We start from the raw sequence: 57671 nt of genomic DNA, 5'->3' as shown, positions 1-57671 counted from the left end.
AGCGCAAGCTTGCACAAAATGATTCCTAAAACAATTGATTATTTATATGGCAAACATGCGATCAAATATTTCCAGATGTATACGGTGGGCAGTACGCATGTTTATTATGTCGATGCTTTTACCAGAATCGATATTATCATGACCAACGAGAAACGCCGGATTTCACAGGAACAGATCGATTTTGTTGTCGATAAGCTGCTTCATGAAAAGAGCGACGCAGCTGCACTCAATGTCGACCATGTGGCCAAAAGTGAAATCGAAACGCACATCCATCGGCATCTCAAGGTCAACGATATCGTCATCATCGAGAAACCAGTCACGACGGACCAGGCTCAGTAGCAAACAGGGGGAACCCCCCTGTTTTTTTGTGCTTAAAATTGCTACAATAGGAAGGGATTCAGTTTAAACAGAATAAGGGGAAAATTATGCGGATACTTTTTGTTGGTGACGTCGTTGGTCAAATGGGACAGGAAATGATTCATGAATACCTGCCACGGCTCAAACAGCGTTACAAGCCGCAAGTCACCATTGTGAACGGCGAAAATGCCACACTGGTCGGCAAAGGCATTACGAAGAAGATTTACAAGGGCCTGCTCCAGGATGGTGCCGATGTTGTCACGATGGGCAACCACACGTGGGACAATCAGGAAATTTTAGATTTTATCGATCAGACGCACAAACTGGTGCGGCCCGCTAATTTTCCAGAAGGAACGCCTGGCCGTGGTTTCACAGTGGTCAACGTCAACCAGCAAAAGTTGGCCGTGATCAATCTGCAGGGGCGGGTGTTCCTGAATGATCTCGATGACCCATTCCGAAAGGCGGATGCGCTATTAACGGAGCTCCTCAAGCAAACGGATTATATTTTTATCGATTTCCATGCCGAAACGACCAGTGAAAAAATGGCGTTTGCCCGGTATGTGGATGGACGGGCTTCGGCAGTGGTCGGCACGCATACGCATGTGCAGACGAGTGATGCCCGTATTCTGCCGCAAGGAACCGCCTATTTGACGGATGCCGGCATGACCGGCCCTTATGATGGGGTACTGGGGACGAAATACGAAAAGGTGATCCAACGGTTTCTGACGCAGCGTCCCGTTCGTTTCGAAGTGGAAACGGACGGCGGCGGCCAGCTCGATGGGTGTGTCGTTGACTTAAGCGATAAATCAGGTCGGGCCCGCCAGATCAAATCGTTCCAGATCAATCCGGATCATCCCTTTATGAATGACTAATAAATCAAACACGAAGCTTGGCAGCGGGTCTGTCAGGCTTCGTTCTTGCTTAAAGTATGTATTTTAAAAAAGGAGGCCGCCATGGCAGCAAAGAAAAAGCAGACTCCGATGATGGTCCAATACCAGCAGATCAAGGACCAGTATCCGGACGCATTTTTATTTTATCGAATCGGTGATTTTTATGAATTATTCAACGATGATGCGATCAAGGGGTCGCAGTTGCTGGAATTAACACTGACGGCACGGAACAAGAGTGTCGACAATCCGATTCCGATGTGCGGCGTGCCGCACCATGCCGTTCAGAATTATATCGATATTCTGATCGACAAAGGCTACAAAGTGGCCATCTGCGAACAGCTTGAGGATCCCCGCAAGGCGACTGGGATGGTCAAACGGGACGTGATTCAGCTGATCACACCTGGGACAATTATTGACGAAAAAGCTGGCAGTGCCAAAGAGAACAACTACTTAACGGCGGTGGTCAAAGATGGGGACGATTATGGGTTTGCCTACACCGATTTGTCGACCGGCGAAATGAAGGTCAGCCGGCTCGATCGGCTTGATGCCGTCATCAATGAAATGATGAGTCTCCAGACCAAAGAAGTCGTCGTCAGTCATGAATTTCCGGCCGCAACGGTTAAGCGTTTCGCAGAGATGAATATTCTCGTTTCTTACGAAGACGAAGTCACTGTTCAGTCCGAAGTCAGTTTTGTGACCCAGCACATCGCTGATGCCCTCGAAAAAAGGGTGCTCGAACAACTGCTGACGTATTTGATTGCCACCCAAAAACGGAGCTTGGCACACTTACAACCAGCGGTCGAATATGAACCGTCGCAGTTTTTGAAGCTCGACCATTCGGCTCAGCGCAATTTGGAATTAACACAATCACTGAGCACAGGGCACAAAAGCGGCACCTTACTATGGCTGCTCGATGAAACCAAAACGGCGATGGGCGGCCGGTTGCTGAAGCAATGGCTCGAACGGCCGCTGCTTAACATTCGTCAAATTGAACGCCGCCAAGATAAAGTGGCCGCATTATTGAAACACTATTTCGAACGGTCCGAACTGCAGACCAATTTGACTAAAGTCTATGATCTTGAACGTCTGGCCGGACGCGTCGCATTCGGCAGTGTTAATGGCCGGGACTTGATTCAGCTGAAGACGTCGCTGGAACAGATTCCGAAGATCAAAGATACTTTGTTGAAGATCAACGAAACCAAAGCATTCGATGATGTACTTGATCATCTTGATCCTGTCGATGATATTCGGGACTTGATTGCACGTGCCATTGTGGATGAACCGCCGCTGTCCGTCAAAGAAGGCGGTGTGATTCGCGATGGCTACAATGAGCAATTGGATCAATACCGGGATGCAATGCAAAACGGCAAGCAATGGATTGCTGCTTTGGAAACAAGCGAACGTGAGAAGACTGGCATTCACAACCTTAAAATCGGTTATAACCATGTTTTCGGCTATTATATCGAAGTGACTAAGTCGAATTTGGCGCAAGTGCCCGAAGCACGTTACACCCGCAAGCAGACGCTGACCAATGCCGAACGATTCAGCACGCCGGAATTGAAAGAAAAAGAGCAGCTGATTTTGGAGGCACAGGATAAATCGACGGCCCTTGAATACGATTTATTTGCCGAGATTCGGGAACAAGTCAAACAGCAAATTCAGCGCCTGCAGAAATTGGCACAAGGGGTGGCCGCCCTCGACGTTCTGCAGAGCTTTTCTGTTGTCAGTGAAAATGACCATTATGTGCGGCCGAAATTGGTGGCCCATAAACACGATATTGAGATCGTTAACGGCCGCCATCCAGTGGTTGAACGTGTCCTTGGCCAGCAGAAGTATATTCCTAATTCGGTGACGATGCCGAAAGACACCAATATCCTGCTGATCACAGGGCCAAACATGTCAGGAAAGAGTACCTACATGCGGCAATTGGCACTGACGGTTATCATGGCGCAGATGGGGTGCTTCGTTCCGGCGGATCAGGCCACGATGCCCGTTTTCGATCAGATTTTCACCCGAATCGGAGCCGCCGATGATCTGATTTCCGGCGAAAGTACCTTTATGGTCGAAATGATGGAAGCCAATGCGGCCTTAAGCCATGCCACGGCCAACAGTCTGATTTTATTTGATGAAATTGGGCGGGGGACGGCGACTTACGACGGGATGGCACTCGCTCAGGCGATTATCGAATTCATTCATGACCATGTCCATGCCAAAACCTTGTTTTCGACGCATTACCATGAACTGACGGCTTTAGAGGACCACCTGCCGGAACTGAAAAATGTGCATGTCGGTGCAATCGAAAAAAATGGCGAATTGATTTTCCTGCATAAAATGATGCCGGGACCGGCTGATAAGTCGTACGGGATTCATGTGGCCAAATTAGCAGGTTTACCCGATTCACTCTTGAAACGAGCTGATCAGGTCTTACAAAAGCTCGAAAAACAAGGGGCTGAACTTGAACAGCAGCAAGAAACTGCACCAGCATCCGCAAGCCCGCAGCCAGCCGTGATTGCCGAATCGAATGCTGGCGACGAACAGCAGCTGTCCTTATTCGGCGAACCGGAGCAACCAGTCAAGTCGCTTGATAAAGCCTCGCAAACAGTTCTCAAACAGATCAAACAGGTCAATTTGATGAATGAAACACCGATGGATGCGATGAACTTGTTAAATGAATTACAGCAGCAGTTAATGAAGTAAGCCTAGAAAGGGGACGAACAACATGGCAAAGATCCATGAACTTTCGGAAGCACTCAGTAATCAGATTGCAGCCGGCGAAGTTATCGAACGGCCGGCTTCGGTCGTCAAAGAACTGGTCGAAAATGCGATCGATGCCCATGCGACACAAATCGATATTCGGATCGTTAAAGCCGGTCTGGATACGATTCAAGTGACCGATAATGGGGACGGAATCGAACAAGATGATGTCGATACGGCCTTTAAACGTCATGCGACCAGCAAGATCCACGACCGCAACGACTTGTTTCGGGTCCGTTCCTTAGGGTTTCGGGGTGAAGCCTTAGCCAGTATTGCTAGTGTGGCTGATGTGACTTTAGAAACATCCACTGGCGAAGTCGGCACTGCCGTCCATATCAAAGGCGGCGACATTCTCGATCAGCATTTGGAAGCCGTCCGCAAGGGGACCGCTCTCACGGTGCGGGACTTGTTTTACAACACGCCGGCCCGGTTAAAATACGTCAAATCGTATCAAACCGAATTGGCGCATATTGTCGATATCGTCAACCGGTTGGCAATGGGGCATCCCCAAATTGCCTTCACGTTGAAAAATGAACATGGCGTGCAGCTGAAAACCGCCGGCACCGGTGATTTGCAGCAAACAATCGCCGGCATTTATGGGGTCAGCGTTGCTCAGAAACTTTTGCCCGTCCATGGGGAAACGCCTGATTTCGAGCTGGATGGTTATGTGTCACTGCCGGAATTGACCAGAGCTTCACGGCAGTACATTTCACTGTTGATCAACGGTCGTTATGTCAAGAATACCCAGCTGAATAAAGCCATCATCGCCGGTTATGGTTCTAAATTGATGGTCGGCCGTTATCCAGTTGTAATCCTCAATTTGCAGATGGACCCGTTGTTGGTCGATGTCAACGTTCATCCAACAAAACGGGAGGTGCGGCTTAGCAAAGAAGCTGACTTGGCCAAGCTGATTCAAGCGACAATTCGTACGAAACTGGCCCAGCAGAATCTGATTCCCGATGCGTTGCGGAATCAGCAGCAGAAAAAAACGGCTAATCATATTGATTTGGAACAGCTGCAGATGAATCTCAATCAGATTAGCAGCCAGCAGCAGTCATATTCGAACAGCGGCATTGCCGAAGCGGCACCGCAGCCGTATCAAACCCAAGCACCTGCATCGCTGCCGGATGAAGCGGCCGATGACGGCCAGTCGATCTTCACGCAGCCGCAACGGTTGGCTGCCTGGGACGCTAAATATCAAACAGACGTCCCAGCGGTCCCATTTCCGAATGCCGACGATCAGCCTGCGGAAACGTCACCTGTCGAAACGGCCGAAACACAAGCCGCTGAATCACAACGTTTTCCGACCTTGCGCTATTTAGGGCAAGTGCATGGGACGTACCTTGTGGCGGAAGGACCTGATGGCTTCTACATGGTCGACCAGCATGCGGCTCAGGAACGAATCAACTACGAAAAATTTCGGGTCGCGATCGGCGAAGTCAGCCCTGACCAGCAAAATCTGCTGGTGCCGCTGGTGCTGGATTATCCGAATACCGATGCGATTCGGATTCGGGAACAACTGCCGCTGTTGGAAGCCGTTGGGATTCATCTCGAACCGTTTGGACAAAACAGCTTCGTGGTGCATAGTCATCCGACGTGGATGCAGCCGGGCCATGAAGAAAAACTGACCCGTGGGTTGATTGATGAATTATTGGCTGGACACAAATTGACGGTGGCCAGTTTTCGGGAGAAGACCGCCATCATGGCTAGCTGTAAACAGGCTATCAAAGCCAACCATCATCTTGATGATCAGCAGGCACGCGCATTGTTGGCTAAACTTGCGACAACCGAAGATCCGTTTAACTGTCCGCATGGGCGGCCAGTTTTGATTCATTTTTCGGCGCAGGACCTGCAAAAAATGTTCAAACGGATTCAAGATCCGCATGAGAGCTGGAACGGTGAAGAATAAGCGTTTTGAATGAAAGCCAGAGCAATCTGGCTTTTTATTTTGTGTATGTTAAAATGAAACAGCAAACATATGTACTGTAAAGTGGGTTAAAAAATGTATGAATATATGATTGGATTTATTACGATGGTCACACCGTACTATGTGGTTTTAGAAGTGGCAGGCGTGGGCTACCAGGTTCAAGTTGCCAATCCGTACCGTTATCAGGAAGATGCGGAGCACGAGGTTAAATTATTTATTTATCAGGCCGTCCGTGAAAATGAAATCACATTATTCGGCTTTTATGACCATGATGAAAAGCGATTATTCGAAAAGCTGATCGGCGTTTCCGGTATCGGGCCCAAGAGTGCTTTAGCTATCTTGGCCAATAACGACCATGCCGGTTTGATCAATGCAGTTGGGGCCGATGATGTCGCTTATCTGACGAAATTCCCAGGTGTCGGCAAAAAAACAGCCCAGCAGATTATTCTTGATCTGAAGGGCAAACTAGACGATTTGAACAGTCCTGAAATGGCTTTAGGCCAGCAGTCGCTGAACTTTATTCCGGAAAATGCATCGCAGAGCCTGAAGGAAAGTTTGGCGGCCCTGAGTGCTTTAGGATATTCGCAACGGGAGATTAAGGCGATCACACCGCAACTGAACGAGTTTCAGGCCGATACGACCGATGCCTATCTCCGTGAAGGTTTACGTTTATTGATGAAAAAGTAATGTGAGGAAGGAGGACGTGTGATGACTGATAAACGGCTTGTCGATGGCGGCAATACCGATTCGCATGAGGAAGCCGCCGAAAAGTCGCTGCGGCCGCAGACACTGGCCCAGTACATTGGGCAGGATCAGATTAAACACCAGTTGGCGGTCTACATCCAAGCGGCCAAAAAGCGGGAAGAATCCTTGGACCATGTGCTCCTGTATGGACCGCCTGGTTTAGGGAAAACCACTTTGGCAATGGTAATTGCCAATGAATTGGGTGTTCATATTCACACCACCAGCGGCCCGGCAATCGAACGCCCTGGTGATTTGGTGGCGATTCTGAATGAACTGCAAGCCGGCGATGTCCTCTTTATTGATGAAATCCACCGGCTGCCGAAGATCGTCGAAGAAACGTTGTATTCGGCCATGGAGGATTTCTACATTGACATTGTCATCGGACAAGGACCGACTGCCCATCCGGTTCACTTCCCACTGCCGCCGTTTACGCTGATCGGTGCGACGACACGAGCCGGACTTTTATCGGCGCCGCTGCGGGATCGGTTTGGGATTGTCGCCCATATGGCGTATTACACTGAAGCTGATTTGACAGACATCGTCGAACGGTCGGTCGATATTTTCGGGATGCAGATTTCCGAAGAAGGGGCGCATGAGATTGCCCGTCGTTCAAGAGGGACGCCCCGAGTGGCCAACCGTCTTTTAAAACGGGTCCGTGACTTTGCGGAAGTTTCTGATCAGGATGTCGTCGATGAGAAACTTGCAGCGAGTGCTTTGCAGCAGCTTCAGGTCGATGACCATGGTTTAGATAATGTCGACCGTAAATTATTGACGATGATGATTGATTATTACCATGGCGGGCCAGTCGGGCTGAATACGATTGCTGCCAATATCGGTGAAGAAACCGAAACGATTGCTTCGATGTATGAACCGTATTTGTTGCAAATCGGCTTTTTGAAACGAACGCCACGTGGTAGAATTGTGACCGAACAGGGCTACCGTCATCTTGGCCGCCCTTATCCTGCCAATCAACAATAAAGGAGTTATCAAAATGAGCTTAACAACGGAAGATTTTGACTATGAATTGCCGCATGAACTGATTGCCCAGACACCTTTACAAGAACGTGATGCCTCACGGATGCTGGTTTTGAATCACAAAACCGACCAGATGTGGGACAAACACTTTTATGACATTTTGGATTACTTAAATCCTGGCGATGCCGTCGTCATGAACGACACTCGTGTTATGCCGGCCCGTTTGTACGGGACCAAAGAAGGCACTGGCGCCCATATGGAAGTCTTGTTATTAAACAACACGCAGGGCGATGAATGGGAAACACTGATGAAACCAGCCCGCCGAGCACCAGTCGGGACTAAGATTGATTTTGGCGATGGCTTATTGTCGGCGACTGTGACCAAAGAATTGGAACACGGCGGCCGGATGATTGAATTTCATTATGACGGCATTTTTATGGAAATTCTCGAAAAATTAGGTGAAACACCGCTGCCGCCGTACATCAAAGAAAAGCTCGACGATCCTGAAATGTATCAGACCGTCTATGCCAAGGAAATGGGTTCTGCGGCCGCTCCGACTGCTGGCCTGCACTGGACGAAGGAATTGCTTCAAAAGGCACAGGATAAAGGTGTGAAACTCGTTTACCTGACCCTGCACGTTGGTCTAGGCACATTCCGGCCCGTTTCAGAGGCAAATATCGAAGATCACAAGATGCATAGTGAATTCTACCGCTTGACCCCTGAAGCTGCGCAGGAGCTGAATGAAGTCAAGGCGAACGGCGGCCGCATCATTGCAACCGGCACGACTTCGATTCGGACGCTCGAGACGATTGGCACCAAGTTTGACGGTGAAATCAAAGCCGACAGCGGCTGGACCGATATTTTCATCAAGCCGGGTTACCAGTGGAAAGTGGTCGATGCCTTCATCACTAATTTCCATCTACCTAAATCAACGCTGGTCATGCTGGTGGCCTCTTTCACCGGCCGTGATACAATTTTGAATGCTTATCAGCATGCTGTCGCTGAAAAGTACCGTTTCTTTAGTTTCGGCGATGCGATGTTTATTTATTAACGGATTTAAAAGGGAGAGCTACAGAAGTCGGGTTTTTGACTTCGTCGTAGCTCCCCTCGCAAGACCATCTAGGCATTTACCTAGCTTTGTAAAATCTAGTCAATGTCAGATGGTTACTGCGTTTCGCAAATTTATACTGTTAAAATAAAAATGACTCTTTAAATGCAATTTTTGCATTTAAAGAGTCATTTTTCGTGAAAGAGACACTTAGGTCACAGCCTCTTTTTAAATACTAAAAAACCACTAGGCTTCACACCAGAACCTAGCGGCTTTTAGAGTAGGAAGGTTTGAATCGGTCATGATCAACGACAACTTGTAAAGTCTTTACAGATTGATCGAAATCAGAAACTTTTTCAAAAACAATTGATCGATGGACTACTTTCACAAATAGAGGAGCTATGCTAAATTAACGTCCGCAGACGCTTCTGCAAGACTTTTCGAGAGAAAAAACTTTTAGAGTATTAACGAACTCTAGATCAATGGTTACTATCCACATGATAAAAATATCATCCAAATAGGTGTGAACTTGCGTTTTTATTCCTTCCTACGCAGTCAATATAGCATATCTAGTTAGCGCTTACAACCAATATGCCCACAAATAAAGTTTGTGTTTTGAAATGGGTTTGATAGAATGGAAAGCATAGATTTTAAGGAAAAGGAATGAAAAAATGGAATCACCAATTCAGTATCATTTAATTAAGAAAGAAAAGCACACCGGCGCCCGGCTCGGCGAGATTGTTACCCCGCATGGCACGTTCCCGACACCAATGTTTATGCCGGTTGGCACCCAAGCCACCGTTAAGGCAATGTCGCCGGAACAATTGGCCGAAATGGGGGCCGGTATTATTTTAGCCAATACCTACCATTTGTGGCTCCGTCCCGGTCCCGAAATCGTCGAAGAAGCTGGCGGCCTGCATCCCTTTATGAACTGGCCAAAGGGTATTCTGACCGATTCGGGCGGCTTCCAAGTCTTTTCACTCGCCAAGATGCGGGACATCACCGAAGAAGGGGTTCACTTCAAGAATCATTTGAATGGGGCCAAAATGTTTTTGTCACCGGAAAAAGCAATCCACATCGAAAATGCGCTGGGACCGGATATCATGATGAGCTTTGATGAATGCCCGCCGTTCTTCGAAAGCTATGATTATGTGAAAAAGTCGGTGGCCCGCACCAGTCGTTGGGCTGAGCGTGGTTTGAAGGCGCATCGCAATCCAGATAAACAAGGCTTATTCGGCATTGTGCAGGGGGCCGGTTTCAAGGATCTCCGTGAACAGAGCGCCAAAGACCTGGTCAGCATGGACTTCCCCGGTTATTCAATCGGTGGTTTATCTGTTGGTGAATCAAAGGCAGAAATGAACCATGTGCTCGACTTTACGACACCGTTGCTGCCGGAAAACAAGCCCCGTTATTTGATGGGGGTTGGTTCGCCGGATGCCCTGATTGATGGGGTACTGCGAGGCATCGATATGTTCGATTGTGTCCTGCCGACTCGAATCGCCCGTAATGGGACTGTGATGACCTCGCATGGCCGGCTGGTCGTTAAGAATGCCAAGTATGCGCATGATTTTGGGCCGATGGACGACAATTGCGATTGCTATGCCTGCCGCAATTACAGCCGGGCCTACATTCGTCATTTGATTAAGAGCGATGAAACGTTCGGCATCCATCTGACGACGTATCACAACTTGTACTTCCTGATCCATTTAATGGGCGATGTTCGTCAGGCCATCATGGACGACAATTTATTGGAATTCCGGCAGGATTTCTTTGAACGTTACGGCCTAAATCAGGAAAACGCCCGCAACTTTTAGCCGTTTGTGCTGGAAGTCAGCCGTCTTTTTTGATACAGTTACAGTAATGTAATTTTCACAAATAAGGGGAGATCAATTTGACAAGTTTATTCGCAGCTGCCGCAGCCGGTGGCAGTAACATGATGTTTATTATTTTAATGATCGGGTTATTCGTATTGATGTATTTCACAATGATCCGGCCGCAAAAGAAACAGCAGCAGAAGCATCAGGAAATGATGAGCCAGCTCAAAAAGGGCGATGCAATCGTCACGATTGGCGGCTTGCATGGGACCGTTGATTCCTTGAATCAAGATGCCAAAACAGTCGTGATCGATGCCGATGGGGTATATCTGACTTACAGTTTATCTGCTGTCCGCAGTGTTGTGAAAGCGGCACAGCCGACCGTTTCTGAAACAAAGAAGGACGATCAAGAAGCTGCTCCGCAAGATCGTGGTTATGAAGAAGACGCCGATCAGGAGTCCGCTGATAAGGATCAGGATCAAAAATAGCTTAAAAATGCTTCACAAGCCGTTGAACGAGTTGCAAAATGCCCGTTTGACGGCTTTTTAATTTGAAAAATTTTAATAAAAATTTCACAAGCACATTCAAATGCAATCGTTTTCGTAAAAATGGGACTGGTTTTTGAAAATGCTAAAATTCGGCATTTAACCCTTGTATCGTTTATTTAACAACTTTATGTGCGGCGGTATTTTTCACAAAGATTCCTTTACAAGTGATTCAATTACGCTTATTCTTAAATGTGAAAAGAATAACATAATGATTTCTTTCATAAAATTAATAACGCGCGAAAATAGTGATGGAGGGTGTCTCAATTGACAGAAGAAGTTCAGACAATGGTAGATGGACTTGTTAAAAATGCACAGGATGCATTTGCACAACTTGAAGACATGTCACAAACACAAGTGGATCAAATTGTATTTGCGATGGCGAAAGCTGGGTACGATGCACGGAACGAACTGGCCGAAATGGCGGTCAAGGAAACAAAACGTGGCAATGTGCCGGATAAGGTCACAAAAAACATTTATGCTTCTAAGGTCATTTGGAATACATTAAAAGATATGCAGACGGTCGGTGTTTTGCATGAAAACAAAACATTAGGTCTGACAGAAATCGCTGAACCAATGGGCGTTGTTGCTGGTGTCACACCCGTTACCAACCCAACTTCAACGGTCATCTTCAATTCCATGATTGCAATCAAAGCACGGAACCCAATCGTGTTTGGATTCCATCCGTTTTCACAACAATCATCCGTTAAAACTGGTGAGATTATTCGTAAAGCAGCAATCGAGGCGGGTGCCCCTGAAAACTGCATCCAATGGATCGATAAGCCGAGTTTGGAAGCATCCGATGCCTTAATGGATCATCCTGATGTTGCCATCGTTTTGGCCACGGGCGGGAATTCAATGGTCAAGACTGCTTATTCAACAGGGAAGCCTGCTTTAGGGGTTGGCCCTGGTAACGTGCCCGTTTATGTCGATGCAAGCGCAAATTTGAAGGAAACTGTCGATGACTTGGTCACTTCCAAATCATTCGATAATGGCATGATTTGTGCTGCTGAATCAACTGCGATTGTAGATGCCAAGATTTACGACGCCTTCAAAGACGAAATGAACCAGCATCATGCTTATGTGGTGCCGCTGGATCAGGTCGAAGCCGTTCAGAATGTTGCCATCAACATGGAAAAGCAGTCCGCCAATAACAAGATTGTTGGACATACTGCCCAAGAAATTGCTGATTTGGCTGGGGTCAAAGTTCCCGCTGGCACCAAAGTCTTAGTGACTGAAATCGGCGGCGTGGGGCCTGATTACCCATTGTCCCGTGAAAAATTATCCCCAGTTTTGGCCTTAGTCAAAGCTGACACACCTGAACAAGCCTTTGAATATTCAGAAGGTGTGCTTGATTTAGGTGGTTTGGGCCACACTGCTATTTTGCACAGCCAGGACCAGGACATGATTGAAGCCTTCAGCAAGGCCATGAAAGCTGTTCGGATCTTAATCAACCAGCCAGGTGCCCAAGGCGGAATCGGCGGTTTGTACAACAACTTGATTCCATCCTTAACATTAGGCTGCGGGTCATGGGGTCACAACTCCGTTTCCAACAACGTGACTGCCCTCAACTTGATCAACATCAAGCATGTTTCACAGCGGCGTGATAACTTGCATTTGCTGGACGATGACTTCGCCTAAGTACCTCTTTAAAATGACGGTTAAACAAAAAACCGGGACAAAATTGTCCCGGTTTTTTGTGTCGTTTGGTACAACGCTTTCTTTTCTGTTCCAAATAAGGCATAATAGACAATAAAGACTGTTTTTAACACAGACCGGATTAGGTCGAATTTAACAAGGAATGGGATTATTGTGACACCGAATAAAGAAGATTATTTAAAAATTATTTTTGAATTAGGCGGCGACGTCAAAAAAGTTTCGAACAAACAAATTTTATCGGGACTGAACGTGTCGGCAGCTTCTGTGAGCGAAATGGTGGCTAAACTCGTTAAAGAAAAATATGTGACCCACATGCCGTACCAAGGCATCCAGTTGACACAAAAAGGGGTGCGTGAGGCGGCTCTTTTGGTGCGCAACCACCGTCTGTGGGAAGTTTTTCTCGTTCAAAAACTACATTATTCGTTTAATGCGGTTCACAAAGAGGCGGAAGTGCTGGAGCATGTGACCAATAGCGATTTGGCGGACCATTTAGATGTCTTCCTTGGCTTCCCGAAGCGCTGTCCGCATGGTGGTGTGATTCCGGATTCGCATGGCCAATTTCAGCGCCAGAGTCATGAACCATTGGCCGATACTGAAGTCGGCGAAACGGTCGTCATTGATCGCGTTATTGATGACCACGAATTGCTGGATTACATCATCGAGTTGGGCTTGAATATCGGGGATGTGGTGACCTTGCAGAAGATTGGTTTATTCGAAAGCCCATTAGCCATTTTAGATCATACTCAGCATAGAGAAATGCAAGTCAGCGTTAAAGCGGCCAACCATATTTTCATTACCCATCCAACTGCTGAACAGTTAGCGAGTGATACAAAGTAACGATTTGTGTCAGCAAAGTAATTGATTGCTGCCGCAAAACAACTAAAATAAAAGGTGTAGTGTTTTTATAGAAAGCGATGTGAATAAAAAGTGGTTCAGGAAAGAAAAAAGTTATTCATTATTTTCGGTGGCTCGGGCGATTTAGCCCAACGGAAACTTTACCCAGCTTTATTTCAACTGTTCCAGCATGGTTATCTGAAAGATCACTTTGCTGTTATCGGGACATCACGCCGTTCATGGCCGGATGAATATTATCGCGGCATCATTCACGATTCTTTGGCAGCCGCCGATGTCAATGTTTCAGCCGATGAAGAAAAAAGCTTTGCAAGCCACTTCTATTATCAATCCAATGATGTGACCGATGCGGCTCATTATGTCGTTCTGCGGAAACTGGCCGCTAAACTCGATGCCCAGTACGGCACCGACGGCAACCGGATTTATTACATGGCGATGGCACCGCGTTTCTTCGGAACGATTGCCAATCAGATCAAGTCAGAACACTTATTGACAGATAACGGCTACAACCGTTTAATCATTGAAAAGCCGTTTGGCCGTGACTATGACAGTGCCAAAAAGCTGAACGACGATATCAGTGCCGCCTTTAATGAAAATCAGATTTATCGGATTGATCACTACTTAGGCAAGGAAATGATTCAATCCTTGTTCGCCCTGCGCTTTACCAATCCGATTCTAAGCGCCGTTTGGAACAAAGAATATATTGATAACATCCAGATTACCTTGGCCGAAGATGTTGGTGTCGGCGATCGGGCCGGCTATTATGAAACTGCTGGGTCCCTTCGCGATATGGTTCAGAACCATATCATGCAAATCATGTCCTTAGTCGGCATGGAGCCGCCGGTCGATTTCTCCGCACCGAGTGTGACGAATGCGAAGGAACGTTTCTTCGATAGTTTGCGGATGTACGATCATGACCAAGCGATGACCAACTTTGTACGGGGCCAGTATGGCGCCGGCAAAGTGGCTGGCCAGGAACTCAAGGCTTATCGGGATGAAGAAAACGTTTCGCCGACTTCAAATATTGAAACGTATGTGGCCGGCAAAATTATGATTGATAACGAGCGGTGGTGCGGAGTGCCATTCTACATCCGCACCGGGAAGCGTCTGACACATAAGTCGACGCAGATCAACATCGTGTTCAAGAAGTCGCCGATCGATATCTTCCAGCAGCCCACGACAAACAATCAGTTCTTGGAACCGAATGTGCTGACAATCAATGTTGAACCGAATGAAGGATATACTTTGCAGCTGAATGGCAAGGAAGTCGGCCAGAGTTTCCAGACGGTCGACAATACGCTTGATTTTGCCCACAGCAAGAAGACAATTCAGGACAGTCCGCAAGCCTATGAACGTTTGATTTTAGGCGCTTTGGACGGTAACATGACTAGTTTCACACATTGGGGTGAATTGGCCCAGACATGGAAATTTGTCGATGTCATTCGTCAGGGCTGGGATGCCGAACAGCCGGCCTTTCCAAACTACACACCTGGGACAATGGGTCCGGATGCCGCACAGGAACTTCTGCAACGGGATAACCGCCAGTGGTTCTATGCGCCAAATGTCGATGGCGCCGAAACAGCTGATTAAAAATAGGGCAGTACCAACTGCTTTCAAACGAGTCAATCAGGAGTTCACACATTTTAGTGCGGACTCTTTTTGATGCCTAAGCACACTTTAGGAAGGAGGGACTAAGCATGCAGGATTGGCTGGAAGTGCCGTTGAAAAATGATACCCAGCGGCGTATTTTGCATATTGATATGGATGCTTTTTATGCTTCGATCGAAATGCGGGATCATCCGCAATATCGCACCATTCCGTTGATTATTGGCCGTGATCCTCGTGAGACGGGCGGCAAAGGGGTTGTGACAACGGCCAACTATATTGCACGTCAATATGGCGTTCATTCAGCGATGCCGGTTCAAAAAGCGGCCGAATTAGTGCGCGCTAATAAACAAGCGGTCTTTAAACGGCCGAATTTCCCGCATTATCGTGAAATTTCCGACCAGATTCATGCAATCTTCCATACGGTGACGGATCAAATCGAAACGGTGGCTTTGGATGAAGCCTACCTCGATATTTCGGCCAATAAGCTGGGCGAGAAAGATGCGATTGCCTTGATGTTTTACATTCAGCATGCGATTACCCGTCAGACACATTTAGTCAGTTCGGCCGGTCTCTCCTACAATAAGTTTTTAGCAAAAATGGGCTCCGATTATCGCAAGCCGCATGGCCGCACGGTGATTCTGCCGGAACAGGCTCAGAATTTTCTAGCCCGTTTGCCGATTGAAAAATTTCATGGGGTCGGCAAAAAGACGGTGCCGAAAATGAATGCACTCGGTGTCTATACGGGGGCCGATTTATTATTGCTGAGCCAGAGCCAGCTGATTCGTGAATTCGGTAAAATGGGCTATGTTCTTTATCAGCATGCGCGTGGTATTGATAATCGCCCCGTCGAATATCAACGGACCCGTCAGTCGCTAGGCAAAGAAGAAACTTATGATGAACCCCTGACCACCGAAACAGCCGTCTTCCATCGCTTTGATCGTTTGGCCGCAGAGGTGGCGGATAGTTTGCGGACCCGGCAGCTGCATGGCAAAACAGTGGTCATCAAAGTGCGGAATCGGGATTTTAATACGTTCACCCGCCGCAAAACGTTGGGCGAACCGCTAGCGGCCGCCACAGACTTGTCTGCAATTGCTCGCCAAATCTGGACCGAAAACAAGATGACTGCCAGCGGCGGAATCCGTTTATTGGGAATCACAGTTACTGGTCTGACACCGCTGACGTTTGAAAATATCCGCCTCGATTTGTGAGTTGCTTTGTTTTTTGGCGGCAGAACCGTTATAATTTAAGGAAGTTTAGATGAAATGGGGAGTTTAAAAATGTCCGTACAAACTGAAATTGTTGAAAAAATCAAAGCATTTGACACGATCATCATTCATCGGCATAAGCATCCAGATCCGGACGCACTCGGCTCGCAAGCTGGGCTGGCTACGGCGATCAAAGCCGGTTTTCCCGACAAGAAGGTTTATGAAGTCGGCGGCTATGTCGGCGATCTGAATTGGATTACTACTGAAGAAGAAATTCCGGATGAAACGTATCAAAATGCTTTGGTAATCGTAACGGATACGGCGGACACTCCTCGTATCAGCAACGATCGGTTCAATCAAGGCAAATATCTGATCAAGATCGATCATCATCCGAATGACGATGCTTATGGCGATTTAATCTGGGTCGATACGGATGCTTCCAGCTGTTCCGAAATGATCACTGATCTGATTGACGGCAGCAAGGGTCAGCTTGTGTTGACCGCCGAAGCAGCTCGAGTGCTGTATGCCGGGATTATCGGCGATACCGGCCGCTTCCTTTATCCAGAAGTCAGCAGCCATACATTTGCAGTTGCAGCTGAATTATTAAGCACCGGTTTTGATGCCAATGCCGTCAGCATGAAATTAAGCCAGATGACGCTTCCGCAGGCTCGGTTGCAAGGTTATGCTTTTGATAATCTCCAAGTCGATGACAATGGGGCCGCCTACCTGATTTTATCGACCGAAGCGTTGAAGAAGATCAATGTGCCGACGGAGCAAGCCAGCTCGGTTGTTTCTGCACCCGGCCATCTGCAGGGAGTTGCCGCTTGGGTCATCTTCGTCGAACAAGAAGACCATCATTATCGGGTTCATCTGCGTTCGAACGGACCGATTATCAATGAACTCGCCAAAGCACATGACGGCGGCGGTCATCCACTCGCTAGTGGCGCCAAAGCTGCCGATACAGCTGAGATCAAACAGATCATTCAGCAACTACAGGAAATCGTTGCCGCCTATGATACGACGGCCTGAAGAAAGAAACGAGGAACATTATGGAAAATCAATTCGCACAGTTCGGGCTCCAGGATTTCATTCTGAAAGCCTTGGATGACCGCAACTTTACGAAACCGACCCCTGTCCAGCAGCGGGTCATCCCGATCGTGATGTCCGGCAAGAGTGTTGTCGGACAATCTCAAACGGGGAGTGGGAAAACCCATGCCTATTTATTACCTTTGATGAATCAGATTGAACCCGATAAGGATCAAGTTCAAGCGGTGATCACCGCACCGAGTCGTGAACTCGCTTATCAGATTCACAAGGATGCCGAACAAATTGCCCAATTCAGTCCGCAACAAATTCGGGTTGCGAATTATGTCGGCGGGACCGATAAGAAACGCCAAGTTGAAAAGCTGCATCACCAGCAGCCGCAAGTTGTCATTGGCACACCAGGCCGCATCTTAGATTTAACCCGGACTCCGGGCGGCTTGGATATTCATACGGCACATCTGTTTGTCGTTGATGAAGCCGATATGACACTGGATATGGGCTTTTTGGATCAGGTCGATCAGATTGCCGGACAATTTCCAAGCGACCTGCAGATGCTGGTCTTTTCAGCAACCATGCCGGAAAAACTGAAGCCGTTTTTACGCAAGTACATGTCACATCCGGTAGTCGAAGAAATCAAGCCGGCGACTGTGATTAGTCCAACCATCGAAAACTGGCTGCTGCCGACCCAGGGCAAGAATAAGAAAGAACTGATTTATCATTTACTGACAATCGGCGAACCCTTCTTAGTCCTGATTTTTGCGAATACGAAGGAACATGTCGATGAACTGTATGATTACTTACGGCATCAGGGCTTGAAGGTTGCCCGAATTCACGGCGGCATCGAACCCCGCAAACGCAAGCAGATTATGCGGGAAGTTCAAAATCTCGATTATCAGTTCGTAGTTGCGACCGATTTAGCCGCACGTGGGATTGATATTGAAGGGGTGTCGCATGTCATCAACGCCGAAATCCCGACGGATCCGGAATTCTTTATCCATCGAGTCGGCCGGACCGGTCGAAACGGGATGACTGGGATTGCGATTACGTTATATGAACCAGGCCAGGAAAATCAGATTGCCGAAATCGAATCAATGGGGATCAAGTTTATTCCTAAGGTTTACAAAAAAGGCGAACTGGTCGATGGCTACGACCGTGACCGCCGTGCCAAACGGGTTCGTAAGCATGAAACACTCGATCCGAAGATGCGTGGCCTGATCAAAAAGGAAAAGAAAAAGCGCAAACCTGGCTACAAGAAAAAAATCAAAAATGCGATTCAAAAGGATGAACATCAGCGGCGCAAGATTGCTCGTCGGGAAGATCAGCGGCAGCACCGTCAGCACTGATTTGACGTTGACAAATCACGTTTTCATGCCTATAATATGAACAGCAATCAGGATATAGCATCGTTTGATTTGTCCGTCAGAGAGACCTTTGCCAGATGAAAGAGGGTCTAATGAAAACGATGACTGCTCCCTGAGTTTAAAAACTGAATCACTTTTAAAGAGGTAAACGACAAACATCGTTGCAATCAAGGTGGTACCGCGCAGACAGCGTCCTTGAAAAGCAACGGTGTTTTTATGTTTCAGAGCGTGACCAAACACGCCTTGACAGCCATTCACAAATCTCATTTCAAAGAGGGAAAAGTATGAAAAAATTATCCAGCAGTCAAGTTCGGCAAATGTTCTTGGACTTCTTCCATGAAAAAGGTCATGACATTGAACCTAGTGCTTCGTTAGTGCCGCAGGACGATCCGACGTTATTATGGATCAACTCCGGTGTGGCAACGATGAAGAAGTATTTCGATGGCACTGTTGTTCCGACAAATCCACGCATTACGAGTGCCCAGAAGAGTATTCGGACCAACGATATTGAAAATGTTGGGAAAACGGCCCGCCACCATACGTTCTTCGAAATGCTTGGCAACTTCTCAGTCGGCGATTACTTCAAGGAACAGGCCATTCCATGGGCATGGGAATTCTTAACGAGTCCTAAATGGCTCGGTTTTGATCCCAAGAAATTATACGTGACTGTTTACCCAAAGGATACGGAAGCTCACCGCATCTGGCATGAAGTCGTCGGCGTTCCTGAAGATCACATTTATGAAGCCGAAGACAATTTCTGGGATATTGGGCAAGGTCCATGTGGACCCGATTCTGAAATTTTCTACGATCGTGGTCAGCACCACAATAATGTCAGTGAAGACGATCCTGAAAATTATCCCGGCGGCGAAAACGAACGTTACTTGGAGATTTGGAACATCGTCTTCTCCGAATTCAACCATCTGCCAGATGGCCGTTATGTCGACCAACCGCATAAGAACATTGATACGGGCATGGGGCTTGAACGGATCGTCTCGATCATTCAAGACGCACCGACCAATTTTGAAACCGACCTCTTCATGCCGATCATTCACGCCACTGAAAAGATGAGTGCCGGCAAGGTTTATGGGCAAAACGCCAAGGACGACGAATCCTTTAAGATTATTGCCGACCATGCACGTGCCATTACCTTTGCGATCGGCGATGGGGCGTTGCCAAGCAATGAAGGGCGAGGTTATGTCATTCGCCGGTTGATTCGGCGGGCCGCACTCAATGGCAAGCAGCTTGGAATCGATCATCCGTTCTTGTATCAATTGGTTCCAGTTGTCGGTGAAATTATGAAGAGTGCTTATCCAGATGTGCTTGCACAAAAGGATTACATCGCTAAGGTCATCGAATCCGAAGAAAAACGGTTCGGCGTCACTTTGGACGATGGGGTCACTTTGCTTAATCAGATTATTGCCGCAACTAAAGACAAGGGACAAACGGTTATTTCTGGAACCGATGCCTTTAAGTTGTTCGATACCTATGGGTTCCCAGTCGAATTGACGGCGGAATATGCGGCCGATGATGGTCTGACAGTCGATATGGACGGTTTTAACAAGGAAATGGACCAGCAGAAGAATCGGGCCCGTCAAGCCCGTTCGAATGCTCAGTCGATGGGGTCGCAGGACGAAACATTGATGTCGATTGATACACCTAGCAAGTTTACCGGCTACGATGAATTAGTCGACAAGCAGAGTATTCTGGATGACATCGTTGTCGATGACCAATTATTAGACAGTGTCGATCATGGCACCGCTCAATTAATTTTCACTGAAACCCCATTCTATGCCGAAATGGGCGGTCAGGTTGCCGATAAAGGCGAGATTCGCAACGAACAAGATCAAGTTGTGGCCGTTGTGACGGATGTGCAGCATGCACCAAATGGTCAGAACCTCCACACCGTCGATGTGAAGGGGGAACTGAAGAAAGGCGCCACTTACACATTGAGTGTCGACCCTGCTTTCCGGCATGGGGTCATGCGCAACCATACAGCGACTCATCTGCTCGACCAGGCGTTGCGGAATGTTTTAGGCGAACATACGCATCAAGCCGGCTCTTTGGTTGAGCCAGATTACTTGCGATTTGATTTCACCAGCTTCAGTCCAGTGACTCAGGAACAATTAAATCAGGTCGAACAAATCGTCAATGATCAGATTTGGAAGGAAATTCCAGTCACGACTGTTGTTACCGATATTGAAACGGCTAAGAAGATGGGAGCCATCGCCATGTTTAAGGAAAAGTACGGCGATGAAGTTCGTGTCGTCAGCATCGGTGATTATAACCGTGAGTTCTGCGGCGGGACGCATGTGAAGAATACGGCTCAAATCGGCCTATTCAAGATTGAATCCGAAACAGGTGTCGGTGCCGGTGTCCGCCGAATCGAGGCCGTCACGTCGAAGCAGGCGTTCGACTATTTGAACAAACAAGATCATGCGATGCATCAAATGGCAACGGACTTGAAGGCCGCCAAAGTGGAGGATGTGCCTTCGAAAGTGAGCCAGTTGAAGCAGCAGCTGCATGCGGCTGAAAAGGAAAATGAATCCTTGCAGGCCAAGATTGCCAGTCAGCAGGCTAATACTGTCTTCCAGAATGTCCAAGACATCAACGGCACAACTTTAGTTGCCGAACAGGTCAAAGTGGCTGGGATGAACGAACTGCGGCAGTTGGCTGATCAGTGGAAGAGTCAGGACATTTCTGACGTGCTGGTCTTAGGCACCGTCGTTGGCGAAAAGGTCAACTTGATTGTTTCTGTTAAACCGGAGACTGTCAAGAAGGGCATCAAGGCTGGCGATTTAATCAAAGCTATTGCCCCATTAGTTGGCGGCGGCGGCGGCGGCCGTCCTGACATGGCACAAGCCGGCGGCAAGAAACCAGCAGGGCTGCCGGATGCGTTGAAGGAAGCTGCCAGCTGGCTTGCACAACACTGACTTTAACGAACCCGATTGTTGTGCTTTTCGGTTAATGCGCGTAAAATGATAATATAGATGTAGTTTAAAAAGTTGAGGTGCTTGAAATGAGTTCAACAGACAAAACGGTACATTTTGATTTTAACGATAGCAACGCCAAAAATGTGCATGATACATTGATGACCGTTTATCAGGCTTTGGAAGAAAAAGGCTATGATCCGATCAACCAGATCGTCGGCTATCTCTTGTCCGGTGATCCGGCTTATATTCCCCGTTACCATGATGCTCGGAATACAATTCGGAAACATGAACGGGATGAGATTATCGAAGAATTAGTACGAAGTTATTTAAACAAGGAACACATTTCATAATGCGCTTAATGGGTTTAGATGTTGGTTCACGGACGGTCGGCGTCGCAGTCAGCGACTTGCTTGGCTGGACGGCACAGGGTGTTGAAATCGTCCGGATCAACGAAGACGAAAAGCAGTTCGGCTTGGATCGGATTGCGGAACTCGTCCAACAATATGCAGTCGACGGCTTCGTGCTTGGATTACCCAAGAATATGGATAATTCAATTGGGGAACGGGCAGTGAAGTCGCAGGAGTATGGGCAGATGCTGACGGATCGGTTTCACTTACCCGTCGATTTTATCGATGAGCGATTGACGACCGTCCAAGCACAACGAATGCTGATTGAAAAAGCAGATACTTCCCGTAAAAAACGGAAAAAAGTGATCGACAAATTAGCGGCGGTCATGATTCTGCAAAACTATTTAGATGCGAAGGAAAAGCTGACCAAGCTTTCCTAGACAGGGGGCAGATCGCAGGGAAAATGTGGTCTGCCTTTTTGCGAATGAAAGGAGCCGATTACAATGGCCAAGAACGAACAAGAACCGCAAAACGATGAAGAAATCACGTTAGTCGACGAAAAAGGCAACGAAGAACTTTATAAAGTCTTATTTACTTTCGATTCCGAAGATTATGGCAAGTCCTATGTCTTGCTGTATCCGGCCGGAGCAGAAGGCGGCGATGAAGTTGAAATCCAGGCCTTTTCATTCATTCCGGATGAAAATGGGGAAGCAACCAAGGGTGATTTATTGCCCATCGAAGACGATGCTGAATGGGACATGGTCGAAGAAGTGTTGAATACTTTCCTCGCCGATGACGATGACGACCAGAATTAGTTTTCATAAATGACGGTGTACCTGTGCTGGGTTTCATGATAAACTATTTTTAAGAGCTTTTTATCACATGTACGGAGGGGGCTTTATTAAATGCCAGAAGAGAAACGGCGGTATAAAGCCGAAATTGACGGAAAGAGCTACCTGATGATTGGACCAGGGAGCGATGCCCATATGGCGGCTGTAACTTCTTTAGTAAATGAACAATTAACAGAGATCAAACGCCTCTCACCTGGGATTTCCAAAGAGGATGCGGCGATCCTGATCGCTTTCAACGCAGTTTCGGATGAATTGAATCTGAAAAAGCAACTGGATGCGCAGGAGGACGAACCGACCTCGCAGGCGTAATTCTTAGGGAAAAGGGAGCCACTCTATGTTAGATTTACTGATAATCATTTTGTTGTTATATGCAATTTATGCGGGCGCACGGCGTGGAATTGCCTTGCAGCTGGTTTATACGATCGGCTACTTGCTTTCATTCGGATTGGCGCGGCTGTTCTTTCGGCAGCTCGGACCGAGTCTTGAATTATGGATTCCTTATCCGTCGGCGACATTAGCCAGTGATTTTACCTTCTTTAGTTCTAAAGTCGGGTTAACGCTGGATAAATCGTTTTATGCTGGAATCGCCTTTTTGATGATTCTCTTTGCCGGCTGGCTGGTGACACGGTTCGTCGCCATCTTTTTCCACCAGTTGACTTACGTTCCGTTTAAAAAACATATCAACCATATTGGCGGCGGTCTGTTAGGCTTCTTAGTCGTTTATTGTGGCATTACACTGGTGCTGTCGCTGCTCGCCGTCATTCCGATCACGGCCATTCAGTCATTGCTGGCCCATTCTTTTTTGGCCGGTCTGATGATTCAGCACACGCCAATCCTTTCGCACCAAATCTGGACATGGTGGCTTTTAAAATAGGGCACACTTGACCGGAATTTATTTAAAACAGGATAAGCAACACGGTACCGAGGCTGAGACGCTCTTTGTCTCAGCCTCCTTTTTGGAGATGAAAACATGAATCAAAAAGTACTCACAACCCTTGAATACGATAAAATCAAACAAGCCGTTGAAAAGTATACGGTCACGGCCTTTGGGGACGAACAAGTCCGTGATTTGAAACCAGGCAGCGATGCGGCCCAGATTCAAAATGAATTAGATGAAACAAAAGATGGGGCGGATATTTTACGGCTCAAAGGCGGAATTCCGCTGCCGAAATTAGACAACATCCGCACACAGCTGAAACGGCTCGACATTGGGGCCCAGCTGAATGGTAAAGAACTGGCGCAATTAGGCAAGATTCTGCGGACGACCGATGCCGTCGTCGATTTTATCGATGAGTTGGAAGAAAATGAAATCGAATTGCGGATGACTTACAAACTGCGGGATCAGTTAGTGACGCTGCCAGCAATTACTCGTAAGATTCATACGTCGATCGAAGACGATGGCAGTGTCACCGATGAAGCGTCGTCACAGTTGAAATACTTGCGGCGTGGCATTCAGCAGCTCGAAGGCCAGATTCGGGGCAAGATGGAGAGCTACACACGTGGCAACGAAGCCAAATATTTGAGTGATCCGATCATTACCATTCGGAACGATCGCTATGTCATTCCGGTGCGGGCTGAGTATCGGGGCCATTTCGGCGGTGTCGTGCATGACCAGAGTGCGACCGGGCAGACGCTGTTTATCGAGCCGCAGAGTGTCATGGAATTAAATAATAAGCTCCGTGAACAGGAATTGGCGGAACAACGGGAAGTTCAGCGTGTTTTGGCAGCTTTGTCGGCTGAAGTGGCTCCGTATCGTCAGGATATTTGGAAGAATGCCCAGATTTTGGGACAATTCGATTTTATGAACGCTAAGGCCAAATATGCAAAGGAAATCAAAGCCACTGAGCCACTTTTGAATCCTGAAAATAATATCAACCTTCATCAAGCCCGGCACCCGTTGATTCCAATGGACCGAGTGGTGGCCAATGATATTTATTTGGGCAAAGACTTCCAGGCCATCGTGGTTACCGGTCCGAATACCGGTGGGAAGACCATCACGCTGAAAACATTAGGACTGGTTCAATTGATGGCCCAATCCGGTTTGTTTATTCCGGCGGCTGAAGAAAGCCAAGTGGGGATTTTCTCCGATGTGTTTGCTGATATCGGCGATGAACAGTCGATCGAGCAGAATTTAAGTACCTTCTCAGCCCATATGGACAATACGATTCGCATCCTCCATGCAATGGATGCAAATAGTTTGGTCCTGCTTGATGAAGTCGGTGCTGGGACGGATCCGCAGGAAGGGGCTGCATTAGCCATTTCCATTCTGGATCAGATTGGGATGGTTGGCGCTTACGTAGTGGCGACGACCCATTATCCGGAGCTCAAAGTTTATGGTTACAACACGCCTGGCACTGTCAACGCCAGCATGGAATTCGATGTTGAAACCCTGCAACCGACGTATAAACTGCTGATCGGCGTCCCTGGTCGTAGTAATGCCTTTGATATTTCGCTTAAATTAGGATTGGACCAGTCGATCGTCGACCGGGCCAAACAATTGATTGCGACCGACACGCAGGATTTGAACGATATGATCGGCGATTTGGAGAAACAGCGCAAGCAATCCGCCGATGAATACACCGATTTACAGAAGCAGTTAGCCGAAGCAACCACCTTGCACCAGCAACTGGCCAGTGCCTATCAGGATTTCCAGAAGGAACGGGATGCCCAGCTGGAACAGGCACGTGAGAAGGCCAATCGCAAGGTCGAAAAAGCGCAGAAAAAGGCCGACAAAATTGTTGCTGATCTTCGTGATATGCAGAAAAACCAGCAAGGCAATGTCAAAGAAAATAAGCTGATTGATGCCCAGACGCAGCTGAAAAATCTGCATCAGGAACAGCCGTTACCACAGAATCGTGTCTTACGGCGTGAGAAAGCCAAACAAGCTTTGCATGCCGGCGATGATGTGCGGGTCATTCCCTATGGACAAAATGGGGTTCTGCTGGAACAAGTTGACAAAAATCATTGGCAGGTTCAGCTTGGAATTCTGAAGATGAAAGTTGCGACCAAGGATCTCGAAAAAATCGCGCTGCAGCCAGAAAAACAGGCGACACAGAATGTGGCAACTGTGATTGGCGGGGCTAATAATCATGTTTCGACGACATTGGACTTGCGGGGCGAACGGTATGAACAGGCCATGGGCGACCTTGACCAATATATCGATGCGGCCTTATTAGCCAATCTTCATGAAGTCACGATTATTCATGGCATGGGGACCGGTGCAATCCGTAAAGGGGTTCAGGAATATCTGAAGAAGAATCGGGAAGTCGCCAAATATGCCTATGCACCGGCCAATGCTGGCGGAACTGGGGCCACAATCGTGACTTTCAAATAGATGTTCTGAGGTAATTTCAAAATTATTTACTATTTGTAAGCAAAATCGTTGCATCTTTGCACCGGCAGGCGTATAATTTATTTTATTAAATTGATTGTTTGCAATCAAATTCAAAGAGGGAGTGATCAGAATGGCTGTTGAAGTTGTTACGGATCAGGATTTCGAAGAAAAGACGAGTCAGGGCGTCACATTGACCGACTTTTGGGCAACTTGGTGTGGTCCTTGTAAGATGCAGTCACCTGTCATCGAAGAATTATCGACCAAGGATAACAAGGTAAAATTCTCCAAGATGGATGTCGATGCCAATCCGAAGACACCAGAAAGCTTTGGCATCATGGCGATTCCAACCTTGCTCGTCAAGAAGGACGGTCAAGTCGTCGATCGAATCGTCGGCTACCATTCTGCAGACCAGCTTGAGGATATTTTAAACAAATATACGGCTTAAGCGGTTTTCATCAAAAAGAGTGTGTTTACAGTGCGTTATTTACACTGTGAGCACACTTTTTTTGTATGATAAAGATGTAGGGGCGATCGGGACCCGCTGAAGTGACAAAAATGTTAGTCGTATGTGACAGCTTTTCAGTGGCCTTTTTTCATAACCCAATTATAATTGAAGTAACAAATGCATTAAGAACAAGTCTTTGCGGATTGTGAGGCGGGGAAAACGATGCCAAAAAAATTAAAAGCACTTTGGCAAAATGCAACTTTTCAATTTTGGTTCAAAACAGTTGTTTATTTCCTAATTTTGCTGGCGCTTGTCTACTTGTACAGCTATAGCGGAATCAATAATAGTAAATTTATTTATAACGAATTTTAATTCGGGAAAGATGGGAGGCGTCTTTGATGATCGACAATATAATTACAGCAATTGATCACTATGGGGAAACCGATCCTGAGCGCATTTGCTACATTTACGGTCAAGATACGAATACCTATGGCGAGTTAAAAACAAAATCCGATCACTTGGCGCAGTATTTTGCACAGAGTGAGCTGCCGGATGGAGCACCCGTAATGGTATTCGGGGGTCAGACCTTCGAGATGATTGTCACCTTCTTAGGCTTAGTCAAATCGGGACATGCTTACATCCCAGTGGATACACATTCTCCAAACGAACGGTTAACACAGATCGATTCGATCGCACATCCAGCGGCAGTGGTCGCTGTGGCCGATTTGCCGATTGAAATGCCCGATCTGAAAAACTTTACCCATGCAGATTTGGCCGCTGCTGTTCAAACTGGCACCGATGGCTATGACCATGACAAAGCTGTTGCCGGCGCTGATAATTATTATATTATTTTTACTTCAGGCACAACCGGTTTGCCAAAAGGGGTGCAAATTAGTCACGCCAATTTGCTGAGTTATGTCAATTGGGCCGTGAATGATTTTGACCTCCACGAAGGGGTTCATGCTTTGTCACAAGCGCCGTATTCCTTTGACTTATCTGTTATGGATCTTTATCCAACGTTAGTGTTAGGCGGTAAATTATCCGCACTGCCACGAGCGGTCACCGAAAACTTTAAGAAATTATTCGAAGTGCTGCCGAATCTTAAAATCAACGAATGGGTTTCAACGCCATCGTTTGTCGAAATCTGTCTGCTCGAACCAACCTTTGATGCAGCTCATTATCCGGATTTGACGCACTTTCTGTTCTGCGGTGAGGAATTGACCAATAAGACGGCCGCAAACTTGCAGAAACGGTTCCCAGACGCCGAAATTTATAATACCTATGGTCCAACGGAAACGACCGTTGCCGTGACGGGTGTTAAGTTAACACCTGAAATTTTGAAGGATTACGAACGGCTGCCGATTGGCTATGCCAAGGAAGATATGAAAATCTGGGTCGTCGATGAACAGGGGGCAGCGGTTAAACCGGGCACGACCGGCGAGCTGTATATTGCCGGCCCCAGTGTTTCGAAGGGGTATCTCAATAATCCTGCCAAGACCGAAAAAGCCTTCTTTACAGAAGACGGCCAGCAGGCTTATCGTTCCGGCGATTTAGGCTTTGTGAACGACAAGGGCTTGTTCTTCTATCGGGGCCGGACCGATTTCCAAGTTAAATTACATGGCTATCGGATCGAACTCGAAGATATCGACCACAACCTCGACCAAGTCAAATATGTCAAACAAGCGACCACCGCACCGAAATATAATGCGGCCCACCAGGTCACTCAAATCGTGGCGTATGTCGTTCCGAACCAGAATGATTTTAAAGATGAATTTGCTTTGACCCAGGCAATCAAGAAAGAACTCGGCCAGGAGGTCATGTCCTACATGATCCCGAAACGGTTTGTTTTCCGTGATCAGTTACCACTCACTGCGAATGGTAAAGTCGATCGGAAGGCCTTGATCGCAGAGGTCAACAAATGATTAATTTACAACCGTATGCAAACCCGATGTACTTCGCCATTTTGGGCGTGGCACTGCTTCCATTGATCATTGGGTTACTCAATGGGAAACGCCTTTACTGGTACGGCACACTGGTTTCATTCATCTTCTTGGTGCTGATCTTCGATGGCAATAAGATTCACCAGGGAATTGCGCTGATCGGTTACGGAATTTATGAAGTCCTGCTTAGCTGGCTCTACCTTCGTTACCGCACCAATTCCAAAAACAAAAACAGCACGCCGCTCTTTGTCTTAGCCGTTGTGCTGGCGATTGCGCCACTAGTGGTCGTTAAGATGACACCGTTATTCAGCCCGAATCCATCGTTATTAGGTTTCTTGGGGATCAGTTATTTGACCTTCAAAGTGGTCGGTTACATTATGGAAACACGGGATGGGGTCATCAAAACGTTTGATGCCGTTAAATACATCCAGTTCCTATTCTTCTTCCCAACGATTTCGTCAGGGCCGATCGATCGATACCGGCGTTTCGTCAAAGATTATGACAGCGTACCTTCCCGTGAAAAGTATCTTGAATTGATGGGCAAGGGGTTCCACAACATTATGCTGGGCTTCTTCTATAAATTCTTGTTAGGCTACTTGTTCGGAACACTGCTGTTGCCGCAGGTGGCTCACTTGGCGATGATTTCACGGGGCGGCTTCCTAGATATTTCATGGGGCCTGGTTGGTTACATGTATGTCTATAGCTGCTACTTGTTCTTCGACTTTGCCGGTTACAGTTTATTTGCAATCGGGGTCAGCTACTTTATGGGCATCGAAACGCCGATTAACTTTAACAAACCGGCCATTGCCCACAACGTCAAAGACTTCTGGAATCGCTGGCATATGACGTTGTCGTTCTGGTTCCGTGATTACATCTATATGCGGTTTGTCTTCTTTGCGATGAAGCACAAGTTGTTCAAGAGCCGGATTACAACCGCCAACGTTGGCTATATCCTGTTGTTCCTGATTATGGGCTTCTGGCATGGCGAGACATGGTATTACATCGCTTACGGGATTTTCCATGCCTGTGCGATGATTCTGACCGATGCTTGGATTCGTTTCAAGAAACGGCATAAGGGGATGTTCCCATCCAACAAGTTTACGTATGCGATGGCGGTCTTCTTTACCTTTAACACTGTATGTTTCAGTTTCTTAATTTTCTCAGGTTTCTTAGATACACTTTGGTTCCATTAAAAAAATATAGAAAGAGGTTTTTAAAATGGCAGACAATGATAATGTACAATCCACAGTAATGAGTATCTTAACAGACTTAACAGGCAGTGATGAAGTCACTAAGAATCCCGACATCGATTTGTTCACAACCGGCATGCTGGATTCCATGGCTACGGTGCAGTTATTGCTTGAATTACAATCTCAATTAGGAATCAACGTTCCCGTTTCAGAATTTGACCGCACTCAATGGAATACGCCGAATAAAATCATTGCGAAAGTCGAAAGTATGCAAGGATGAAATTACGGAAGTCACTGTGGCGGATCTTTGGGCCTTTTATCATAGCAGCTGCTGCACTGCTCCTGCTTCTATATGCACCCTTTAGCTTTGGCAAGGTTTCGAATGCTACGCTGCGGCGCGCGTCGGTTTCGATGTCATCAAATATTTTAAAGGGGAATAAGGTCAAAGACCAAGCCGTCAAGCAAGGTTATGTACCCTTCATTGGTTCATCCGAGTTATCCCGAATGGATTCCTTCCACCCATCTGTTTTAGCGGCTAAATACAAACGGAATTATCGGCCGTTTTTGTTAGGGGCTGCTGGGACGCAATCCTTAACCCATTATTTTTCCGTTCAGGCAATGGGCAATCAAATGAAAAATAAAAAGGCTGTTGTCATCATTTCTCCACAGTGGTTTGTGAAGAAGGGCGTACGGCCGTCGATGTTCGACTTTTACTATTCACCGGTTCAGACTGCTTATTTCTTGGCGCATGCGAAGAATACGGCTCAAGACCGTTACGCAGCAAAACGGCTGCTCCAGCTTCCATCGGGGACATCAGATGATGTCGTTACCGGTGCGTTGGAAAATGTCGCTTTAGGCCGCAAATTGACCAGTTTCCAGTCCTTCTACGTCAAAGACCTGCGGGGCAAAATGCTCAAGCAGGAAGATGCGATGTTCAGCGAAGATTTCCTCAAGAACAACGTACCGAAAATCCAATTAGCAGCCAGCAAGCTGCCGAAGACGTATAACGAATACAAACTCGAACAATTGGCCAATCAAATGGGCGCCCAGCAGACAAAAGGCAACCCGTTCGGCATCAAACAAAAGTTTTATCAGAACCGGGTCAAGCCGTTGGTCAAACATTTGAAGGGTTCGCAGACGAACTTCAATTATGTGTCATCGCCTGAATATGCCGATTTCGAATTGCTGCTGAATCAATTTGCAAAGGAAAACACCGATGTGCTGTTTATTATCCCGCCGATCAATCAAAAGTGGGCCAACTACACGGGGTTATCAAATACGATGATTCAGCAGTTTGACCGGAAGATCACTTATCAGTTGCAGTCGCAGGGCTTCAACAACATCGATGATCTGACTCAGGATGGCAATCAGAAGTACTTCATGGAAGATACAATCCATATCGGCTGGCGGGGCTGGCTGCAAGTTGACCAGCGTGTCCGTCCGTTCCTGAAGGATCTCAAGGCGAAACCGCAGAATTACAAGATTCAGTCACGTTTCTACACGAAGAAGTGGCAGACACAGACTGATTTGAATCAAATGAGTACCACCAAGTAAGCCTAAAAAATCGTCACACGATTGCGTGTGGCGATTTTTTTTGATTATTCATCTGTGTCATCGGGTGCAGGCGCTGTTTCTTCCGTTTCGGTCGGCGTTAAGTACGGGATATCTAGGAATTGAATATCGCCACGGGGGACACTTTCGGATGGGTCAGCTTGAGCTGTAATACGGACAATTTGCTTTTTCGCATCCACGACAGCATTTGCTTCGACAACATTTTCTTCGATCTGCTGCAAAGTCTGGGCGATGAAGCCGGCTTCCAATTGGAAATCGGCCTCTTTGTTTTGCGTCAGACGGCTGGCAACGATCGGACCGTTCAATGTGAACTGAAATTTCTGCTTATTTTCATGATCCAATTTTAATTCGCCCCAAGCGGCCTGCTGGAAAAAGGCCGGCAGATCATCAGGGGTTGCGACTGGCAAGTGCCGAGCCAGATCTTTGCCGACCCAGTATAAAATGCCTGATGTTTCATCCTCTAAAAGGTTGGGCAGTAAAATGTCACGCAGCAAAGCGGTGCTGAAATAGGGGACCTCTTGGTTGGCCTGAATAAGCTGTTCATAAAACTGATTTGACATGATCAACCTCCATTGAGTCTTTATTCTGCTTTATTATACTCCGAAAAGGGCACGTTTCCTCGTGAAGACAATGGTTTCTTGCCTTTTTTACGAAAAAGAGCGACAATATAGTTTCAGATTTACATTCGGTTTTCAAAAAATTGCACAGAAAAGGGGCTTCGTAAAAATGAACCAGCAACCAATCGGGTATATGGATTCGGGCGTCGGCGGGCTGACTGTCGTCAAAGAATCATTACGCCAGTTGCCAAATGAACAAGTCATTTTTATTGGCGATCAGGCTCGTTTGCCATATGGACCGCGACCAGCTGACCAAGTACGCAAGTTTGCTTGGCAAATGGCGGATTTTCTGTTATCCAAGCACGTTAAAATGATTGTCATTGCCTGCAATACGGCGACTGCCGCTGCCCTTGACGATCTGCAGTCCAAATTGGACATTCCAGTGATCGGGGTCATCAGCCCAGGGTCACGAGCTGCCATCAAAGCAACTAAAAATGAAGAAATCGGCGTCATTGCAACGGAAGGGACCATCAAGAGCGATGCTTACAAACGATCGATTGAACACAAAGATCCGCATGCGCATGTTTTGAGCTTAGCCGCACCGAAGTTTGTGCCGCTTGTCGAAAGCAATGCTTACAAATCCCCGATTGCCAAAAAGGTCGTCGCCGAAACGTTACGACCATATCGGCATACTGACATTGATACGTTAGTGATGGGGTGTACTCATTATCCACTGTTGCGGCCGATTATTCAGAATGTGGTCGGCCCTAAAGTGAAACTGATTGATTCTGGGGCTGAAACGGTGAATACGGTCTCAACACTGCTTGATTACTTCCATTTGGGCAATAGCGATTTTTCACATGCGCCGCAGCATGAATTTTATACGACCGGTTCAGCGGAGATGTTTGATACAATCGCACGTGATTGGCTGCAGCTGCGCCATTTGCAGGCCCATCATCTTGACTTAGAAGGAGCATAATATTCATGAAACAACGTGATAATGGCCGTGAAAATGATGCACTGCGGCCGCTGCATCTGCAGCACCAGTTTTTGACGACGGCTGAACCAAATGTATTGATTCAGCAGGGCGAAACGCGTGTGCTGGTTCAAATTGCACCGCATGCTGCTAAAACGATCCAGTTTGATTATCGGGGTGCTGCGGCCGTGTCGGCCAATCAATGGCTGACCCAAGCTTTGCAGCCGGCCGTTGATTTTGAAACGTTTACCAATGGTTTCACATTGCGCTGCACCGTCCTGCAAGATGCGGGCAGTCCAGTGACAACGGCTTTTAATGGTGCTTTTTGGCTATTGAAATTGTGGGCCCACGATCAGCAGCTCGACAAAGGGTTACGTTATAATTTAGTCGCCATTACGGTCGGTTTGACTGACGACGGGACTTTAGTCGATTTGGAAACGGATGACCAAGTGACCACAACGTTACAATTGGCGGTCAGCGATCTGGATGCGATGACGGCTTTAACCGTCAATGGAACGATGGCTTTTGACGGCGCCACTTTGAATCAGTTCTTATATACAGCCTTTCAGGGAACGACTGAATTGATGGGCCAGTTTAAAAATGATTACCAAAAGCAGACTCACCCATATGATACTAGTTCAATTGGGGCGCAAACGGTGGTAGTCGCCACTAAGAATATGGGCAAGGCCCGTGAGTTCGAAAAGATGTTTGCTCAGGATGGCATTACTGTCAAAACACTGCGTGATTTTCCGGATATTCCGGATATCAATGAAACCGGAACGAGTTTTGAAGAGAATGCCCGTCTGAAGGCTGATCAGGTGGCACATTTGCTACAATTGCCGACATTAGCCGATGATTCGGGTTTGGAAGTCGATGCACTTGACGGCCGTCCTGGCATCTTTTCAGCGCGTTATGCGGGTGATGCCCACAATGATGCTGCTAATAATGCTAAGCTCTTATATGAGCTCTCAGGCGTTCCTGACGAGAAACGTGGCGCGACTTTCCATACAACCCTTGTCTTTGCCAAGCCGGACCAGCCGGACGCTGATTTAGTTGTCAATGGCGAAGTGCGTGGGCGTATTTTAGGAATTCCACGTGGCGATGATGGCTTCGGCTATGATCCGTTGTTTTATGAACCAACCTTGAAAAAAACATTTGCCCAGATGACACCTGATGAAAAGAACCAGGTCAGCCATCGTGGCAATGCCATGCGTGCTCTTGAAAAAGTTTGGCGTGACTGGCTTAAGAAGAACTAAAGAGAAACCTGCTGAAAACTTCATTATTTATTCATGGTTGCTTGCTACAATGAAGTCAGTTCAGGAAAGGAATGAATGGTGCGAATGATAAATCAGTCGGTTGAAAAAATGTTGCTTGAGAATCGGGATCATTATTTGATCCCAGGTGATCGGGTAGCGCACGTCGAAGAAAACAATCCGTTGACGCATGCGTTTCTGGTCCTGACAAAGGTCCGCTATTCGAAAATTCCCGTCTTGGCACACGATTCGACCTTTGTGGGGTTATTATCGATGCCGATGATTACTGAAACGATGCTGGGATTGGATGAATTGAGTTTTGCACCTTTGGACCAGCTCACCGTTAAAGACGTGATGCAGACAGATGTGACAACCATCCAAGATCCGTATGATGTTGAAAATGTGCTGCACCTGCTGGTTGACAAACCGTTTTTGCCAGTTGTCGCCGAAAATAGCGATTTTACCGGAATTGTCACACGGCGTGAAATGATGAAGAGCGTCAATCACCTTGTCCATAATATTGATAAAGAATATGATTTGATCGAACGGATGCCTGAAAAAGAGGCCGCCCAGCCCGTTACAACCGAAGTGGCTGCTGGTGCGATTATCTATCGGGAACGGAACGGACAGCGCCAGTATTTGCTGGTAGACAGCAAAGATCGTCATTTCTGGGGCTTTGCCAAGGGCCACGTTGAAGGCGACGAAACGTTTTCTGAAACGGCACGCCGTGAAATTCACGAGGAAACGGGCTTGCGTGTTCAATTGAATACGCACTTTACGACTGAAACGGAATATCAATTGCCAAACGGTCATTTGAAACAGGTCCATTTGTGCTTGAGCCGGATCGATGGAGACCCGGAAATGACCCAGCAGGAATCCGAGATTAGTGCAATCCGCTGGTTCAGCTATTCAGAGGCACTGCAGGTTTTGAAATTCAAGAATCTGCAGGAAATGCTGACGCAGGCGAATGATTATTTGAAACAAGCTTAATGAGAAAGTGGGCATCGCCGGCCATACGCCTATTTTTACCGTTTCAGATAAAATGAGGCTGGTGACATAAGTGTCTCTTTCACGAAAAAGGACTCTTTAAATGCAAAAATTGCATTTAAAGAGTCCTTTTTGTTTGAACAGTATAAATTTGCTAAATACCTAGCTGGTCTTGCGAGGGAGCTACGACGAAGTCAAAAAGCGACTTCTGTCATGCTCTAAGCCTGCCATTGATGAGTTGTCGTCAGCAGGTAGCCGATTCGGCCGGTTTCCTTGGCATCGGGTGCTTCTTTGATCATGCCTTGGGTCATAAAATTACCGCCGACGTTTTGATACTGATAGAGTTGCTGAAGTTCGTCATCCTGAATGTGATCGGCAAAATAATCGGCAGCTAAAGCACGGATGAAAGCGACGATTCCTTGGCCATTGAGGGCAAGCTTATTGTCCTGCATGATAAACGGATCGTCTGTTTGGGCCATCTTTTTTGCGTTGATCAATTCATCAACTGTGGATTCCAGAACGGCGAGCCCAGTCAGCAGAAAATACGACACATTGTATTCCTGATCGACCACCTTGACGAGCCGCAAGGTATGTTCAACCGCCTGATTGCCGATACCATCGAGAAATTCAGTGCCTTCCGCACCGATGGCCATATTTTTGTGAAATTGATTTTCCAGATAAGCTTTGATCCATTTGTTTCTGGAACGATATTTAGCACTGTTGGTTTGAAATTCATCCTCAAAAGTGGGGGCACCGATTTTTTGGCGGAGCAGATCGAACATGGTAACGGTGCTCTTAGTGGGCACCAGCTGAAATTCGTCGGCTTCCATCGCCCTTGGGTTGGTGTTTAAAAAGGTTCCGAGTGCATAGACATTCCCATACGGCTGATAGGCATCCCGCACGGATTGAAAATAGCTGGTTCCATATAAATCTGACATTTAAAGAAGCTCCTTTTTTAATTTAAGCATTATTCTGCCATTTCTTTTGCGTCGTTAGCAAGTAGCAGAGCCGGTTAATCTGGCCTGAATCAGGGTCGACCTGCGTCAGACCAGGATCAAGGAATTTGCCGCCGATATTCTGAAAGGCGTACATCTGAGCGACGTCATCCATCGTCACTGCATCTTTAAAATAATTTTTGGCGAGTGCTAGGATGCAACGCGCCAATGCTGGTTCATTCAGTTTCAACTCTTGATTCTGAACCATGAAGGGGTCGTTTTGGCGGGCGAGCTGGCCGGCATTGATCAGTTCGTCTTTTTTGGTTTCCAAGACGGCCACACCGGTCAACAGGAAATAGTAGATGTGTGCTTTTTGATCAACGACTTTAACAAGCCGCAAGGTATGTTCGGCGGCTTGATTGCCGATGCCGTCGAGAAATTCATCAGCTTCGGCGACGACCTGAATGTTTTGGTGAAATTTGTCACCGAGAAACGTTTGCAGCCATTTATTAGTTGATGTGTATTTAGCACGATTCTGATTGTATTCATCTTCGAATGAGTTTTTACCGAACTGCTGCCGCAGTAAATTAAACATGGTGACAGTATTGGCGGTGGGCTGGACTGGAAAATAATCTTCCGTCATCGAACGTGGATTTTGATTGATAAACGTACCCAAAGCATAAATGCCGTCATAGGGCTGATATTCATCACGGGTCGTTTTAAAATAATTAGTACCATATGCCGTCTCGATTGCCTCTTTCTGTTTAACTAATTAAAGTGTAACGTGTCGCCCCTGAATTGTAAACGGTTTCTAAAAACTTACTAAAAAACACATCTGGTGAGAGATGTGTTGGAATTCACTGATGACTTTGTGCTTCCGGCGGATCGGGCTGCTGCCCGGTTGGAAAGGGCGGTACGGACGGGTCTGTCAGCGGCACTTTGGCTTTATGGAGTGCCTCCATATAGGCCTCTTGAAATTGCGACTGAATTTTTAGCTGAGTGCCGTTTTTAACGTACATCATAATCTGGTAGGCGAGCACGCCGTTACCAAGGTCCATGATGCCGCGATCGACGGGACCTGATTTGATTTCGGGTGTCTGCGGCACTTTTTTCTGATTGACTTGGGTCACGACCTGACGAACTTGATCAACATCAGCATCCGTATCCAATCTGAGGTTGATCAGAACCCGCATATCGTTACGGGAGAGGTTGGTGACTAAGGTAATCGAGCGGTTCGAAATGTAATTCTGGGTGCCATCGAAACCGGTGATTTGAGTGGTGCGGATTCCAATTGCCGAAACGGTGCCTAACACGTCGCCGATTTGGACGGCATCGCCAACGTTAAATTGCTGTTCGAGCAAAATGAAGATTCCGGCAATCACGTCATTGACGAGTCCCTGAGCACCAAGTCCAATTGCTAGACTGATAATGCCGGCGCTGGCCAGCAAGGTTCCGACGGGGACCCCCAAAACACTGAGCAAGGTGTACAAGTAGAAGAAGAGGGTCGTATAATGGACGACATTCATCAGTAAGGTATACAACGTATTCATCCGGCTGGATGATTCACGTGTTTCTTTTTTGTCGTAGCCTTTGAAGGCCCGGCTGGCAAGGGTCGTTGCCAGTCGGTCGATGACCCAAAACAGGATCGTGAAAAAGATAATCTGCAGGAGCCCGTCGATTGTATTGGCTAAAATTTGATCCCAGCTGATTGTCTTCCAGTAATGCTGGAAGAGCCGGACAACATGACTGGGTGTTTTGACTTTCATGGCAAGGAACACAGGCGTGCCTTCTTTCTTATTTTTGCTTCTATTTTACCAGAGTTTTTTTTCATTTGCCGCATGGAACACCGCACTTGGAATTGAAGAAGACCGCAAATGATGATATTCTAAGTATAATTCATATTAGCTACATAGTTAGGGAGGATGTTACATGACAGGTGGACAAATTGCTGGCTTGATCGCCGCAATCGCATTTCTTATTTTAGTACTCGCATTGGTGATGGCGATTCGCCGGGTTACCAAGATTATGAAAGAAGTTCAGGGCACTGTTCAGGAAGCCAATCGGACCGTGACAGTTGTGACCAACGACGTCGATGTTTTATCAAAACAAGTCGAGGGCCTTTTGGAAAAATCCAATGTCTTGTTAAATGATTTAAACGGGAAGGTCTCAGACTTAGATCCCGTCTTCAAAGCAGCTGGCGACCTTGGGCAGAGTGTTTCCGATGTCAATGATGCCAGTCATCATTTGGTCAACCGAATCAACGATGTCGGCAAAACGACTGCTAAAGCTGGTGTTGCGTCCCGTGTCGGCTTAAGCGCCCTCCGGTTCTACAACAAACATCGTAAAGATGACGATTCAACGGATCAACAGTCCTAAGGAGATGGATTTCCATGGCAAAGAAGAATAAAAATCATTTCGTGCTCGGCTTTATTTTGGGCGGTGCGACCACTTATCTGGCCACATTGTTCTTGACCCCTGTGACCAGCGACGACATCGTAAAGGGCGTACAACAACGTTTTAATAGCTTAAAACAGCAATTATCCGGTCATCAGGATATTCAGCAGAACGAAAAGGAAACCTTGAACAATATCCAGGATGCACAGGATCAGCTGAAGAAAAATGTTCAGGATAACCTGAAGAAGTCGACTGATGCGGTTCGTGCTCAAATGGATCAAGTGAAGCAATCCGCCGATAAATTAGCTTCCGATGCCGCTCAGGCTGCTGACGAAGCTGATATGGACGACATTGTCATCGATGGTAAGAGTGCTTTCGGGGAAGCCAAAGACGAATAAATTTTCAATTAAAAACGAGGCCATGACGTTTAAAGTCAGGTCTCGTTTTATTTTTACACACTACTGAAAACAGCCCGCAATTGCGGGCTGTTTTCATTTTAATTGCGTGGTTCAATTGTCAATAATTCTTTGGAAGTATGCGTAAAGGGTTCACTGCCGTTTTCGGTCACATGAACACAGTCTTCGATGCGGACGCCGGCGACACCTGGAATGTAGATGCCTGGTTCGATTGAGAAGCACATGCCGGGCTGGAGTTCCATGTTGTTGCCTTCCATGATTGATGGGAATTCATGGGTCGATGTGCCAATCCCATGCCCCAGACGATGGATGAAGTACTCGCCGTAACCGGCTTTTTCGATGACGCTGCGTCCGATCTGATCGAGTTCGGCAGCGGTGAGGCCGGGTTTAATGGCGTCTTGGGCCGTTAATTGGGCTTCTAAACAGACTTTGTAAATATCGAGGGCTTTATCGCTTGGTGTACCATATGCAATCGTGCGGGTGGCGTCACTCATGTAGCCCCGATTGACCGTTCCCAAGTCGAAGAGGATCAATTCATTCGGTTCGATCTTAGCCTGGGTCGGCGCACCATGGGGATCAGCGGCATCAACGCCGGCTTGAACAATTGTCGGAAAACTAGTGTGCATGACGCCCTTTTTCATCAGGCCGTATTCGATTTCAGCGACGACTTCTTGTTCGGTCCGGCCAGTACGGACGGCTTCGAACCCGATTTTGAAAGCATAGTCGGCTTGGCGGCCGGCTGCTTCCATAATGGCGATTTCGTCCGGCGTTTTAATCAGCTTTAATTGTTCGATAAAACGAGAGGCATCGGCGGGAAAACTCGCATTTGGAAATTGGGTTAAAACGGCCTCGTAGCGCTGAACAGGAAGGTCATCTTTTTCAATAGCCCATTGGGTAGGGTCAGGGTTACGTTTGCGGATTTCATTGCCAATGATTGCAAACGCATCCTCATGATCGAGGTAGCCGTAAACATCGTAGGGCCAGCCGGCTTCCTTGGCAGCTTCGACTTCGAGCTGCGGGGTGAAGAGGAAGGGGTCTTGGTCTGGAAAGACAAAGAGGGCGAGGACCCGTTCTTCAGGGTCGCTTTCGAATCCTGAGAAGTAGAGGATGTTGGTGGGATTGCTGATGTAAGCGACATCGATATTTTCGTCGGCAATCCAATTTTGCAAGGCTTGTAATGGTTGATTCACAATGACCACTCCTTTTAGTTAAATTTGCTGTGCGAACAGCCTGAAATGTAATCTAAATATAGCATAGTCGCCGGTGTTTAAAAAGGGTGGTATTTGCAGATGAAAGATTTATGAAAATGCTTTTTGTAAAACGCTTGCATTTGAAACAAGATTCTGCTAACCTTAAGAATGACAATATGAAAGAAAATTTATGAAACAGAAATGAAAGGAAAATCAGCAAATATGGAAAAACAAACCATCACAATTTATGACGTTGCGCGTGAAGCCAACGTTTCTATGGCAACCGTTTCACGTGTTGTGAATGGAAATCCAAATGTAAAGCCGGCCACTCGTAAAAAGGTTTTAGCCGTAATCGACCGTTTAGACTACCGTCCGAATGCCGTTGCACGTGGCTTGGCCAGCAAAAAGACCACCACAGTCGGGGTCATCATTCCTGATGTGACCAACATCTACTTCTCATCGTTGGCACGTGGGATCGACGATGTGGCCACGATGTACAAATACAACATTATTTTAGCCAACTCCGATGAAAATAATCAGCGTGAGGTCCAAGTGCTCAACACATTGTTGGCCAAACAGGTCGACGGTCTGATCTACATGGGACACACCATTTCCGACAACTTGCGCAACGAATTGTCCCGTTCGAAGACACCAGTCGTTCTGGCGGGGACAATCGATCCGCAGGATGACATCGGCAGTGTCAATATCGACTATCGGGATGCCATCAAAGATGTCACGACTCGTTTGATTAACAACGGCAACAAGAAGATTGCTTTTGTATCCGGCAGTCTCGATCAGCCGATCAATGGGCAATATCGTTTGAAGGGGTACCAGGAGGCTTTGGATGCCGCTAAGATGCCATACGACGAAAGCTTGGTTTTCCAAACGGAATACAGTTACAACGCCGGGTTAGCTTTGTGGCATGATATTCAGGCAACTGGGGCGACAGCTGCGATTGTCAGTGATGATGAATTGGCTGTCGGGGTGCTTGACGGCGCTGTCGATGCTGGCGTCAAGATCCCAGCAGATTTTGAAGTCGTTACTAGCAACAACACGAAACTGACTGAAATGATCCGGCCGCAATTATCCTCCATTCAACAGCCGTTGTATGATATCGGTGCCGTTGCGATGCGTTTGCTGACTAAGATGATGAATAAGGAAGATATTGATCAGAAGACAATCATCCTGCCTTATGACCTCGTTAAGCGGCAATCTACCAAATAAAAGCGTCTTTAAAAAGCGCTGAACGAATTTTCGTTCAGCGCTTTTTTGATATCATTGTTTAATTCGTTGGGGTCCCGTCACTGCCTAAAATAGCGGTGACTTCTTTGCCTTTCGAATTGATGACGGTGGCGATACCATACTTATTCGATTTGCCTAAATCATAATTCCAGAATTCCTTGTAGTTCTTGGAATTACCGCCGATAGCAAAGTGATAAGTGGTTTTGCCAGGTGTGTAGCCATTCGTGAGCGATTTGACGGTCGAACCGGTAATCGAATGTGTCGTACCGTTGATGGTGACGTCGCCTTTCTTAAGACCCGTCTTTTTCAGCACCGTCGTCGTTGTGACTCCGGATGGTTTGGCCATCGTCTGTTTCAGCTTGAGGGCCGACGGGTCAGCTTTGTAGATCGCATTGGCAAGGGCGGCCCAATAAGCATTGTTGCTTTCGGAGCTTTCACTCGTCAAAGTGTAGCTGTTGCCGTAGTTATTATCGTAACCCATCCATGAAGCAAGGGTGACACCAGGTGTACTCCCAATGAACCAGATATCCTTGTAGTCATTTGAAGTCCCAGTCTTCCCAATCAGGTTCTTCGTATTGAAGTTCAGCTGATTCGTGACATCACTACCAGTCCCGTCAGTGACAACGCCTTTCAGCATCTTTTTCATGATATAAGCGGTTGACTTGGAGAAGACCCGTTGCGTCGTGTTCTTCTGCTGGTAAATCACTTTGCCAGACGGATCAGTAATTGACTGGATGACATACGGCGAAGCATGTTTCCCTTCATTGGAGAAGGTCGAGAAGGCGCTGGCTTCCTGAGTAACGGTCACGCCGTTGGTTGTTCCGCCTAAGGAAAGTCCCAGCAGCTGATATTCAGAATCGGTAAAGTGGATGCCCATCTTTTCAAGGTATTCCTTTGGATTCTTCTTCTTCAATAATTCCTTATACAAGTTAACGGCTGGAATGTTGTAAGAATGTTCGAGCGCCTGTGAGGCGGAGACAAATTTGTTCTTGATTTCGCCATCGTAATCGGTCGGTGAATAACCGCCGAAATCGACTTTGAAGTCGGCAATCATACTTTGCGTGCCGATGAGTTTGTTTTCCACCGCTGGTCCATAAACTAAAATCGGTTTGATGGTTGAACCCGGCGAACGTTTTTCAAAGATATGATTGTACTGCGTCAAGCTGAAGTTACGGCCGCCGACGAAGCCAATCAGCGCACCTGTCTTGTTGTCGAGCAGGACGGTCCCGTTCTGAACGGGTTCGGTATCGGTTGATGATTTCCCGGTCGCGACATTTGGAATCGAACTCGTCTTCGTTTCACCGAAGGTATCTTCCCTTTCCTTCATGACTTTCTGCATACTATTGTAAACTTTCTTATTGATTGTTCCGTTAATCTTGTAGCCTTTTTCACTGAACTCAGTGTTGGCTTTGTTATAATACTGATTCTGCAGGGCCGTGTCCTGATTGTATTTGGACATTTTGACGCCAGCTTGCTTCGCTAATTGTTTTGCTAAGATTGTGTTGGCTTTCTGTGTCATCAGATTATAAACGTAGCCATATGTCGTTTTCTGGGTCAGCGGTTTTTGCGGCTGCTGGAATTCGGAACGTAGGTCGACTTTGCGCGCCGCTTGATACTGTTTGTAAGTGATTGCATTGTCACGATACATTCGGAATAAGACGGTGTTTTTACGTTCCATCGCATAACTGAGATCCTTCTTCACTTTCCCAGTTTGTGTGTAGGGGGTGTAAACGGACGGACTCTGCGGCATCCCAGCGATATAGGCCGATTCCGCCAGCGTCAGGTTTTTGGCATGCTTGCCGAATAATCCTTCGGCAGCTTCTTCAACCCCAGCGATGTTCTGACCGCGATTGTTGCGGCCCAGACTGACAACGTTTAAGTACGCCTGCAGGACCTCATCCTTTGAGAAGTACTTGTCGACGCGCATCGCAATCGCAATTTCGCTGATTTTCCGTTTGAAGGTCGTCTCCGAAGAGAGAACCTGCAGTTTGACGAGCTGCTGGGTTAAGGTCGACCCGCCGGTTTGAGCACCAACACCAGTAACGGTCGATGCAACGGCCCGAACGATTGCTTTAGGTGCAATTCCTTTATTCTGATAGAAATCTTCATCTTCGGTGGCCACGATTGCTTTCTGCAAATAAGGAGAAATGTTTGCTAGTGAAACGGGCTTACGGTACAAATCCGCTTTGTAAGTTTCCATTTTGACATTATTGGCAAAATACAGTGTTGATGACGTATCGAAGTTGTTGATCTGAGTCCGCAGACTTGAAATCTTAGGCACTTGGACGGTATGTAAAATACCAGCTACATAGCCCATCCCGGTCCCGAACGCAAGTGCACCGAGAATCAATCCAATCGAAATCAGATATAGAAACACACTTTTAATAGTAGAAAGAACGACATGCACATAAAATTGCGGTGAATGCGGTTCGCTGGGGACCGTTTCAACTGGTTGTGGCGTAGTAGGTTCCTTTTTCTGCTGCAACCGGTGCTCACGAGCTAAACGGTACGCACGCCGTGTATGTATTTCTTCTTCATTCCAATCGTCTTGTGTTTCCTGAGGTTTAGATGATTGTGGCTTTTCATCAGCGTGCGGTGTTTGTTTCGTTTGAAAATGACTACGGGCGTTACCGAGAAAATGTTGGTAAGCCTTTTGCCAGCGCTGGATAAGTGTGCGAAACCATTGTGGTTTGTTCAACGTAACCCCACCTTTAATTAAGTTCGGCATCAAATACCGTGAGCAAACTGCCGGAAAACCTGGCAGTTACTCCTAATCATTATAACAGATTTCAGAATCTTTAAACGGACTTTCATGGGTTCGCAAAATGGTTTATAAAAATGTTAAAAAAGGGTTGCACATCTAAAAAGAGCGCGCTATAATTGGGCTATACCAATAAGAACGGATACAAAATCTGTCTGAGACAATTAAATGTCTGGAAGGGGAGTCTTTTCATGAAAGTTATCGTTGTAAAGGATCAGCAAGAAGGCGGCCGTAAAGGCTACGAAATCGTTAAGCGTCATATGCAGAACAATGAACTGCAGGTAATGGGGCTTGCAACTGGTAGTTCACCAATCACTTTCTACAATGAATTAACAGCTAGTGATATTGATTTCACAAACAGCATTTCCATTAACTTGGATGAATATGTGGGCTTACCATATACAAATGATCAAAGTTATCATTATTTCATGAAAGAACATTTATTCGATAAGAAGCCATTTGCAAAGTCATATGTACCCGATGGCATGGCCAAAGATATTGCGCAAGCCGGCAAAGATTACGATAAAATCATTGCTGAAAATCCGATCGACATCCAAATCTTAGGAATCGGTCAAAATGGACACATTGGTTTCAACGAACCAGGTACACCATTTGACAGCCAGACGCACGAAGTTAAATTAACTGAATCGACAATCAAGGCGAACTCACGCTTCTTCGCTAATGAAGACGATGTTCCAAAGGAAGCTTTATCGATGGGGATTGGGTCTGTTTTAAGCGCCAAGCGGATTATCTTGTTTGCTTACGGTGAAAACAAAGCAGACGCCATCAAAGGCATGGTTGAAGGCCCGAAGACAACGGATGTTCCTGCCAGTGCTTTACAAGGACATGCAGATGTCACAGTTATTGTTGACGAAGCTGCTGCCAGCAAGTTAACTGAAAAGCATGACAACTAATTAGTTCTTTATGGAGGTACGGATTTTGTTCCGTACCTTTTTTTGATACAATAAGACTTAAAAAATGAAATGAAGGTTAAATTGTGCATTACACAATGTTATTATTTGATGTCGACGACACACTGCTCGACTTTCAGGCGTCAGAATACGATGCTTTGACGCAACTATTTGCCGACACGCAGCATGAGCTGACACCGGCGATTCGGGCCTATTACCATGATATGAACCAGGATATGTGGCGTGCTTATGAAAAAGGCGATTTGAAGCGTCAGGATTTATTGGACACCCGTTTTTCAAAATTATTTGACCATCTGGGTGAACAGGTTGATGGAATCCAGTATGAAAAGATGTACCGTCATTCGTTGGATGAGGGCCACAAACAGATTCCTGAAGCCGCTGCACTGCTCAAAACGTTGAAGGCAGCCGGCTACCATTTGTATGTCGCTTCGAACGGAGTGGGACATACCCAGCGTCAACGGTTGACAGCCGCCCATTTGATCGATTATTTCGATGATATTTTCGTTTCAGAGGAATTGCAGGCTCAAAAACCAACGGCTGAATTTTTCGAACGAGCTGAAGCAAAACTGCCGAATTTCGAGAAAACCACGACACTGATGATTGGCGATTCGCTGACCTCCGATATCAAGGGCGGCGATGCCAACGGACTTGACACGGTCTGGTATGATCCGCATTTCCAGCCGAACCGATCCGCCATTTTACCAACGTATCAGATTGATCACTTAATGGAATTGGTTGCGTTATTAAAGGCTGTTTAGACAGACAAAAAGAGCATCCAGAATTTTTCTGGATGCTCTTTTAATACTCATTTGGTAATGAAAATTAGTTGATTTCAATGTTGTGATGACCACTCTGGTCAGGAGCCAGCTTTGGCACATCGATTGTCAGAACACCGCCATCATACTTGGCAGTGATTTTGCTCTGGTCGCCATCTTTGAGATAGAACTGGCGGGAAGTTTGACCGAAACTGCGTTCGCTGTGGATCAAATCGCCGTTTTCATTCTTCTCTTCGTCTTCCTTATTGCGGGATGCGGAGATGGTTAAAATGTCGTTTTCATAATCAATGTTTAAATTATCTTTCTTAAAACCAGGTAATTCGCTGGTGACGGTGTAGCCATCATCATTTTCAGCAATATCTGTCTTGAATGTATTATTCGTACCGAAGAAGTTATTGCTCCAATCATTGAAAAAGTCAGGGAAGAAACTGTTATTTCTGCTTAATTCGTTTGCCATATGATAAGAACCTCTCTTCAAATATTTTTAAGGTGATGCGCTGCATCAACCTTACAAACCCTATCTTAGTCCGTTTTGACGGGAATGCAAGCATTTATTAGCACTCTAACGCGTAGAGTACTAATAAAAAAGCGTCAAAAAGCCGTAACAGCAATCGTTACGGCTCGCAAAACTTTTTTAAAAAATATTTTTTCAGAAAGACGGTTACTTTGCTAAACGATACATCGCATCGGCATAAATGGCACATGCCTTCAAAATATCATCGATGTACATGTATTCATTGGCTTGATGCATCACATTTTCACGGTTCGGGAAGAGGGCCCCATAACCGACGCCACGTTTAATCAGACGACCATAAGTCCCGCCGCCGATGATTTCTTCGTGGCCCGGTTGACCAGTATGATCGGTCCATGTGTCCAGCAATGTTTTAACCAGCGGGTCGGTTCCCGGCACATAATGGGGTGCTTCCGGTTCGCCCATAACGGTGATTTCAAGGTCAGCTGGGAAATTCATGTGTTCATGCATCTGTTTAATCATCTTGTCAGGGTCAGTGCCTTGTGGATAGCGGATGTTGAGCACTAAGGTTTGCTTGCCATTTTGGGTATAATCGAAGACATCTGGGCTGGCAGTCAAGTCGCCCATCAGATCGTCATGATGATCGATGCCTAAGCCGCTGCCGTCGAAGTTATTGTGCATGTAAGTGGCAATCACATCGAGGTAATTTTGACCCTGTTCATCGAAATCATACTGATCGAGAAAGGCAGCTAAATAGGTGGCTGCATTCTTGCCTAATTTCGGATCCATGGCATGTGTTCCTTTGCCGACTACCTGAATTTCAATGTTGTTGTCATCACGGACCATAGTACCTTTGATTTTGTTATCCGCCAAGAAGCGGTTGAAGGAGCCTAAGAAGTCTTCCGGCAAGTCATCGCCATTGTAAGTGATGGCAGCTTTGGCAGTCTGCGGGACCATGTTTGAAGCAGTGCCAGCCTTGAATTCCAGCAAAGTAAAGTCACCGCCGTCATTTGGTGCGACGAAATTGAAGAGCAGATTGGTAATGCCTTTTTCACCGTTGATAATTGGGAACGAAGCATCCGGTGAAAAGCCAAAATCAGGTGTCGGTTCGGACTTCAGATATTGGTTTAAACCATACCAGTCATTTTCTTCATCGGTCCCATAAATAAAGTGGATTTTTTTATTTAATTTTACGCCGTTATCTTTTAAAATTTTCAAACCATAGTAGGCCGCCATAGCAGGTCCCTTATCATCAGAACTGCCACGTGCATAAATCTTGCCGTCTTTGATGACTGGTTCGAACGGATTGGTGTCCCAGCCGTCGCCAGCCGGTACTTCGTCCATATGGGCAAAGACACCCAAGATTTCATCGCCGTCGCCGTATTCAACCCGGCCGGCTACGTTTTCAACATTCTTGGTCTGGAAGCCATCACGCTTCGCAAAATCAAGTGCTTGGAGCAATGCAGCCTTTGGACCTGGGCCTAATGGGGCATCAGCACTCTTGTGCGCCAAGTCACGCGAGCTGTCGATCTTCAACAATGTGATCAGATCTTTTTTGAGATCCTCCCGGTATTTTTCCGCTTCTTTTTCAAAGTCAATTGCCATACTCTCACAGCCTTCCTTTTAAATAAACGCTTACAGCTACCATAGCATATTTACGCCGCTTTTTGCACTGTAAAGTTTGCAAATTTATTGGGGTACAGGCGGGCCGTTTGCTGGGACAAACTCAAGAGCAGCTGCGGCTGCAGATACAGCCGGTTCGAACGGACGGCATCAGGTAACTGCTGATACTGTTTCAAGCGGAGTGCAGTTGTATCGGTAGCTGGCTGCAGCTTGACTAAAACGGCTGATTCTGGGACCCAACCAGCTGCCAATTTGAACCAAGCTTTGGCCCCGACAAAACGGACCGCCTCGATTTTGTGCATTGTATTCGGCAGGACAGTGCCGGTCTGCTGAGTCGGGTAGAGCGGGTCGCTCCAGAGTGCGATTTGCAGATGCTGCGGCAGGATGTAAGCCTGTTTGCCTAAGAAGACTTTGGCCCAATCGGCACTTTCGCCTGTATTGACCCAATCGGCATTGATAAAGCGATTGGTGCCGATCTGGTCATAAACACGGCCTTGATAAGTTACCGTGCTCGTTACTGTAAAGGTTTGGGCAGGCTGGGCGGCGGCTTTCAAATTCGTGCGCTCATAGGGATTTTCATAGGTTTTGATTGTCTGCTTATTCGTGTTGACAGTGCCAACGGTATTCAGTTTGACAGCACTCGAAGCATCTTTGGCGACCTGATACTCATGGCCGATCGCCGGATAGTTGGTGACGACACCATCGATATTCAAGTTGACCAGTTTGTCCCAACTAGCTCGATTTTCGGTCATTTCATCCCAGATGTAGACTTTCTGGCCAGCCGCATGCAAGGCCTTGACCAAGGCCGGTGTTGCTAACGTCGATGAAATATTGACGCCGGTCGTATAAGTGAAAGCTTCAAAATTGAGCCGTTTCAAAGAACCGACAATAAATAAACGGGGCACACTGGGCAGCAGCGTCTTCATTTTTTCCAAACTATTCAATGAAAATGAGTGGATCATGACCCGTTTCTCCATATGGTACTGTTTGATGAGGGCAGCCAGTTTTTCTTCCATATCCGCTGGATTGCCTTTTTTAGTTTTCTTCGTTTCAATCAAAAACTTAGCGTTCGGGTCGTCTTGGTAGTGGATGAACAGCTCTTCGAGACTGTGCATCGACTCGCCGTTCTTCTGCTTCATCGCATGAATCTGGGCCCAAGTATTCTGCGAAACAATCGCATCCTGACCGGTGACTCGTAACAGCTGCCGGTCATGGGAAATGACCAAAACACCATCACTCGACTCATGCAAGTCGAGCTCGACATAATCGGCACCTTCCTTAAAGGCGGTGTCATCACTTTGATAGGTTTCTTCGGGGGCGTTGATTGGATCGCCACGGTGTCCGACAACGGTAAAACCGCTTAAAGTCAACCACAGCACGAAAAAAAGATTCACAAAGAAAAATTGCTTCAGATGCATCCATCCGTTCCTCCTTTTAAACGTCTGCTTTGATTATAAGGGATATTGACTGCAAAAAGTGTCTTTCCTTGCAATTGCAATCAAAATTTATTTGACAACGCTTACAAAAAGCGCTAACATTATTTTCGAAGGATAAACGGCGACGCTTTCCTTTATAACCGTTGAACCAACGGGGCTTGCCTATAGTGCTGGCTGTGCGGCATTTTATAGGAATTATGCAGCTCATGCGAGTTGTGTAAGGTCAACAATTCTCTTTCTCTCTTATGCCGACCACTGTCAATTGACAGTGGTCTTTTTTTTGGAATACAGCGTGTGAAGCAGGATGGTGGCTTTGAGCATGAACAAGCAATTCAGCGAAAAAACCGTTTTTTCAAACGCATGACAACTAGCACTTGAGGTCGACAGTTGCATTTTGACCTCGAGTTGGGCACAATAAGAGCGGTCACTAAAAATCGGAGTGAAACGGGAGGCCGTAAGATGGAATTTTTACGGGAAATCGAAACACCACATTTATTATTGAAAAAGCTGCGGCGGCAGGATGTTGATCGGCTTTATGCGCTGTACAGCGACAAAACGGTGACGGCCAATTTGCGCATTCCGACTTATCAATCGAAGGCTGAAGCAACGGCCTTGATCCACTTTTATGAAGAAGAAATGAAACTGAAGCATGCCATCTGCTATATGGTCTGGAACGGGGCGCATGCCGTTGGAATCTGCAGTTTGGATGAAATTCATTGGGATTTTCAACGTGCGACTGTCAATTATGCCTTGATTTCGGATACAGATACGGAATTATATGGGCAGGAAATCCTGACGGCCTTGGCGATGGAGGCAAAACGACTCCATTTGGTCCGTGTCAGTGCTGTTGTCAATCCGGCTGATGCGACGTACCGCCTCAATCTGGAAACAGCCGGTTTCCAAAAGGAAGGGACTTTGCGCAAATACTGGCGCTATCATCACCAATTACTCGATGAAGTCCTGTACAGCTTGATTCAAGAACCGACAGACACACAATAAGGGGGAAATCAGGATGGCAAAAAGCAACGTCACCACAAAAAAAGGCCAGACGTTCACCTTGATTCAACAGATCAAACGTCTGGACGGCAGTACTTATTATGAATTAGGCAATGTGATGCTCAATGGCCGGGCTGAACTGGCCGCTAACCGGGGTTATATTACGGCGGTGCGCATTCTGCAGCTCAACATTCCGCATTCACGTTCCGTGATCATTTATGAAGATTATATCAACGACACCTATACGATGCCGACTGCTCAGCTTGACCATTGGGAAGAGTGGGACAAACCCGAAGGCAAGATTCGGGATGCCTATCATGAAATCTTAAAGGAAAATCACATCGGTTAATTAGGCACCCGCCACGACTTGTTCCAGAAACTGTTTCAGCTGCTGGGGGTCTTCGATATGGAAGTAATGATTCTGCTGGTGATGACGAGCGACAATAATGGGTTCATTGTCGCTAAAATCAGGCAGCTGCTGTTCGAAGTAAGCCCGCCAGTCCCGCTTGGAATCATGCCGAATGCCAGCGTTGATTAAAGCAGCTTTCGTCATGTAAACGGTCGTTGTTAAACCGGCGATGTGAAAGCTATCGGAGTGTTTGATGATTTTTTCAATTGTTTTTAAAGATGGATCCATTTTTAAGCACTTTCTTTCTATAGAAGGTTCAGGCCGATCGCCAATCAGGGTGGTCGGCTTTTTTGATGGCAAACGGACGTTTGTCATGGTTCCTTTTTATTGTACAATAGAAGTGATGAAACAGTAGAAATAGAGGCGAAGCATCTATGAAATATTTTATTGCGGATACTCATTTTTTCCACAAACAATTATTAGGCAATAATGATTTTGCTCCTCGTCCGTTTCCTTCGGTCGAGGTGATGGACCAGACGATGATTGATAATTGGAATGCCCGCATCGCCGACAAGGATGAAGTTTATCATTTGGGCGATATTGCCATGGCACCCGGCAACCAGCCAGGTGAAGCACAGGTTGATCAGATTCTCAATCAATTAAAGGGACAGTTGATTCTGATTAAGGGCAATCATGATAGCCGGGCGTTATTTAAATACATTGATAAACATAATTATGATGTTTTACCAGGCAAACCAAAGTTTCGGTTTGCGGATGTCGGGGTATTGATGAAATTTGACCATGCACAGTATTATTTGACGCATTACCCGATGATGATGGGAATCGTTCATCAAATCTATAATCTGCATGGCCATATTCATCATAATATGGTTCCGATTGCCGAAGACATCAATGTCGGTGTGGATGCCCCTGAACGGGACTTGCTTGCTCACAAATTACCATTTGGGACACCCTTGTCCGAAGCTGAAATTGAAGAAATTTATCAGAAAAAAGCAGCGTTACTGAAGAAACTAGCCGCCCAACAAAAATAGAAGAGGTTCTTTATGGAAACAATTCATATTTTACACACTAATGATCTGCATTCGCATTTTGAAAACTGGCCGCAGATTCGGCATTTTCTCCATCAGCGCCAGCATCAATTTAAGGCGCGGCATGAAACGACGTTGACATTCGACATCGGGGATGCGATGGATCGGGTCCATCCGCTGACCGAAGCCACGAATGGGCAGATCAACACCGAATTGCTGAATGACGGCAATTACGATGCCGTCACGATTGGCAATAACGAAGGCATCGGCAATAGTCACGACCAGCTGGAACACCTTTACGATAAGGCTGATTTTCCCGTTTTATTAGCAAATTTATTCGATAAAAAGACCGGCCAGCTAGCCGATTTTGCAAAACCGTATCAAATCGTGACGTCTGAACAAGGAACTCGGATTGCCATGATTGGGTTGACAGCACCGTTCTTTTTGACATACGAACCGAATGGCTGGCATCCGAAGGTTGTGCAGGAAGTGCTGCCGCCCTTACTGAAAAAATTACAGGGTCAATATGATATTCTAGTCATTTTGTCGCATCTGGGACTGCCGATGGATCGCTATATGGCCAAACACTATCCGGAAATCAATGTCATCTGCGGCGGCCACACCCACCATTTATTACCGGATGGGGAAGTCGATGGGACCACATTGTTAACGGCCGCCGAAAAATACGGCCATTATGTCGGTGAAATCACGCTGCAATTGAATGAGCAGCATCAGATCGTTTCCGAAGAAGCAACGACTCATTTGACCGAAAAACTCCCGCAAGAAGCCAGTGATGCAGCAGAAATTACCGGCTATCTCGAAAAGGGGCATGAGCTGTTGGCTCAGGATGTTTTAGCTGATTTGCCGGAACCGTTGCCGATCAAACATGAGGGGGCCTCTCCAATGATTGATACAGCCTTGGAAGCCTTATGCAGCGAAGCCCATACGGATGCCGCCGTTTTGAATACCGGTTTGTTTTTGAGCTCATTGCCGGCTGGCAAAGTCACTCGTGATGACTTGCATACCCAAATGCCGCATCCGATGCATATTATTAAAGTGACCCTAAAAGGAACTGATATGTGGCATTTGGTCATGGAAATGGAGAAAAACCGTCGTTATCTGCTCAACTTCCCGATGAAGGGAATGGGCTTTCGGGGCAAAATCTTCGGCGATATCCGTTATCGGGGGATTAAGTATGATGCGGCCACACGCCGGGTTTTCTGGAAAGACAAGCCAATCGACCCAGAGCAGACTTATACTCTGGCGACGGTTGATCATTACCTGTTTGTGCCGTATTTCCCGACGATTGAAATTGTCGGCAACGTCGAAATTCTATTCCCAGGTTTTCTGCGGGACATGGTCGGCCGCTATTTGCAGAAAAAATTTCCTGCTTAAAATGGTATACTGAAAACATGATTTTATGCGCCGCTGGAGGTGAAAAAAATGACAGCAAAAGAACAAAAACCGAAAAAAGATTCACCAGCCGTTGAAGCGGCAATTGATGAATTGACGAAAGCTGAGGCCAGCAAGCCGCAGCGGGTCGTAATGAAAACAACTAAAACGATGACGATTGACGGGGCCGCCTATGACTTAGTCTGCAATTTCAAGGATGGGTTTGACCTCGACAAACTGAACGATCGTTATAATGAGATTCTGAACAAATATGACTACATCGTTGGAGACTGGGGTTATGACCAGTTGCGTTTGCGGGGCTTTTATCGTGACGATAATAAAAAAGCCAATCGCGACCAGCTGATTCGGACACTGGAAGACTACCTGTATGAGTACTGCAATTTCGGTTGTGCTTATTTTGTGCTGGAACGCCAAGAAAAACACGTACCCGAAAAGAAGAAACCGCACCGCCGCAACCGGCGTAAAAAGCCGTATACGGAACGGAAAGTCAAACCGCAGCGCGTCCAAAAAGGCAGCGGGCAGGAGGCTGTCAAGTCGAATAAACGCCAAAACGGCAAGGGCAAGCATCAGTTTACGATTCGCCCACGCCAGAAGCAAAAACAAACTGAATCTTAATCAATCTGGAGGCAACAGGACAAGTGAAACAATACAAAGGGTATTTTATCGATCTCGACGGGACAATTTACAAAGGCAGTGAACGGATTCCAGCCGCTAAACGGTTTATTGACCGCTTGCAGGCTGCTCAGATTCCGTTTTTATTCGTGACCAACAATACAACTCGTTCGCCGCAGCAGGTGGTCAACAACCTGGCCGATAACCACGATATTCATGTGTCGGCTGATCAGGTGTACACGCCTTCTTTGGCAACGGCGAGCTACTTATTGGCTGAAAACGGCGGGACTGCCAATGGCAAAACGGTTTATATCATTGGGGAAGTCGGCTTAAAATCAGCTTTGCTGGATGCCGGCTTCAAGATGAACGTCGAACATCCTGACTATACAATCGTGGGACTCGACTATGATGCGACGTACCATAAATTCGAGACGGCGACGCTTGCCATCCGTAGCGGTTCACGGTTTATCGGGACAAATGCCGATAAGAACTTGCCAAACGAACGGGGACTTGTCCCTGGTGCCGGCTCGGTCATTGCCATGGTTGAAAGTGCCGTTCAGCAAAAAGCCTTTTATATTGGTAAACCGGAAAAAATCATCATGGAAGAAGCCTTGAAGAAAATCGGTCTGTCTCATGATGAAGTCCTGATGGTCGGCGATAACTATCAGACGGATATTCAAGCTGGAATCAATAGCGATATTGATACACTGCTGGTTTACACTGGCGTATCGACCCCAGAACAAGTGGCACAAAAGCCGATTCAGCCGACCTATCACGTGAGCGGGTTAGACGAATGGGACGTCTAATGAACAAGTTAGGCCGTACCTTGAATTGGTGCGCCCTTTTTTTAGCCATACTCGCCGCCGCCATTTTCCTGACGATCCTCATTTCGGATCCGTTATTCTGGCTGAACAGCAAGTTGCAGCATCTGACCGTGATTGCCGACTTGAAACTGCATGTGCTGATGCATAATTATCACCAGCTCCTACACTATCTGACCGCACCGTGGCCAGTTAAGTTCTCGCTCGCTAATTTTGTGTCGTCCTATGCCGGCATGCATCATTTTGCAGATGTCCGGCACTTGTTTTTACTGACGGAAATCGTACTCGTAGTCACCGGAATCGCCAGCTTCTTTTTCCTGCGCAAGCTGAAGCGCAGTCATGAATTATGGCGGCTGATTCGACCATTTGAATGGGCGACTTTGGTGCCGGTTATTTTGGCCTTCCTGCTCGCCATGAACTTCGATGCATTCTTTGTGACGTTCCATGAGATCCTGTTCCGCAATTCGGACTGGCTCTTCAATCCGAATACGGACCCGATCATCAATGTCCTGCCTGAATCTTTCTTTATGCAGTGCTTTATCATCGGGTTTGTCCTCTTTGAAGGCTTCCTGGTTTGGGGCATTGTCGCCGGGCGCAAACAATTAAAAGCAGATAAATAAAAAGCCGCTCACAACGAGCGACTTTTTTAATGTTCTGAATTAGTGTAATTGGATGTCAGTACTGTGCAATGGCTGGCGTTTATCTGGGTAGAGGGTCGTCATGGCCGTTGAAACAGCAATCGGAGCCTCGCCAAAACCGCTGGCAATCAGTTTTAATTTACCTGGATATTGGACAGTATCACCGATCGCATAGACGTTCGGCAGATTGGTTTTCATTTCGGTATCGACTTTGATCATCCGGTGTTCAAGCGCGAGTCCCCAAGAACGCAGCAGTTTTGTGTCGGCTGTAAAACCATAATTGACAACTAAACGATCGACGGCCAAATCTTCAGTATGGTCGGCTTTAACTTCGTTTAACGCAATATGGAGCTGGTCATCTTGTTCGGAAAGCTGCTTCAGTAGGAATGGCGTCTTCAGTTCTACACTGGAGGCTTCCAATTTAGCGACGTTGCTTTCAAGTCCCCGAAATTGGTTGCGACGATGAATCAAGTAGACTTTTTTAGCAATGGGTTCCAGAGTCAGTGCCAAATCGATGGCAGAATCACCCCCACCGGCAACCGCAACGGTTTTACCGGCGAATTCATCCGGATGGTTAGCGGCATAGAAGACATACTTCTGGTCGAAGCTCGGGTCGTAATCAAAAGCTAACCGCCGGGGTTCGAAGGCGCCATTGCCAATCGCAATGATTATCGCTTTCGAATAATAAGTTCCGTTATTGGTGTCGATTTGATAGGTGCCATCGGCCTGCTGGGTAAAATTCTGAACGGCCGTCTCAGTGTGAATGGTCGGCTGGAAGGTAGTTAGCTGTTTTTCAAGCGAGTGAACGAGCTGCTTGCCTTCAATTGCTGGAAAGCCGGCAATATCGTAAATGGTCTTCAATGGGTATAAAGCTGCGACTTGGCCGCCAAGATCGGGTAGACTTTCAAGGAGCTGCACTTTCGCTTGACGCATGCCAGCATAATAAGCAGCAAACATCCCAATGGGACCGCCCCCGATGATGGTTAAATCGTATAAATCTGTTTCTGTCATGAAAAATTCCCCTATTCAATTAGAATGATGTTTTCATTTTAACACGTGGCTGGACTTTCGCACGGGGACAAGTTATTCTTAATCAGAATAAAAAGGAGGAGTTACAATGACATATCCACAACTTGATTTAGCCGATTTTAAGGGTCCTAAGGCAACCTTAACGACCAACCTTGGGACAATTGAAGTTGCCTTATTTCCAGAACAGGCGCCTAAAGCGGTCGAAAACTTTATCAGTTTAGCGAAGAACGGCTATTACGACGGCACTGTTTTCCACCGTGTCATTCCTGATTTTATGATTCAAGGCGGTGATCCGACTGGAACTGGTATGGGCGGCGAAAGCAAATGGCAAGCTCCATTTGAGGACGAGTTCTCAGATGAACTGTTTAATCTGAATGGTGCCTTGTCGATGGCAAATGCCGGTCCGCACACAAACGGCAGCCAATTCTTTATTGTGACGAATGAACATTTGGACAAACGGATGCCGAGCCAGATGCAGGCGGCCAATTATCCGGATGAAATCATCAAAGCTTATCAAAAGGACGGCGGCACCCCATGGCTCGATCATCATCATACCGTTTTCGGACAGGTGCTTTCCGGCATGGATGTTGCTGAAACAATCAGTCGGCAGAAGACCAGCCGTGGCGATAAGCCGAAGCAGGACGTTGTCTTGGAAAAAGTGACGATTACTGATTAAGAGCGGCAACGCTCTTTTTTATTTGCCCAAAAATAGGTTATACTATTAAAGGACATTTTAACGAGAGGAGGTTTTCCCATGACTTATCGAATCGGCGATATTGTTGAAGGAAAAGTAACCGGCATTCAGCCTTATGGGGCGTTCGTGGCCCTTGATCGGCACACACAAGGATTGATTCATATTTCGGAGTGCCAGCACGGTTTCGTAAAGGACATCAATTCTTTATTTAAGGTCGACCAAATGGTACGTGTTGTTATTTTGGACATTGATGAGTATAGTCAGAAAATAAGTTTATCGATTCGTGCTTTGACGCCAGATCCGAACCTTACCCCATATCGGCATAAAAAGCATTATTGGACCAATCGACGGGTACATATTGGATTTCGTCCGATTGCCGAGCAGATGCCAGGGTGGTTAGATGAGGCGGTTGAGTCGTTTCAATAGTATGAATATTCGTATATTCATGGATATTTAGTATGAATATTCATTTTGTAGCGAAGCTTTTTTCAAAAAAGTTCATAAAAATGCTTGACGGTCTTTTAAAATCTTGGTAAACTATTTTTTGTTGTCAACGAACAACACCGCATCAGCTTTTATAAATCAACTTTTTGAAAAAAGTATTTGACAAATTAAAGCAGATACGGTAAACTAATTAAGTTGTCGATTGCAGATGAATGATTTGCAAGGAATTGAATATTTATTCATTTCAAAAATAATTTAAATTAGTGGTTGACAATTTTTAAATC

General features: G+C 46.7%; 55 protein-coding genes and 2 pseudogenes (1 of these 57 running past the window's edge). 46 read left to right on the top strand and 11 right to left on the bottom strand.

Going from position 1 to position 57671, the window contains the following annotated elements; genetic code table 11:
• The 28 genes and pseudogenes from IV40_RS06265 to dltD form a co-directional block, all read left to right on the top strand.
• On the top strand, positions 1–339 hold the 3' portion of the coding sequence (locus IV40_RS06265; protein WP_057769596.1) for a DUF1827 family protein. Its footprint begins 30 nt before the window's first position; only the last 339 of its 369 coding nucleotides appear in the window; its start codon lies off the left edge, out of view; it ends in the stop codon at positions 337–339.
• An 86-nt stretch (positions 340–425) separates the two neighbouring features.
• A complete protein-coding gene (locus IV40_RS06260; RefSeq protein ID WP_057769593.1) occupies positions 426–1229 on the top strand; it encodes a TIGR00282 family metallophosphoesterase in 804 nt (267 codons plus the stop codon).
• An 81-nt stretch (positions 1230–1310) separates the two neighbouring features.
• Positions 1311–3944 (top strand): DNA mismatch repair protein MutS, encoded by a 2634-nt coding sequence (mutS, locus tag IV40_RS06255; protein ID WP_057769591.1) that lies wholly within the window; start codon positions 1311–1313, stop codon positions 3942–3944.
• A gap of 22 nt (positions 3945–3966) precedes the next feature.
• Complete coding sequence (gene mutL / locus IV40_RS06250) at positions 3967–5910, top strand: DNA mismatch repair endonuclease MutL (protein ID WP_057769588.1); 1944 nt, start codon at positions 3967–3969, stop codon at positions 5908–5910.
• Positions 5911–6003: 93 nt separating this feature from the next.
• Positions 6004–6615 (top strand): Holliday junction branch migration protein RuvA, encoded by a 612-nt coding sequence (gene ruvA / locus IV40_RS06245; RefSeq protein WP_057769585.1) that lies wholly within the window; start codon positions 6004–6006, stop codon positions 6613–6615.
• 21 nt (positions 6616–6636) lie between these two features.
• Entirely contained in the window at positions 6637–7650 is a 1014-nt protein-coding gene (ruvB, locus tag IV40_RS06240) for a Holliday junction branch migration DNA helicase RuvB (RefSeq protein ID WP_057769583.1), read from the top strand.
• A gap of 13 nt (positions 7651–7663) precedes the next feature.
• Positions 7664–8698, top strand: coding sequence for a tRNA preQ1(34) S-adenosylmethionine ribosyltransferase-isomerase QueA (queA, locus tag IV40_RS06235; RefSeq protein ID WP_057769581.1), 1035 nt, complete (start codon positions 7664–7666; stop codon positions 8696–8698).
• 668 nt (positions 8699–9366) lie between these two features.
• Positions 9367–10509, top strand: a complete 1143-nt coding sequence (gene tgt / locus IV40_RS06230) for a tRNA guanosine(34) transglycosylase Tgt (protein WP_057769579.1) — start codon at positions 9367–9369, stop codon at positions 10507–10509.
• Between the two features lie 119 nt (positions 10510–10628).
• Positions 10629–10997 carry a preprotein translocase subunit YajC gene (gene yajC, locus IV40_RS06225; protein ID WP_082617993.1) on the top strand — a complete coding sequence of 123 codons (369 nt, stop codon included), beginning with the start codon at positions 10629–10631 and terminating at the stop codon, positions 10995–10997.
• 345 nt (positions 10998–11342) lie between these two features.
• Positions 11343–12668, top strand: a pseudogene (locus IV40_RS06220) (aldehyde dehydrogenase family protein); the annotation flags it as partial.
• Positions 12669–12866: 198 nt separating this feature from the next.
• A complete protein-coding gene (locus tag IV40_RS06215) occupies positions 12867–13550 on the top strand; it encodes a metal-dependent transcriptional regulator (protein ID WP_057769575.1) in 684 nt (227 codons plus the stop codon).
• A gap of 90 nt (positions 13551–13640) precedes the next feature.
• A complete protein-coding gene (gene zwf / locus IV40_RS06210; RefSeq protein ID WP_057769573.1) occupies positions 13641–15155 on the top strand; it encodes a glucose-6-phosphate dehydrogenase in 1515 nt (504 codons plus the stop codon).
• A gap of 107 nt (positions 15156–15262) precedes the next feature.
• A complete protein-coding gene (gene dinB / locus IV40_RS06205; RefSeq protein ID WP_057769571.1) occupies positions 15263–16381 on the top strand; it encodes a DNA polymerase IV in 1119 nt (372 codons plus the stop codon).
• Positions 16382–16450: 69 nt separating this feature from the next.
• Positions 16451–17407: a DHH family phosphoesterase gene (locus IV40_RS06200; RefSeq protein ID WP_057769953.1), complete on the top strand. Its 957-nt coding sequence runs from the start codon at positions 16451–16453 to the stop codon at positions 17405–17407.
• 20 nt (positions 17408–17427) lie between these two features.
• Entirely contained in the window at positions 17428–18765 is a 1338-nt protein-coding gene (locus tag IV40_RS06195) for a DEAD/DEAH box helicase (RefSeq protein WP_057769569.1), read from the top strand.
• 302 nt (positions 18766–19067) lie between these two features.
• Positions 19068–21713: an alanine--tRNA ligase gene (gene alaS / locus IV40_RS06190; RefSeq protein WP_057769568.1), complete on the top strand. Its 2646-nt coding sequence runs from the start codon at positions 19068–19070 to the stop codon at positions 21711–21713.
• An 86-nt stretch (positions 21714–21799) separates the two neighbouring features.
• On the top strand, positions 21800–22063 hold the full coding sequence (locus IV40_RS06185) for an IreB family regulatory phosphoprotein (protein ID WP_057769565.1): 264 nt from the start codon (positions 21800–21802) through the stop codon (positions 22061–22063).
• Complete coding sequence (ruvX, locus tag IV40_RS06180) at positions 22063–22500, top strand: Holliday junction resolvase RuvX (protein ID WP_057769563.1); 438 nt, start codon at positions 22063–22065, stop codon at positions 22498–22500. The genes IV40_RS06185 and ruvX overlap by 1 nt, the downstream gene beginning before the upstream one ends.
• Before the next feature lie 63 nt (positions 22501–22563).
• On the top strand, positions 22564–22875 hold the full coding sequence (locus tag IV40_RS06175) for a DUF1292 domain-containing protein (RefSeq protein ID WP_057769561.1): 312 nt from the start codon (positions 22564–22566) through the stop codon (positions 22873–22875).
• A gap of 90 nt (positions 22876–22965) precedes the next feature.
• The gene (locus tag IV40_RS06170) at positions 22966–23220 is read left to right on the top strand and encodes a cell division protein ZapA (protein WP_057769559.1); all 255 of its coding nucleotides are present in this window, start codon (positions 22966–22968) and stop codon (positions 23218–23220) included.
• Positions 23221–23245: 25 nt separating this feature from the next.
• Positions 23246–23785 (top strand): CvpA family protein, encoded by a 540-nt coding sequence (locus IV40_RS06165; protein WP_057769557.1) that lies wholly within the window; start codon positions 23246–23248, stop codon positions 23783–23785.
• 96 nt (positions 23786–23881) lie between these two features.
• The gene (locus IV40_RS06160) at positions 23882–26245 is read left to right on the top strand and encodes an endonuclease MutS2 (RefSeq protein WP_057769555.1); all 2364 of its coding nucleotides are present in this window, start codon (positions 23882–23884) and stop codon (positions 26243–26245) included.
• Between the two features lie 130 nt (positions 26246–26375).
• Positions 26376–26690, top strand: a complete 315-nt coding sequence (gene trxA, locus IV40_RS06155) for a thioredoxin (protein ID WP_057769553.1) — start codon at positions 26376–26378, stop codon at positions 26688–26690.
• A gap of 222 nt (positions 26691–26912) precedes the next feature.
• Entirely contained in the window at positions 26913–27062 is a 150-nt protein-coding gene (locus tag IV40_RS06150; RefSeq protein WP_057769551.1) for a teichoic acid D-Ala incorporation-associated protein DltX, read from the top strand.
• Between the two features lie 26 nt (positions 27063–27088).
• Complete coding sequence (gene dltA / locus IV40_RS06145; protein ID WP_057769549.1) at positions 27089–28612, top strand: D-alanine--poly(phosphoribitol) ligase subunit DltA; 1524 nt, start codon at positions 27089–27091, stop codon at positions 28610–28612.
• Positions 28609–29823, top strand: coding sequence for a D-alanyl-lipoteichoic acid biosynthesis protein DltB (gene dltB, locus IV40_RS06140; protein ID WP_057769547.1), 1215 nt, complete (start codon positions 28609–28611; stop codon positions 29821–29823). The genes dltA and dltB overlap by 4 nt, the downstream gene beginning before the upstream one ends.
• A gap of 25 nt (positions 29824–29848) precedes the next feature.
• Positions 29849–30100 carry a D-alanine--poly(phosphoribitol) ligase subunit DltC gene (gene dltC, locus IV40_RS06135; protein WP_057769545.1) on the top strand — a complete coding sequence of 84 codons (252 nt, stop codon included), beginning with the start codon at positions 29849–29851 and terminating at the stop codon, positions 30098–30100.
• Positions 30097–31374 carry a D-alanyl-lipoteichoic acid biosynthesis protein DltD gene (dltD, locus tag IV40_RS06130; protein WP_057769543.1) on the top strand — a complete coding sequence of 426 codons (1278 nt, stop codon included), beginning with the start codon at positions 30097–30099 and terminating at the stop codon, positions 31372–31374. The genes dltC and dltD overlap by 4 nt, the downstream gene beginning before the upstream one ends.
• Positions 31375–31418: 44 nt before the next feature.
• Here the strand turns inward: dltD and IV40_RS06125 are convergent, their stop codons facing one another.
• Complete coding sequence (locus IV40_RS06125; RefSeq protein ID WP_057769541.1) at positions 31419–31952, bottom strand: YslB family protein; 534 nt, start codon at positions 31950–31952, stop codon at positions 31419–31421.
• Between the two features lie 166 nt (positions 31953–32118).
• On the opposite strand from IV40_RS06125, the gene racE reads away from it, so the two are divergent.
• From racE to IV40_RS10595, 4 genes and pseudogenes are all read left to right on the top strand, one after another.
• Entirely contained in the window at positions 32119–32928 is an 810-nt protein-coding gene (gene racE, locus IV40_RS06120) for a glutamate racemase (RefSeq protein WP_057769539.1), read from the top strand.
• A 5-nt stretch (positions 32929–32933) separates the two neighbouring features.
• The gene (locus IV40_RS10995; RefSeq protein WP_057769537.1) at positions 32934–34181 is read left to right on the top strand and encodes an XTP/dITP diphosphatase; all 1248 of its coding nucleotides are present in this window, start codon (positions 32934–32936) and stop codon (positions 34179–34181) included.
• A gap of 84 nt (positions 34182–34265) precedes the next feature.
• Positions 34266–34718, top strand: a pseudogene (gene cbpB / locus IV40_RS06110) (cyclic-di-AMP-binding protein CbpB); the annotation flags it as partial.
• Positions 34719–34727: 9 nt separating this feature from the next.
• Entirely contained in the window at positions 34728–35168 is a 441-nt protein-coding gene (locus tag IV40_RS10595) for a bis(5'-nucleosyl)-tetraphosphatase (protein ID WP_082617994.1), read from the top strand.
• A 215-nt stretch (positions 35169–35383) separates the two neighbouring features.
• On the opposite strand, the gene IV40_RS06105 is transcribed toward IV40_RS10595, so the two are convergent.
• From IV40_RS06105 to IV40_RS06095, 3 genes are all read right to left on the bottom strand, one after another.
• A complete protein-coding gene (locus IV40_RS06105; RefSeq protein ID WP_057769535.1) occupies positions 35384–36103 on the bottom strand; it encodes a hypothetical protein in 720 nt (239 codons plus the stop codon).
• 22 nt (positions 36104–36125) lie between these two features.
• Entirely contained in the window at positions 36126–36743 is a 618-nt protein-coding gene (locus tag IV40_RS06100; RefSeq protein ID WP_156404250.1) for a hypothetical protein, read from the bottom strand.
• A 214-nt stretch (positions 36744–36957) separates the two neighbouring features.
• Positions 36958–37878 (bottom strand): mechanosensitive ion channel family protein, encoded by a 921-nt coding sequence (locus tag IV40_RS06095; protein WP_057769531.1) that lies wholly within the window; start codon positions 37876–37878, stop codon positions 36958–36960.
• A 151-nt stretch (positions 37879–38029) separates the two neighbouring features.
• Here IV40_RS06095 and IV40_RS06090 point away from each other — a divergent pair, with 151 nt between their 5' ends.
• Complete coding sequence (locus tag IV40_RS06090) at positions 38030–38476, top strand: DUF948 domain-containing protein (RefSeq protein ID WP_057769529.1); 447 nt, start codon at positions 38030–38032, stop codon at positions 38474–38476.
• 14 nt (positions 38477–38490) lie between these two features.
• Positions 38491–38892 (top strand): hypothetical protein, encoded by a 402-nt coding sequence (locus tag IV40_RS06085; RefSeq protein WP_057769527.1) that lies wholly within the window; start codon positions 38491–38493, stop codon positions 38890–38892.
• A gap of 98 nt (positions 38893–38990) precedes the next feature.
• On the opposite strand, the gene IV40_RS06080 is transcribed toward IV40_RS06085, so the two are convergent.
• The gene (locus IV40_RS06080; RefSeq protein WP_057769525.1) at positions 38991–40100 is read right to left on the bottom strand and encodes a M24 family metallopeptidase; all 1110 of its coding nucleotides are present in this window, start codon (positions 40098–40100) and stop codon (positions 38991–38993) included.
• A gap of 222 nt (positions 40101–40322) precedes the next feature.
• Between IV40_RS06080 and ccpA the strand changes: the two genes are divergently transcribed.
• On the top strand, positions 40323–41324 hold the full coding sequence (gene ccpA, locus IV40_RS06075; RefSeq protein ID WP_057769523.1) for a catabolite control protein A: 1002 nt from the start codon (positions 40323–40325) through the stop codon (positions 41322–41324).
• A 58-nt stretch (positions 41325–41382) separates the two neighbouring features.
• On the opposite strand, the gene IV40_RS06070 is transcribed toward ccpA, so the two are convergent.
• Positions 41383–44040, bottom strand: a complete 2658-nt coding sequence (locus tag IV40_RS06070; protein WP_057769521.1) for a transglycosylase domain-containing protein — start codon at positions 44038–44040, stop codon at positions 41383–41385.
• A gap of 254 nt (positions 44041–44294) precedes the next feature.
• On the opposite strand from IV40_RS06070, the gene IV40_RS06065 reads away from it, so the two are divergent.
• Positions 44295–45017, top strand: a complete 723-nt coding sequence (locus IV40_RS06065) for a glucosamine-6-phosphate deaminase (protein ID WP_057769519.1) — start codon at positions 44295–44297, stop codon at positions 45015–45017.
• Positions 45018–45100: 83 nt separating this feature from the next.
• Positions 45101–45793, top strand: a complete 693-nt coding sequence (locus IV40_RS06060; protein WP_057769516.1) for a YjjG family noncanonical pyrimidine nucleotidase — start codon at positions 45101–45103, stop codon at positions 45791–45793.
• Positions 45794–45857: 64 nt separating this feature from the next.
• Here IV40_RS06060 and IV40_RS06055 read toward each other — a convergent pair whose 3' ends face one another.
• The 3 genes from IV40_RS06055 to IV40_RS06045 all read right to left on the bottom strand — a co-directional run bounded on the left by IV40_RS06055 (position 45858) and on the right by IV40_RS06045 (position 49324).
• On the bottom strand, positions 45858–46268 hold the full coding sequence (locus tag IV40_RS06055; protein WP_057769514.1) for an Hsp20/alpha crystallin family protein: 411 nt from the start codon (positions 46266–46268) through the stop codon (positions 45858–45860).
• Positions 46269–46472: 204 nt separating this feature from the next.
• Complete coding sequence (gene pepV, locus IV40_RS06050; protein WP_057769512.1) at positions 46473–47888, bottom strand: dipeptidase PepV; 1416 nt, start codon at positions 47886–47888, stop codon at positions 46473–46475.
• 50 nt (positions 47889–47938) lie between these two features.
• Positions 47939–49324: a glycerophosphodiester phosphodiesterase gene (locus IV40_RS06045; protein ID WP_057769510.1), complete on the bottom strand. Its 1386-nt coding sequence runs from the start codon at positions 49322–49324 to the stop codon at positions 47939–47941.
• A gap of 477 nt (positions 49325–49801) precedes the next feature.
• Between IV40_RS06045 and IV40_RS06040 the strand changes: the two genes are divergently transcribed.
• Together IV40_RS06040 and IV40_RS06035 are read left to right on the top strand one after the other, a co-directional pair.
• The gene (locus IV40_RS06040) at positions 49802–50341 is read left to right on the top strand and encodes a GNAT family N-acetyltransferase (protein ID WP_057769508.1); all 540 of its coding nucleotides are present in this window, start codon (positions 49802–49804) and stop codon (positions 50339–50341) included.
• Between the two features lie 13 nt (positions 50342–50354).
• Complete coding sequence (locus IV40_RS06035; protein WP_057769506.1) at positions 50355–50687, top strand: hypothetical protein; 333 nt, start codon at positions 50355–50357, stop codon at positions 50685–50687.
• On the opposite strand, the gene IV40_RS06030 is transcribed toward IV40_RS06035, so the two are convergent.
• Complete coding sequence (locus IV40_RS06030) at positions 50688–50975, bottom strand: hypothetical protein (protein WP_057769504.1); 288 nt, start codon at positions 50973–50975, stop codon at positions 50688–50690.
• Between the two features lie 146 nt (positions 50976–51121).
• On the opposite strand from IV40_RS06030, the gene IV40_RS06025 reads away from it, so the two are divergent.
• Genes IV40_RS06025 through IV40_RS06005 form a run of 5 tightly spaced genes read left to right on the top strand, consistent with a single transcriptional unit; the run spans position 51122 to position 55202 of the window.
• Entirely contained in the window at positions 51122–51739 is a 618-nt protein-coding gene (locus IV40_RS06025; RefSeq protein ID WP_057769503.1) for a metallophosphoesterase, read from the top strand.
• Between the two features lie 12 nt (positions 51740–51751).
• Entirely contained in the window at positions 51752–53131 is a 1380-nt protein-coding gene (locus IV40_RS06020; RefSeq protein WP_057769501.1) for a bifunctional metallophosphatase/5'-nucleotidase, read from the top strand.
• 48 nt (positions 53132–53179) lie between these two features.
• Positions 53180–53764, top strand: a complete 585-nt coding sequence (locus IV40_RS06015; RefSeq protein ID WP_057769499.1) for a YutD family protein — start codon at positions 53180–53182, stop codon at positions 53762–53764.
• Between the two features lie 23 nt (positions 53765–53787).
• On the top strand, positions 53788–54567 hold the full coding sequence (locus IV40_RS06010; protein ID WP_057769497.1) for a TIGR01457 family HAD-type hydrolase: 780 nt from the start codon (positions 53788–53790) through the stop codon (positions 54565–54567).
• A complete protein-coding gene (locus tag IV40_RS06005) occupies positions 54555–55202 on the top strand; it encodes a TIGR01906 family membrane protein (protein ID WP_082617992.1) in 648 nt (215 codons plus the stop codon). The genes IV40_RS06010 and IV40_RS06005 overlap by 13 nt, the downstream gene beginning before the upstream one ends.
• 39 nt (positions 55203–55241) lie before the next feature.
• Here the strand turns inward: IV40_RS06005 and IV40_RS06000 are convergent, their stop codons facing one another.
• On the bottom strand, positions 55242–56231 hold the full coding sequence (locus tag IV40_RS06000; protein ID WP_057769492.1) for an NAD(P)/FAD-dependent oxidoreductase: 990 nt from the start codon (positions 56229–56231) through the stop codon (positions 55242–55244).
• Positions 56232–56337: 106 nt separating this feature from the next.
• Here IV40_RS06000 and IV40_RS05995 point away from each other — a divergent pair, with 106 nt between their 5' ends.
• A complete protein-coding gene (locus tag IV40_RS05995; RefSeq protein ID WP_057769490.1) occupies positions 56338–56925 on the top strand; it encodes a peptidylprolyl isomerase in 588 nt (195 codons plus the stop codon).
• Positions 56926–57003: 78 nt separating this feature from the next.
• On the top strand, positions 57004–57369 hold the full coding sequence (locus tag IV40_RS05990) for a CvfD/Ygs/GSP13 family RNA-binding post-transcriptional regulator (RefSeq protein ID WP_057769489.1): 366 nt from the start codon (positions 57004–57006) through the stop codon (positions 57367–57369).
• The last annotated feature ends 302 nt before the right edge of the window (positions 57370–57671 follow it).

The sequence above is a fragment of the Lactobacillus selangorensis genome (assembly GCF_001437205.1).
GTDB classification, from domain to species: Bacteria; Bacillota; Bacilli; order Lactobacillales; family Lactobacillaceae; genus Paralactobacillus; species Paralactobacillus selangorensis.
Note: the sequence above shows the minus strand (reverse complement) of the source record. Positions and strands in the feature narration are given on the sequence as shown.

What these genes read in the sequence shown, in the direction of transcription:
- IV40_RS06260 (WP_057769593.1), top strand. Translation starts at nt 426, where the DNA reads ATGCGGATACTTTTTGTTGGTGACGTCGTTGGTCAAATGGGACAGGAA.
- mutS (WP_057769591.1), top strand. Translation starts at nt 1,311, where the DNA reads ATGGCAGCAAAGAAAAAGCAGACTCCGATGATGGTCCAATACCAGCAG.
- mutL (WP_057769588.1), top strand. Translation starts at nt 3,967, where the DNA reads ATGGCAAAGATCCATGAACTTTCGGAAGCACTCAGTAATCAGATTGCA.
- ruvA (WP_057769585.1), top strand. Translation starts at nt 6,004, where the DNA reads ATGTATGAATATATGATTGGATTTATTACGATGGTCACACCGTACTAT.
- ruvB (WP_057769583.1), top strand. Translation starts at nt 6,637, where the DNA reads ATGACTGATAAACGGCTTGTCGATGGCGGCAATACCGATTCGCATGAG.
- queA (WP_057769581.1), top strand. Translation starts at nt 7,664, where the DNA reads ATGAGCTTAACAACGGAAGATTTTGACTATGAATTGCCGCATGAACTG.
- tgt (WP_057769579.1), top strand. Translation starts at nt 9,367, where the DNA reads ATGGAATCACCAATTCAGTATCATTTAATTAAGAAAGAAAAGCACACC.
- yajC (WP_082617993.1), top strand. Translation starts at nt 10,629, where the DNA reads ATGATGTTTATTATTTTAATGATCGGGTTATTCGTATTGATGTATTTC.
- dinB (WP_057769571.1), top strand. Translation starts at nt 15,263, where the DNA reads ATGCAGGATTGGCTGGAAGTGCCGTTGAAAAATGATACCCAGCGGCGT.
- IV40_RS06200 (WP_057769953.1), top strand. Translation starts at nt 16,451, where the DNA reads ATGTCCGTACAAACTGAAATTGTTGAAAAAATCAAAGCATTTGACACG.
- IV40_RS06195 (WP_057769569.1), top strand. Translation starts at nt 17,428, where the DNA reads ATGGAAAATCAATTCGCACAGTTCGGGCTCCAGGATTTCATTCTGAAA.
- alaS (WP_057769568.1), top strand. Translation starts at nt 19,068, where the DNA reads ATGAAAAAATTATCCAGCAGTCAAGTTCGGCAAATGTTCTTGGACTTC.
- IV40_RS06185 (WP_057769565.1), top strand. Translation starts at nt 21,800, where the DNA reads ATGAGTTCAACAGACAAAACGGTACATTTTGATTTTAACGATAGCAAC.
- ruvX (WP_057769563.1), top strand. Translation starts at nt 22,063, where the DNA reads ATGCGCTTAATGGGTTTAGATGTTGGTTCACGGACGGTCGGCGTCGCA.
- IV40_RS06175 (WP_057769561.1), top strand. Translation starts at nt 22,564, where the DNA reads ATGGCCAAGAACGAACAAGAACCGCAAAACGATGAAGAAATCACGTTA.
- IV40_RS06170 (WP_057769559.1), top strand. Translation starts at nt 22,966, where the DNA reads ATGCCAGAAGAGAAACGGCGGTATAAAGCCGAAATTGACGGAAAGAGC.
- IV40_RS06165 (WP_057769557.1), top strand. Translation starts at nt 23,246, where the DNA reads ATGTTAGATTTACTGATAATCATTTTGTTGTTATATGCAATTTATGCG.
- IV40_RS06160 (WP_057769555.1), top strand. Translation starts at nt 23,882, where the DNA reads ATGAATCAAAAAGTACTCACAACCCTTGAATACGATAAAATCAAACAA.
- trxA (WP_057769553.1), top strand. Translation starts at nt 26,376, where the DNA reads ATGGCTGTTGAAGTTGTTACGGATCAGGATTTCGAAGAAAAGACGAGT.
- IV40_RS06150 (WP_057769551.1), top strand. Translation starts at nt 26,913, where the DNA reads ATGCCAAAAAAATTAAAAGCACTTTGGCAAAATGCAACTTTTCAATTT.
- dltA (WP_057769549.1), top strand. Translation starts at nt 27,089, where the DNA reads ATGATCGACAATATAATTACAGCAATTGATCACTATGGGGAAACCGAT.
- dltB (WP_057769547.1), top strand. Translation starts at nt 28,609, where the DNA reads ATGATTAATTTACAACCGTATGCAAACCCGATGTACTTCGCCATTTTG.
- dltC (WP_057769545.1), top strand. Translation starts at nt 29,849, where the DNA reads ATGGCAGACAATGATAATGTACAATCCACAGTAATGAGTATCTTAACA.
- dltD (WP_057769543.1), top strand. Translation starts at nt 30,097, where the DNA reads ATGAAATTACGGAAGTCACTGTGGCGGATCTTTGGGCCTTTTATCATA.
- IV40_RS06125 (WP_057769541.1), bottom strand. Translation starts at nt 31,952, where the DNA reads ATGTCAAATCAGTTTTATGAACAGCTTATTCAGGCCAACCAAGAGGTC.
- racE (WP_057769539.1), top strand. Translation starts at nt 32,119, where the DNA reads ATGAACCAGCAACCAATCGGGTATATGGATTCGGGCGTCGGCGGGCTG.
- IV40_RS10995 (WP_057769537.1), top strand. Translation starts at nt 32,934, where the DNA reads ATGAAACAACGTGATAATGGCCGTGAAAATGATGCACTGCGGCCGCTG.
- IV40_RS10595 (WP_082617994.1), top strand. Translation starts at nt 34,728, where the DNA reads ATGCCTGAAAAAGAGGCCGCCCAGCCCGTTACAACCGAAGTGGCTGCT.
- IV40_RS06105 (WP_057769535.1), bottom strand. Translation starts at nt 36,103, where the DNA reads ATGTCAGATTTATATGGAACCAGCTATTTTCAATCCGTGCGGGATGCC.
- IV40_RS06100 (WP_156404250.1), bottom strand. Translation starts at nt 36,743, where the DNA reads ATGACGGAAGATTATTTTCCAGTCCAGCCCACCGCCAATACTGTCACC.
- IV40_RS06090 (WP_057769529.1), top strand. Translation starts at nt 38,030, where the DNA reads ATGACAGGTGGACAAATTGCTGGCTTGATCGCCGCAATCGCATTTCTT.
- IV40_RS06085 (WP_057769527.1), top strand. Translation starts at nt 38,491, where the DNA reads ATGGCAAAGAAGAATAAAAATCATTTCGTGCTCGGCTTTATTTTGGGC.
- ccpA (WP_057769523.1), top strand. Translation starts at nt 40,323, where the DNA reads ATGGAAAAACAAACCATCACAATTTATGACGTTGCGCGTGAAGCCAAC.
- IV40_RS06065 (WP_057769519.1), top strand. Translation starts at nt 44,295, where the DNA reads ATGAAAGTTATCGTTGTAAAGGATCAGCAAGAAGGCGGCCGTAAAGGC.
- IV40_RS06055 (WP_057769514.1), bottom strand. Translation starts at nt 46,268, where the DNA reads ATGGCAAACGAATTAAGCAGAAATAACAGTTTCTTCCCTGACTTTTTC.
- pepV (WP_057769512.1), bottom strand. Translation starts at nt 47,888, where the DNA reads ATGGCAATTGACTTTGAAAAAGAAGCGGAAAAATACCGGGAGGATCTC.
- IV40_RS06045 (WP_057769510.1), bottom strand. Translation starts at nt 49,324, where the DNA reads ATGCATCTGAAGCAATTTTTCTTTGTGAATCTTTTTTTCGTGCTGTGG.
- IV40_RS06040 (WP_057769508.1), top strand. Translation starts at nt 49,802, where the DNA reads ATGGAATTTTTACGGGAAATCGAAACACCACATTTATTATTGAAAAAG.
- IV40_RS06035 (WP_057769506.1), top strand. Translation starts at nt 50,355, where the DNA reads ATGGCAAAAAGCAACGTCACCACAAAAAAAGGCCAGACGTTCACCTTG.
- IV40_RS06030 (WP_057769504.1), bottom strand. Translation starts at nt 50,975, where the DNA reads ATGGATCCATCTTTAAAAACAATTGAAAAAATCATCAAACACTCCGAT.
- IV40_RS06025 (WP_057769503.1), top strand. Translation starts at nt 51,122, where the DNA reads ATGAAATATTTTATTGCGGATACTCATTTTTTCCACAAACAATTATTA.
- IV40_RS06020 (WP_057769501.1), top strand. Translation starts at nt 51,752, where the DNA reads ATGGAAACAATTCATATTTTACACACTAATGATCTGCATTCGCATTTT.
- IV40_RS06015 (WP_057769499.1), top strand. Translation starts at nt 53,180, where the DNA reads ATGACAGCAAAAGAACAAAAACCGAAAAAAGATTCACCAGCCGTTGAA.
- IV40_RS06005 (WP_082617992.1), top strand. Translation starts at nt 54,555, where the DNA reads ATGGGACGTCTAATGAACAAGTTAGGCCGTACCTTGAATTGGTGCGCC.
- IV40_RS06000 (WP_057769492.1), bottom strand. Translation starts at nt 56,231, where the DNA reads ATGACAGAAACAGATTTATACGATTTAACCATCATCGGGGGCGGTCCC.
- IV40_RS05995 (WP_057769490.1), top strand. Translation starts at nt 56,338, where the DNA reads ATGACATATCCACAACTTGATTTAGCCGATTTTAAGGGTCCTAAGGCA.
- IV40_RS05990 (WP_057769489.1), top strand. Translation starts at nt 57,004, where the DNA reads ATGACTTATCGAATCGGCGATATTGTTGAAGGAAAAGTAACCGGCATT.